The organism is Streptoverticillium olivoreticuli subsp. olivoreticuli (assembly GCF_003391135.1).
Taxonomy (GTDB): domain Bacteria; phylum Actinomycetota; class Actinomycetes; order Streptomycetales; family Streptomycetaceae; genus Streptomyces; species Streptomyces blastmyceticus.
This window is the reverse complement of sequence record NZ_CP031455.1, coordinates 2945001-2999598: the sequence shown is the minus strand read 5'-3', so window position 1 is coordinate 2999598 and position 54598 is coordinate 2945001. Positions and strand designations below refer to the sequence as shown.

The 54598-nt window shown below is 72.2% G+C and carries 59 protein-coding genes and 1 riboswitch (1 of these 60 running past the window's edge); of the genes, 36 read left to right on the top strand and 23 right to left on the bottom strand.

The features are described 5' to 3' along the window. From DXZ73_RS12680 to DXZ73_RS12670, 3 genes are all read right to left on the bottom strand, one after another. On the bottom strand, positions 1-306 hold the start of the coding sequence (locus DXZ73_RS12680) for a cobalamin biosynthesis protein (protein WP_116211099.1). The gene continues 681 nt to the left of window position 1, outside the view; 306 of the gene's 987 nt are visible here — the first part of the coding sequence; it begins with the start codon at positions 304-306; the stop codon falls past the left edge of the window. A gap of 122 nt (positions 307-428) precedes the next feature. Next, a riboswitch (cobalamin riboswitch) is annotated at positions 429-556 on the bottom strand. A 181-nt stretch (positions 557-737) separates the two neighbouring features. Beyond that, a complete protein-coding gene (locus tag DXZ73_RS12675) occupies positions 738-953 on the bottom strand; it encodes a hypothetical protein (protein WP_116211098.1) in 216 nt (71 codons plus the stop codon). Positions 954-965: 12 nt separating this feature from the next. Beyond that, on the bottom strand, positions 966-2204 hold the full coding sequence (locus DXZ73_RS12670; RefSeq protein WP_116211097.1) for an inorganic phosphate transporter: 1239 nt from the start codon (positions 2202-2204) through the stop codon (positions 966-968). Positions 2205-2317: 113 nt separating this feature from the next. Between DXZ73_RS12670 and DXZ73_RS12665 the strand changes: the two genes are divergently transcribed. The 3 genes from DXZ73_RS12665 (at position 2318) to DXZ73_RS12655 (ending at position 5986) form a co-directional block, all read left to right on the top strand. Then, positions 2318-3007: a class II aldolase/adducin family protein gene (locus DXZ73_RS12665; RefSeq protein WP_205519160.1), complete on the top strand. Its 690-nt coding sequence runs from the start codon at positions 2318-2320 to the stop codon at positions 3005-3007. 303 nt (positions 3008-3310) lie between these two features. Next, positions 3311-4435 carry an alpha/beta hydrolase gene (locus DXZ73_RS12660; RefSeq protein ID WP_116211095.1) on the top strand — a complete coding sequence of 375 codons (1125 nt, stop codon included), beginning with the start codon at positions 3311-3313 and terminating at the stop codon, positions 4433-4435. Positions 4436-4546: 111 nt separating this feature from the next. Continuing rightward, complete coding sequence (locus DXZ73_RS12655) at positions 4547-5986, top strand: hypothetical protein (protein WP_116211094.1); 1440 nt, start codon at positions 4547-4549, stop codon at positions 5984-5986. 248 nt (positions 5987-6234) lie between these two features. On the opposite strand, the gene ypfJ is transcribed toward DXZ73_RS12655, so the two are convergent. Further along, positions 6235-7122, bottom strand: coding sequence for a KPN_02809 family neutral zinc metallopeptidase (gene ypfJ / locus DXZ73_RS12650; protein WP_116211093.1), 888 nt, complete (start codon positions 7120-7122; stop codon positions 6235-6237). Positions 7123-7406: 284 nt separating this feature from the next. Here ypfJ and DXZ73_RS12645 point away from each other — a divergent pair, with 284 nt between their 5' ends. The 3 genes from DXZ73_RS12645 to DXZ73_RS12635 all read left to right on the top strand — a co-directional run bounded on the left by DXZ73_RS12645 (position 7407) and on the right by DXZ73_RS12635 (position 10559). Beyond that, on the top strand, positions 7407-9005 hold the full coding sequence (locus DXZ73_RS12645) for an ABC-F family ATP-binding cassette domain-containing protein (protein ID WP_116211092.1): 1599 nt from the start codon (positions 7407-7409) through the stop codon (positions 9003-9005). Positions 9006-9415: 410 nt separating this feature from the next. Beyond that, entirely contained in the window at positions 9416-9637 is a 222-nt protein-coding gene (locus tag DXZ73_RS12640; RefSeq protein WP_030366669.1) for a helix-turn-helix domain-containing protein, read from the top strand. 130 nt (positions 9638-9767) lie between these two features. Then, on the top strand, positions 9768-10559 hold the full coding sequence (locus DXZ73_RS12635; RefSeq protein WP_116211091.1) for an enoyl-CoA hydratase/isomerase family protein: 792 nt from the start codon (positions 9768-9770) through the stop codon (positions 10557-10559). Between the two features lie 34 nt (positions 10560-10593). On the opposite strand, the gene DXZ73_RS12630 is transcribed toward DXZ73_RS12635, so the two are convergent. Further along, positions 10594-11364 (bottom strand): hypothetical protein, encoded by a 771-nt coding sequence (locus DXZ73_RS12630; RefSeq protein WP_116211090.1) that lies wholly within the window; start codon positions 11362-11364, stop codon positions 10594-10596. A 100-nt stretch (positions 11365-11464) separates the two neighbouring features. Continuing rightward, positions 11465-12175: a nucleopolyhedrovirus P10 family protein gene (locus DXZ73_RS12625; protein ID WP_116215582.1), complete on the bottom strand. Its 711-nt coding sequence runs from the start codon at positions 12173-12175 to the stop codon at positions 11465-11467. A gap of 197 nt (positions 12176-12372) precedes the next feature. Between DXZ73_RS12625 and DXZ73_RS12620 the strand changes: the two genes are divergently transcribed. Genes DXZ73_RS12620 through amaP form a run of 5 tightly spaced genes read left to right on the top strand, consistent with a single transcriptional unit; the run spans position 12373 to position 14622 of the window. Further along, positions 12373-12795 (top strand): Asp23/Gls24 family envelope stress response protein, encoded by a 423-nt coding sequence (locus tag DXZ73_RS12620; RefSeq protein WP_116211089.1) that lies wholly within the window; start codon positions 12373-12375, stop codon positions 12793-12795. Positions 12796-12805: 10 nt separating this feature from the next. Further along, positions 12806-12997, top strand: a complete 192-nt coding sequence (locus DXZ73_RS12615; RefSeq protein WP_116211088.1) for a hypothetical protein — start codon at positions 12806-12808, stop codon at positions 12995-12997. Further along, positions 12994-13401 carry an Asp23/Gls24 family envelope stress response protein gene (locus DXZ73_RS12610; protein WP_240351326.1) on the top strand — a complete coding sequence of 136 codons (408 nt, stop codon included), beginning with the start codon at positions 12994-12996 and terminating at the stop codon, positions 13399-13401. The genes DXZ73_RS12615 and DXZ73_RS12610 overlap by 4 nt, the downstream gene beginning before the upstream one ends. Continuing rightward, entirely contained in the window at positions 13398-14018 is a 621-nt protein-coding gene (locus DXZ73_RS12605; protein ID WP_425315829.1) for a DUF6286 domain-containing protein, read from the top strand. Before DXZ73_RS12610 ends, DXZ73_RS12605 begins: the two co-directional genes overlap by 4 nt. Before the next feature lie 7 nt (positions 14019-14025). Then, complete coding sequence (gene amaP / locus DXZ73_RS12600; protein ID WP_116211087.1) at positions 14026-14622, top strand: alkaline shock response membrane anchor protein AmaP; 597 nt, start codon at positions 14026-14028, stop codon at positions 14620-14622. A gap of 280 nt (positions 14623-14902) precedes the next feature. Here the strand turns inward: amaP and DXZ73_RS12595 are convergent, their stop codons facing one another. The 3 genes from DXZ73_RS12595 to DXZ73_RS12585 form a co-directional block, all read right to left on the bottom strand. Next, positions 14903-15652, bottom strand: a complete 750-nt coding sequence (locus tag DXZ73_RS12595; RefSeq protein ID WP_116211086.1) for an SDR family oxidoreductase — start codon at positions 15650-15652, stop codon at positions 14903-14905. An 84-nt stretch (positions 15653-15736) separates the two neighbouring features. After that, positions 15737-16564, bottom strand: a complete 828-nt coding sequence (locus DXZ73_RS12590; RefSeq protein ID WP_116211085.1) for an SURF1 family protein — start codon at positions 16562-16564, stop codon at positions 15737-15739. Positions 16565-16610: 46 nt separating this feature from the next. Beyond that, positions 16611-17603, bottom strand: coding sequence for a DEDDh family exonuclease (locus DXZ73_RS12585; RefSeq protein ID WP_116215580.1), 993 nt, complete (start codon positions 17601-17603; stop codon positions 16611-16613). Positions 17604-17915: 312 nt separating this feature from the next. Here DXZ73_RS12585 and DXZ73_RS12580 point away from each other — a divergent pair, with 312 nt between their 5' ends. Genes DXZ73_RS12580 through DXZ73_RS12570 form a run of 3 tightly spaced genes read left to right on the top strand, consistent with a single transcriptional unit; the run spans position 17916 to position 20584 of the window. Continuing rightward, positions 17916-18815 carry a sterol desaturase family protein gene (locus DXZ73_RS12580; protein ID WP_116211084.1) on the top strand — a complete coding sequence of 300 codons (900 nt, stop codon included), beginning with the start codon at positions 17916-17918 and terminating at the stop codon, positions 18813-18815. After that, on the top strand, positions 18812-19492 hold the full coding sequence (locus DXZ73_RS12575) for a lysoplasmalogenase (protein ID WP_240351325.1): 681 nt from the start codon (positions 18812-18814) through the stop codon (positions 19490-19492). Before DXZ73_RS12580 ends, DXZ73_RS12575 begins: the two co-directional genes overlap by 4 nt. A gap of 33 nt (positions 19493-19525) precedes the next feature. Further along, positions 19526-20584, top strand: coding sequence for a zinc-dependent alcohol dehydrogenase family protein (locus tag DXZ73_RS12570; protein ID WP_116211083.1), 1059 nt, complete (start codon positions 19526-19528; stop codon positions 20582-20584). A gap of 99 nt (positions 20585-20683) precedes the next feature. On the opposite strand, the gene DXZ73_RS12565 is transcribed toward DXZ73_RS12570, so the two are convergent. Beyond that, positions 20684-22204: a S8 family peptidase gene (locus DXZ73_RS12565; RefSeq protein ID WP_116211082.1), complete on the bottom strand. Its 1521-nt coding sequence runs from the start codon at positions 22202-22204 to the stop codon at positions 20684-20686. A gap of 522 nt (positions 22205-22726) precedes the next feature. On the opposite strand from DXZ73_RS12565, the gene DXZ73_RS39425 reads away from it, so the two are divergent. The 3 genes from DXZ73_RS39425 (at position 22727) to moaA (ending at position 25856) form a co-directional block, all read left to right on the top strand. Then, the gene (locus tag DXZ73_RS39425) at positions 22727-23107 is read left to right on the top strand and encodes a DUF485 domain-containing protein (RefSeq protein WP_425315828.1); all 381 of its coding nucleotides are present in this window, start codon (positions 22727-22729) and stop codon (positions 23105-23107) included. Next, the gene (locus DXZ73_RS12550) at positions 23104-24720 is read left to right on the top strand and encodes a solute symporter family protein (RefSeq protein ID WP_116211079.1); all 1617 of its coding nucleotides are present in this window, start codon (positions 23104-23106) and stop codon (positions 24718-24720) included. Before DXZ73_RS39425 ends, DXZ73_RS12550 begins: the two co-directional genes overlap by 4 nt. 146 nt (positions 24721-24866) lie before the next feature. Beyond that, positions 24867-25856 carry a GTP 3',8-cyclase MoaA gene (gene moaA / locus DXZ73_RS12545; protein WP_240351324.1) on the top strand — a complete coding sequence of 330 codons (990 nt, stop codon included), beginning with the start codon at positions 24867-24869 and terminating at the stop codon, positions 25854-25856. On the opposite strand, the gene DXZ73_RS12540 is transcribed toward moaA, so the two are convergent. Beyond that, complete coding sequence (locus DXZ73_RS12540; protein WP_116211078.1) at positions 25839-26063, bottom strand: hypothetical protein; 225 nt, start codon at positions 26061-26063, stop codon at positions 25839-25841. The genes moaA and DXZ73_RS12540 overlap by 18 nt on opposite strands. Positions 26064-26294: 231 nt before the next feature. Further along, complete coding sequence (locus tag DXZ73_RS12535) at positions 26295-26681, bottom strand: DUF3099 domain-containing protein (RefSeq protein WP_116211077.1); 387 nt, start codon at positions 26679-26681, stop codon at positions 26295-26297. A 225-nt stretch (positions 26682-26906) separates the two neighbouring features. Here DXZ73_RS12535 and DXZ73_RS12530 point away from each other — a divergent pair, with 225 nt between their 5' ends. Continuing rightward, the gene (locus DXZ73_RS12530) at positions 26907-27185 is read left to right on the top strand and encodes a GlsB/YeaQ/YmgE family stress response membrane protein (protein WP_116211076.1); all 279 of its coding nucleotides are present in this window, start codon (positions 26907-26909) and stop codon (positions 27183-27185) included. A 60-nt stretch (positions 27186-27245) separates the two neighbouring features. On the opposite strand, the gene tyrS is transcribed toward DXZ73_RS12530, so the two are convergent. The 3 genes from tyrS to DXZ73_RS12515 all read right to left on the bottom strand — a co-directional run bounded on the left by tyrS (position 27246) and on the right by DXZ73_RS12515 (position 31710). Further along, a complete protein-coding gene (gene tyrS / locus DXZ73_RS12525) occupies positions 27246-28658 on the bottom strand; it encodes a tyrosine--tRNA ligase (RefSeq protein ID WP_116211075.1) in 1413 nt (470 codons plus the stop codon). Between the two features lie 134 nt (positions 28659-28792). Continuing rightward, positions 28793-30190, bottom strand: coding sequence for a metallopeptidase TldD-related protein (locus DXZ73_RS12520; protein ID WP_116211074.1), 1398 nt, complete (start codon positions 30188-30190; stop codon positions 28793-28795). Next, positions 30187-31710, bottom strand: coding sequence for a TldD/PmbA family protein (locus DXZ73_RS12515; RefSeq protein ID WP_116211073.1), 1524 nt, complete (start codon positions 31708-31710; stop codon positions 30187-30189). The genes DXZ73_RS12520 and DXZ73_RS12515 overlap by 4 nt, the downstream gene beginning before the upstream one ends. A 236-nt stretch (positions 31711-31946) precedes the next feature. On the opposite strand from DXZ73_RS12515, the gene fabG reads away from it, so the two are divergent. The 3 genes from fabG to DXZ73_RS12500 all read left to right on the top strand — a co-directional run bounded on the left by fabG (position 31947) and on the right by DXZ73_RS12500 (position 33922). Further along, positions 31947-32666: a 3-oxoacyl-[acyl-carrier-protein] reductase gene (gene fabG, locus DXZ73_RS12510; protein ID WP_116211072.1), complete on the top strand. Its 720-nt coding sequence runs from the start codon at positions 31947-31949 to the stop codon at positions 32664-32666. 5 nt (positions 32667-32671) lie between these two features. Then, positions 32672-33442 carry an enoyl-ACP reductase FabI gene (gene fabI, locus DXZ73_RS12505; RefSeq protein WP_116211071.1) on the top strand — a complete coding sequence of 257 codons (771 nt, stop codon included), beginning with the start codon at positions 32672-32674 and terminating at the stop codon, positions 33440-33442. Positions 33443-33589: 147 nt separating this feature from the next. Next, a complete protein-coding gene (locus tag DXZ73_RS12500; RefSeq protein ID WP_116211070.1) occupies positions 33590-33922 on the top strand; it encodes a hypothetical protein in 333 nt (110 codons plus the stop codon). Positions 33923-33933: 11 nt separating this feature from the next. On the opposite strand, the gene DXZ73_RS12495 is transcribed toward DXZ73_RS12500, so the two are convergent. Further along, the gene (locus DXZ73_RS12495) at positions 33934-34608 is read right to left on the bottom strand and encodes a FadR/GntR family transcriptional regulator (RefSeq protein WP_116211069.1); all 675 of its coding nucleotides are present in this window, start codon (positions 34606-34608) and stop codon (positions 33934-33936) included. Between the two features lie 39 nt (positions 34609-34647). Here DXZ73_RS12495 and DXZ73_RS12490 point away from each other — a divergent pair, with 39 nt between their 5' ends. The 4 genes from DXZ73_RS12490 (at position 34648) to DXZ73_RS12480 (ending at position 37067) form a co-directional block, all read left to right on the top strand. Beyond that, entirely contained in the window at positions 34648-35934 is a 1287-nt protein-coding gene (locus DXZ73_RS12490) for a CynX/NimT family MFS transporter (RefSeq protein ID WP_116211068.1), read from the top strand. Positions 35935-35975: 41 nt separating this feature from the next. Beyond that, the gene (locus tag DXZ73_RS40080; RefSeq protein ID WP_275898578.1) at positions 35976-36098 is read left to right on the top strand and encodes an SGM_5486 family transporter-associated protein; all 123 of its coding nucleotides are present in this window, start codon (positions 35976-35978) and stop codon (positions 36096-36098) included. Between the two features lie 168 nt (positions 36099-36266). Further along, the gene (locus tag DXZ73_RS12485) at positions 36267-36470 is read left to right on the top strand and encodes a hypothetical protein (RefSeq protein ID WP_116211067.1); all 204 of its coding nucleotides are present in this window, start codon (positions 36267-36269) and stop codon (positions 36468-36470) included. A 78-nt stretch (positions 36471-36548) separates the two neighbouring features. Then, complete coding sequence (locus tag DXZ73_RS12480; RefSeq protein ID WP_116211066.1) at positions 36549-37067, top strand: SixA phosphatase family protein; 519 nt, start codon at positions 36549-36551, stop codon at positions 37065-37067. A gap of 250 nt (positions 37068-37317) precedes the next feature. On the opposite strand, the gene serB is transcribed toward DXZ73_RS12480, so the two are convergent. Together serB and DXZ73_RS12470 are read right to left on the bottom strand one after the other, a co-directional pair. Then, complete coding sequence (gene serB / locus DXZ73_RS12475; RefSeq protein ID WP_116211065.1) at positions 37318-38550, bottom strand: phosphoserine phosphatase SerB; 1233 nt, start codon at positions 38548-38550, stop codon at positions 37318-37320. Positions 38551-38633: 83 nt separating this feature from the next. Beyond that, positions 38634-40292: a streptophobe family protein gene (locus tag DXZ73_RS12470; RefSeq protein WP_116211064.1), complete on the bottom strand. Its 1659-nt coding sequence runs from the start codon at positions 40290-40292 to the stop codon at positions 38634-38636. A gap of 233 nt (positions 40293-40525) precedes the next feature. Between DXZ73_RS12470 and DXZ73_RS12465 the strand changes: the two genes are divergently transcribed. Further along, on the top strand, positions 40526-43120 hold the full coding sequence (locus tag DXZ73_RS12465; protein ID WP_425315827.1) for an FHA domain-containing protein: 2595 nt from the start codon (positions 40526-40528) through the stop codon (positions 43118-43120). 78 nt (positions 43121-43198) lie between these two features. On the opposite strand, the gene DXZ73_RS12460 is transcribed toward DXZ73_RS12465, so the two are convergent. Then, positions 43199-43912 carry a transglycosylase SLT domain-containing protein gene (locus tag DXZ73_RS12460; protein WP_116211062.1) on the bottom strand — a complete coding sequence of 238 codons (714 nt, stop codon included), beginning with the start codon at positions 43910-43912 and terminating at the stop codon, positions 43199-43201. A gap of 341 nt (positions 43913-44253) precedes the next feature. Then, a complete protein-coding gene (locus DXZ73_RS12455; protein ID WP_205519159.1) occupies positions 44254-44955 on the bottom strand; it encodes a nitroreductase family protein in 702 nt (233 codons plus the stop codon). Between the two features lie 179 nt (positions 44956-45134). Here DXZ73_RS12455 and DXZ73_RS12450 point away from each other — a divergent pair, with 179 nt between their 5' ends. The 4 genes from DXZ73_RS12450 to DXZ73_RS12435 all read left to right on the top strand — a co-directional run bounded on the left by DXZ73_RS12450 (position 45135) and on the right by DXZ73_RS12435 (position 47851). Beyond that, positions 45135-46280, top strand: coding sequence for a GAF domain-containing sensor histidine kinase (locus tag DXZ73_RS12450; RefSeq protein WP_116211060.1), 1146 nt, complete (start codon positions 45135-45137; stop codon positions 46278-46280). 43 nt (positions 46281-46323) lie between these two features. After that, a complete protein-coding gene (locus DXZ73_RS12445) occupies positions 46324-46971 on the top strand; it encodes a response regulator (protein ID WP_116215577.1) in 648 nt (215 codons plus the stop codon). Positions 46972-47123: 152 nt separating this feature from the next. Beyond that, a complete protein-coding gene (locus DXZ73_RS12440; protein ID WP_116211059.1) occupies positions 47124-47360 on the top strand; it encodes a chaplin in 237 nt (78 codons plus the stop codon). A 176-nt stretch (positions 47361-47536) separates the two neighbouring features. Then, positions 47537-47851: a chaplin gene (locus DXZ73_RS12435; RefSeq protein WP_116211058.1), complete on the top strand. Its 315-nt coding sequence runs from the start codon at positions 47537-47539 to the stop codon at positions 47849-47851. 97 nt (positions 47852-47948) lie between these two features. Here the strand turns inward: DXZ73_RS12435 and DXZ73_RS12430 are convergent, their stop codons facing one another. Further along, positions 47949-48755 (bottom strand): hypothetical protein, encoded by an 807-nt coding sequence (locus DXZ73_RS12430; protein WP_116211057.1) that lies wholly within the window; start codon positions 48753-48755, stop codon positions 47949-47951. Positions 48756-48877: 122 nt separating this feature from the next. Between DXZ73_RS12430 and DXZ73_RS12425 the strand changes: the two genes are divergently transcribed. The 4 genes from DXZ73_RS12425 to DXZ73_RS12410 all read left to right on the top strand — a co-directional run bounded on the left by DXZ73_RS12425 (position 48878) and on the right by DXZ73_RS12410 (position 52122). Continuing rightward, complete coding sequence (locus DXZ73_RS12425; protein WP_116215576.1) at positions 48878-49669, top strand: ABC transporter ATP-binding protein; 792 nt, start codon at positions 48878-48880, stop codon at positions 49667-49669. 70 nt (positions 49670-49739) lie between these two features. Next, positions 49740-50162 carry an NfeD family protein gene (locus tag DXZ73_RS12420; RefSeq protein ID WP_338059120.1) on the top strand — a complete coding sequence of 141 codons (423 nt, stop codon included), beginning with the start codon at positions 49740-49742 and terminating at the stop codon, positions 50160-50162. Between the two features lie 147 nt (positions 50163-50309). Further along, positions 50310-51263, top strand: a complete 954-nt coding sequence (locus DXZ73_RS12415; RefSeq protein WP_116211055.1) for an SPFH domain-containing protein — start codon at positions 50310-50312, stop codon at positions 51261-51263. A gap of 85 nt (positions 51264-51348) precedes the next feature. After that, complete coding sequence (locus DXZ73_RS12410; protein WP_116215575.1) at positions 51349-52122, top strand: sulfite exporter TauE/SafE family protein; 774 nt, start codon at positions 51349-51351, stop codon at positions 52120-52122. A gap of 48 nt (positions 52123-52170) precedes the next feature. Here the strand turns inward: DXZ73_RS12410 and DXZ73_RS12405 are convergent, their stop codons facing one another. Further along, the gene (locus DXZ73_RS12405) at positions 52171-52680 is read right to left on the bottom strand and encodes an HNH endonuclease (protein WP_116211054.1); all 510 of its coding nucleotides are present in this window, start codon (positions 52678-52680) and stop codon (positions 52171-52173) included. Positions 52681-53042: 362 nt separating this feature from the next. After that, positions 53043-53582 carry a YbhB/YbcL family Raf kinase inhibitor-like protein gene (locus DXZ73_RS12400; RefSeq protein WP_116211053.1) on the bottom strand — a complete coding sequence of 180 codons (540 nt, stop codon included), beginning with the start codon at positions 53580-53582 and terminating at the stop codon, positions 53043-53045. An 82-nt stretch (positions 53583-53664) separates the two neighbouring features. Between DXZ73_RS12400 and DXZ73_RS38780 the strand changes: the two genes are divergently transcribed. Both DXZ73_RS38780 and DXZ73_RS12390 read left to right on the top strand, forming a co-directional pair. Beyond that, positions 53665-54144, top strand: a complete 480-nt coding sequence (locus DXZ73_RS38780; RefSeq protein WP_240351323.1) for a ribonuclease domain-containing protein — start codon at positions 53665-53667, stop codon at positions 54142-54144. Beyond that, positions 54141-54572 carry a barstar family protein gene (locus tag DXZ73_RS12390; protein ID WP_116211052.1) on the top strand — a complete coding sequence of 144 codons (432 nt, stop codon included), beginning with the start codon at positions 54141-54143 and terminating at the stop codon, positions 54570-54572. Before DXZ73_RS38780 ends, DXZ73_RS12390 begins: the two co-directional genes overlap by 4 nt. The last annotated feature ends 26 nt before the right edge of the window (positions 54573-54598 follow it).

Here is a 54598-nt window from a genome sequence, read left to right as displayed (position 1 = left end):
CTCGCGGCCCAGCGAGGTGCCGCCCAGCACGGCCCAGGTGGTGGCGGCGGTCAGGGCGACGCCGGCGGTGCGGGAGCGGCGTACGGTACGGGCCAGCGCTCCGGCGGCGGCCGCGGTGCCGCCCGCGCACAGCAGCGTGTGCAGGGCGCCGTAGCCGCGGTGGTCGCGCCACAGCCGCTGCTCCACCGCCTGCGCGGCACGGCCGAAGGCGGCCACGGGATGGCCGCGGCGGGGGTCACCGAGAGCGAGGTCGCCGAGGAAGCCGAGGGCGGCACCGCACGCGAAACCGAGGTGATCGGCGCGCATCGGCTCAGACCGCCGTCGTGCGGTACCTGAGGACGAGGGTTCGGGGTGGTCGGCGGCAGCCGGGCATGGCGATGTGTCCTCACTCAGGGTCCGCGCCCTGGTTCGACGTGACCGGCGACCAGAGTCTCCTGGCTCCCGGATCGACGTCGCCCCGGCCTTCCCGCCCGCGTACGCGGGCCGTGGCTCTCCGGTGGGGGAGACGCTCCCCGGTGACAGTGGCGGGACCGCGCCGGACTCACACCGGCTTCCTCTGCTGTCGCCGTTTGGCCCCGGAAGTCCACCATGGGGTGTGAACGGGCGTCAACTTCCGTCCTGAGCTGGCCTTCGTTCCTTGGGACCGCACCCAAAACGCCGGACGGGCTGGAGAAACCAGCCCGTCCGGCGTTTGAGGACAAAGGGGTCCGGGGCGAAGCCCCGGTGGGTGCCGTCGCCTAGGCGACGATCAAGTAGATGCCGTACCCCACCGCGGCCGCGCACAGCGCGAAGCAGGCGTACGCGCCCGTGCGGGCGAGCGAACCCGGCTGTGTCCCCGCCGCGGAAGCGGAGGACGTGCCGACGATCCCCAGCGTGAAGACGCCGACCAATCCGACGGTCACCACGAGGCTGACGCCGAAGACCTGCCCAAGAGCTGCCCAGTCGATCTGCATGGTGTGGATTCCTTAGCTCGCCGCGGCGGCGGGGGTGCGCCCGGCTTCGGGGGTGACGGCGACCACCGGGGCGGCGGCCACGGGGCCGGCCGGCGGCGGGGCGACGGCCTGGAGCGCGGCGGTGACCACGCCCGCCGGCTCGGCGTCCGGGACCTCGTCGAGGCTGTCGTGGGTGACGGGCTTGCGGCGGGAGGCGGCGTAGATCGCGCCGGACACCAGCAGGCCGAGGACGGCGACCGTGGTGACGCCCCAGTCGCCCTGGTCGGCGAGGAACGCGGCGCCACCGGCGACGAGGCCCGCGGCCGGCAGCGTCAGGCACCAGGCGATGGCCATCCGGCCCGCGGTCGACCAGCGGACGACGCCGCCCTTGCGGCCGAGGCCGGAACCCATGATCGAGCCGGAGCAGACCTGGGTGGTGGAGAGGGCGAAGCCGATGTGCGAGGAGGCGAGGATCACGGTCGCGGCGCCGGTCTGGGCGGCGAAGCCCTGCGGCGGCTGGATGTCGGTGAGGCCCTTGCCGAGCGTGCGGATGATGCGCCAGCCGCCCAGGTACGTACCGAGCGCGATGGCCAGGCCCGCGGAGACGATGACCCACAGCGGCGGGTCGGAGTGCGGGGCGACGACACCGCCGGTGACCAGCGCGAGGGTGATGACACCCATCGTCTTCTGGGCGTCGTTGGTGCCGTGGGCGAGGGAGACCAGGGCGGCCGAGGCGATCTGCCCGGCGCGGTAGCCCTTGGCGGTCTCCTTCTCGTCGCGGCCCTTGGCGAGCCGGTAGGTGAGCCGGGTCGCGACCATGGCGGCGAGGCCGGCCACGAGGGGCGCGGCGACCGCCGGGATGAGGACCTTCATGACGACCTTGTCCGCGTTCACCGCGTTGAAACCGACGGACACGATGGTCGCGCCGATCAGGCCGCCGAAGAGGGCGTGCGAGGAGCTGGAGGGCAGTCCGGCCAGCCACGTCAGCAGGTTCCAGACGATCGCGCCGATCAGCCCCGCGAAGATCACTTCGGGTCTGATCCCGGCACTCTCGTCGATGATGCCCCCGGAGATGGTCTTGGCGACCTCGACGGACAGGAACGCGCCGACGAGGTTGAGAACCGCCGACATCGCCACTGCCACCTTGGGCTTGAGCGCCCCGGTGGAGATGGTGGTGGCCATGGCGTTGGCCGTGTCGTGGAAGCCGTTCGTAAAGTCGAACACCAAGGCCGTGACGATCACGATCCCGATGAGAAGCGTGATGTGTTCCATTCACCCAGGCAATCAGCTCGATGGTCAGTACAGCGGTGACCGTAAAGACCCTGGGTGAACGGAAGGTGAACTGGGTCGGACCGAGTGGTGACGCCAACCGGAGGCAGATGGCTATGCGGATATCGAACACAGCACACGACGACAAGGGCGGCACGGGCGGGGATGTCGGGCGGGCCTGGGCCGAGGTCGTGTCCACCGCCCGTCGCACCACCGCGGACGGGCTGGTGGTGGGCACCTCCGGCAACGTCTCCGCGAGGGTCGGCGATGTCGTTCTTGTCACTCCGAGCGGAGTCCCGTACGACCGGCTCGGCCCGAAGGACGCGGTCGGCGTCGACCTCGACGGCCGGCAGGTCCTCGGCGAGCTGACCCCCACCAGCGAGCTCCCCATGCACCTGGCCGTCTACCGCTCCACCGACGCGGCGGCCGTCGTCCACACCCACGCCGTCCACGCGACGGCCGTCGCGGGCCTGGTCGACGAGCTGCCGCTGGTCCACTACATGGCGGGGGCGCTCGGCGGGCCGGTACGGGTTGCCGACTACGCGCTGTACGGCACGGACGAACTCGCCCGGAACATGCTGCGGGCCCTGGAGGGGCGCACGGGGTGCCTCCTGCGGAACCACGGCACGGTCGTGTACGGGGCGAGCCTGGACCAGGCGTACGACCGGACCGCTCAGCTGGAGTGGATGTGCAGGGTGTGGCTGACGTCTGCGTCGGTGCCCGGCAGGGCTCCGGCCCTGCTGAGCCTCGACCAGCTCGCCGAGGCGACGCGAAAACTCAGCGGGTACGGCCAGCCGCGCGTGTAACGGCCCCGTGCTCGGGTGCGGCCCGGCGGGCTTGTTTCCCCAGCCCCGCCCCTTCCCGGCTGCATCCGATCTGCGGCTCCGCCGCGTGGGGGACTCCGCCCCAGACCCCGAAGCACGCTCCGCGCGCTGTCCTCAAACGCCGGACGGGCTGAATTCAGCCCGTCCGGCGATTGAGGACGCGGCCGCAGGCCGCTCCCGCCGCTGGGGGCACCTCCCAGCGGTAGCTGGGGGAGGCAACGGACCCGCACCCGGGAGCGTGCCCCCCCGCTGGCCAGAGCCTCACCCCGCGCCCACACTGAAGACGTGCACCCGGCGAGAGCGGCGGCCTTGGCCGCCACGACCGTACTCGGTGCCGGAGCGGCCGCCATAGCGGCCGGACGGTACGCCTCCGACGCTGCGCTCAAGCCCCCGCCCGGCCGCCCGCTGCCGGACGCGCCGGAGCTCACCGTCCACGCCGTCGGCAACGACACCGTCACCCTGACCCGCAGCGTCGAGGCGCAGCGCCCCGGTACGTACGGGCTGACCGCGCCCGGCCTGCACGCCGTCGTCGGGCCCGTCGCCGACGCCCCGCACCCCGCCGACTGCGTCGTGCGCCGGCTGGAGCGCGTGACGCACGGCGTGCTGGAGCCCGGCGTCCGCGTCCGGCTCACCCCGCAGGTGCACGTCGGCAACCCCCGCGACGCCCTCGGCCTCGACCACGCCGATGTCGAGGTGCCCGGGGAGCTCGGCCCGCTGCCCGCCTGGTTCGTCCCGGGCGACCGCGCCACGTGGGTGATCGCGGTGCACGGGCTCGGCACGACCCGCGAGCACCCCATGGTCGTCCTGCCGTTCCTGCACCGGCTGCGGCTGCCCGTCCTGGCCCTCGGCTACCGCGGCGACCCCGGCGCCCCCCGCCCACCGGAAGGCATCAGCCACTTCGGCGCCGCGGAATGGCGCGATATCGACGCCGCGATCCGCTACGCCGTCCGCTACGGCGCCCGCCGGATCGTCCTGCACGGCTGGTCCACGGGCGCCACCATGAGCCTCCTCGCGGCCCTCGACTCGGCGCTGTCGCCGCGCGTCGCGGGCGTCGTCATGGACTCGCCGGTGCTCGACTGGCAGGGCCTCGTCCGCACCTGCGCCGCTTGTCGCCGCACTCCGGCGGCGCTGCTTCCGCTTGCGGTCCGTGCCGCGGAGGGCCGGACGGGGCTGGGCGCCGACACCCTCTTCACCGCCACCGACCCCGCCCGGCTGACCGTGCCCGTGCTGCTCCTGCACGGCCCCGACGACACCCTCGCGCCCTGGGCGCACTCCCGCGAACTCGTCGCGCGGCGGCCGGAACTGATACATCTGCGCGCCGTCCGGCACGCCCCGCACGCCGCCATGTGGAACGCCAATCCGGCGGCCTACGAAGAGGCTCTCCGCCGCTTCCTCACGCCCCTGATGTGAGCGGTTCCACCGGCCGTTACCGGCCCTTTCCGAACGCCTTCCGGTGCTGGTCCGGGACCGGACAGCTGATTCCGATTGGGTTTTCGGAGCGTCAACGGCAAGACTGCTCCTGTGACGTCCCGTACTCCGCGCGACTCCCGGCTCAGACTGGTCCCCCGACAGCCGATCGCCGCTGCCCGCCGGGCCGTGGCGAACCGGGGTTCCCGCCCCGCGCCCCGCCCGCCCGCGGGCACTCCGGCACCGGCGGAACTCGCCCGGCAGGCGAGAGGCAGCCTCACCGGCGCGGTCCGCGTGGCCCGCTGGGCCGCCGACGAACGCGGCCGCGGCACGACCCTGCGCCCGGCCACGGCCGGGGGCCTCGCGGAGACGACGGCCGAGCGGGCCGCCGACGCCCTGCGGTTGACGGCCCGCCAGGTGCGCTCCGACTGGGACCGCGCCCGCCTCGCCGGGCTCATCGAGCTGCACGGCGACACCGCGCGCCCCGGCTGGCGCCTCCAGGCGTGGGACCGCGACGACGGCGCCGTGCTCCGTGGCTGGGTCGCCCTCTTCGACGCGTGGTCCCTCGCCCACCCGGTGCCCGCGGGCACGGACGCGACGATCGCCGCCGAGGTCGTCGAGGCCGCGCCGCAGCTGCTGTCCGTCATGCACCTCTCGGCCGGTCCCGTCTCCGTGGCGATGCTCCTCGACCTCCTCCAGCAGCGCGTGGCCGAGATCCGCGCCGAGCGCTGCGAGGTCCCCTACGACGGGCCGCGGCCGGCCGCCGAACCCGCCCCGCCCGTGCCCATGGACGGCGGCGACCCGCTCGCCGGGCTGCTCGACTGGGCGCTCGAGGGGCTCGCCGCCGTCGGCGCGCTCGTCATGCGGGACGGCGGCACGCCCGGCGTCGCCGTCGGCGACACCCGGGAAGCCCTCCTGACCCCGCTCGGCAACTGGGCGGTCTGGGTCAAGCTCGAACAGATCTGTGTGGCCGCGCAGAGCCCGGCCGGACACATCGAGCTGTCCGCCGAGGCCATGCTGCGCGGCTGCGCCGACCTCACCCCGGGCCCGGCCCGCGCCGAGTACCGCGCCTGGCTCGCCGCCCGGCCCACGCGCAGCGCCCTCAGCGAGCTCCTCGAGGCCGCGCGCGGCGACGACGCCCTCGTCCGGGGCCTGGCCTTCGAGGCCCTGCGCGCGGTGGGCGCGCCCGCCGAGCCCGCCGTGCGGGCGGCCGCCGAGGAACCGTGCCTGCGCCCGTACGCGCTGCTGTGGCTCGCCGAGCACGAGGGGCGGGACCCCGACCAGGCGGCGGAGGTCCTCACCCGCGAGGAGGCGACCTGGCTGTGGGTGGACACGGCCGCGGCCGTCGCCGACCACGGGGAGAGCCGGCTGCTGGTCCGCCATCTGGACTCGGCGGTGCAGGGGACGGTGCCGGGTCTGCTGGAGGAGGTACGGGCAGTGGGGCACCCCCGCACGGTCCAGGTCCTCGTCGCCCTGGCGGCGGCCCACCCGGACCCGGCACTGGCGAAGGCGATGCGCAGGGCGGCTTTCCAGGTCCACATGGGCGGGGCATAACCGGGGCTCTGCCCCGGTCCCCGCTCGGGTGCGGCCCGGTGTCTTGTTCCCCAGCCCCGCCCCTTCCCGAAACCGGGGAGACCCCAGGCCCCCGAAGTGGCCGCGCCGCTTGTCCTCAAACGCCGAACGGGCTGAAATCAGCCCGTCCGGCGTTTGAGGACACCGCGCGCCGGCGCGGTCGGGGTCCGGGGCGGAGCCCCGGGAACGGTGCGCAACCGGATCCGGTCAGCCGAGCGGCTAGCGAGCGGCTAGCGGAACGTGTCGCAGCGCCCCACATCGCCCGTGCTGTACCCCGTCGTGAACCACTGCTGACGCTGCGCCGCCGAGCCGTGTGTCCAGCTCTCCGGAGTGACCCGGCCCTGGAACTTCTCCTGGATGCGGTCGTCGCCGACCGCGGCCGCCGCGGAGAGGCCGTCGTCGATGTCCGCCTTCGTCAGCTGGGTGAGCAGCGGGCGGCCGGTGGACTTCTCGGGCGTCGAGGTGGCGTGCTTGGCCCAGACCCCGGCGTAGCAGTCGGCCTGGAGCTCGACCTTGACGGAGTTGCTCCCGGCGCCGGTCTGCCGGTCCTGGGCGCGGCCGAGCGTGCCCATCAGGTTCTGGATGTGGTGCCCGTACTCGTGCGCGACGACGTACGCCTGGGCGAAGGGCCCGCCACTGGCCCCGAACTTGCTGTGCAGCTCGTTGAAGAAGCCCAGGTCGAGATAGACCTTGCGGTCGCCGGGGCAGTAGAACGGGCCGACCTCCGAGGTCGCGGGCCCGCAGGCGGTATTGGTCCGCGCGGTGAAGAAGACGGTCGACGCCGGGGTGTAGGTGCGCGAGCGGCGGGCGAACTCCTGGGTCCAGAAGGACTGGGCGCTGTTGACCACGGCGACGATCCGGCAGTCCTCCTTGGTGTTGGCGTCGCGCCCGGTGCGGCAGTGCTGCGAGACCTGCTCCCCGGTGCTCGCGCTCGCCGACGGCGCGGGTCCGGAGGTCAGGCCGAGCTCCTGCGGGCCGATGCCGAAGAACAGCCCGAGCACCAGGGCGATCAGCCCCACGATCCCGCCGCCGATGGTCACGCCGCCGCCCGGGATCCGGCTGCCCCGGGAGTCCTGCACCTGGGACGTGTCCAGGTCCGCGTCGTCGTCGAACTGCATGCACCCACCGCCTCTCACCCCGAGTATCGATGCGCGGCCCGCCGTGTGCCCGCGGCCGTCGCGCCCATGCCTACCCCCACGGGCCGCGGAACCGCCACGGGCGCACCGGGAAACCGGCTTGCGCGCCCCCGTTAGACTGGTCCGTATGGCATTCCTCCTCGTGCATTAGACGGCGCCGGTCCCCATCCGTCGCCCGCCCCCGCGCATGACCGCGCGGGTGAGCCGCGCGCGGGTGTGTTCACCCCCGTCCCCACCGCCGTCCATCCCGCTCAGGAGTAATTCCCGTGATCACCGCCTCCGGCATCGAGCTGCGCGCCGGCGCCCGCGTCCTCATCGAGTCCGCTTCCTTCCGCATCGCCCGCGGTGACCGCATCGGTCTGGTCGGCCGCAACGGCGCGGGCAAGACCACCCTCACCAAGTGCCTCGCGGGCGAGGGCATGCCCGCCGGTGGCACCATCACCCGCTCGGGTGAGGTCGGCTACCTCCCGCAGGACCCCCGCACCGGCGACCTCGACGTCCTGGCCCGCGACCGGATCCTCTCCGCCCGCGGCCTCGACTCCGTCCTGCGCAAGATGCGGGAGAACGAGGAGCGCATGGCCAACGGCCAGGGGGCCACGCGCGAGAAGGCGATGAAGAAGTACGAGCGCCTGGAGACGGAGTTCCTCACCAAGGGCGGCTACGCCGCCGAGGCCGAGGCCGCGACCATCGCCGCCAGCCTCGGCCTGCCCGACCGGATCCTCGCCCAGCCGCTGCACACCCTCTCCGGTGGTCAGCGCCGCCGCGTGGAGCTGGCCCGGATCCTCTTCTCCGACGCCGACATCCTGCTCCTGGACGAGCCGACCAACCACCTCGACGCCGACTCGATCGCCTGGCTGCGGGACTACCTCAAGACCTACCGCGGCGGCTTCATCGTGATCTCCCACGACGTCGACCTGGTCGAGACGGTCGTCAACAAGGTCTTCTACCTGGACGCCAACCGCTCCCAGATCGACGTCTACAACATGGGCTGGAAGCTCTACCAGCAGCAGCGCGAGGCCGACGAGAAGCGCCGCAAGCGCGAGCGGCAGAACGCCGAGAAGAAGGCCGCGGCCCTCAACTCGCAGGCCGACAAGATGCGCGCCAAGGCCACCAAGACCGTGGCCGCGCAGAACATGGCCAAGCGCGCCGAGAAGCTGCTCTCGGGCCTGGAGGCGGTGCGCGCCTCCGACAAGGTCGCCAAGCTCCGCTTCCCGGAGCCCGCGCCCTGCGGCAAGACCCCGCTCACCGCCGAGGGCCTGTCGAAGTCCTACGGCTCGCTGGAGATCTTCACCGACGTCGACCTGGCCATCGACAAGGGCTCGCGCGTGGTCATCCTGGGCCTCAACGGCGCGGGCAAGACCACGCTGCTGCGGCTGCTCGCCGGCGCCGAGAAGGCCGACACCGGCCAGGTCACCCCCGGCCACGGCCTCAAGCTCGGCTACTACGCCCAGGAGCACGAGACGCTCGACCCGGACCGCACGGTCCTGGAGAACATGCGTTCCTCCGCCCCCGACCTCGACCTCGTCGAGGTCCGCAAGACGCTGGGCTCGTTCCTCTTCTCCGGCGACGACGTCGACAAGCCCGCCGGGGTGCTCTCCGGTGGCGAGAAGACCCGTCTGGCCCTGGCCACCCTGGTCGTCTCCTCCGCCAACGTCCTCCTGCTGGACGAGCCCACCAACAACCTCGACCCGGCCAGCCGCGAGGAGATCCTGGGCGCGCTGCGCACCTACAAGGGCGCCGTGGTCCTGGTGACGCACGACGAGGGCGCGGTGGACGCGCTGGAGCCGGAGCGGATCATCCTGCTCCCGGACGGCGTCGAGGACCTCTGGGGCCCGGACTACGCCGACCTCGTCGCCCTCGCCTGACCCCGCGGCCCCCGCCCGGCCGGGGCTCGGGCAGCCGCCCCGGCGGGCGCTTGATCGGCGTCCGCTCGGCGTTCGATCAGTGCTGTCCCGATCATTCGGCCGACAGGTGATCCATCATCTGAGTGAGTACGGCTCGTACCGCGGTGCCGTCGAGCGCTCCGGCGCACGCCCAGTGCCGTGCGCCGGGGTGTTCGCACCATGGGGTGCCGGTGCCCCACCTGACCTGCCCCTTCACCCCGCCACCCGTACGGCCGTACGAGCGGGACTCTTCGGAATCGCCTGCTCCAGGCCCCGGCACCGCCCGAAATCGCGGAAACCTCATCTCATGGACCTTGTCGAATGGGTGGCCAGGAGGCCGCCAAGGGGTGATCATGAGAGTCAAGAGGCGCATCTCCCATGAGGAGGCACGGGTGGCCGAGACTCTGAAGAAGGGCAGCCGGGTAACCGGCGCCGCGCGCGAAAAGCTCGCGGCAGACCTGAAGAAGAAGTACGACTCCGGTGCGAGCATCAGGGCGCTGGCCGAAGAGACCGGCCGCTCCTACGGCTTCGTCCACCGGATGCTCAGCGAATCCGGCGTGATCCTTCGCGGTCGCGGCGGAGCGACGCGCGGCAAGAAGGCCGCCTCGGCCTGACGCCACGCATCCCAAGGGCACCGTCGGTGTGGGCAGTGCCACCCGGTCGGTCGAGCAGTCGACCGGGTGGTTACTGTGCAGTCAACATAGCGCGAACTCCTGCGCGACTGCTGCCGATTCGGAGGCCCCGATGACCGCCCCCAAGACTCTGCTCGACCAGGACGGCATACAGCTCACCGTGGATGACGCGGTGGCCACCGTCACCCTCACCAACCCCGCCAAGCGCAACGCTCAGTCGCCCGCGCTGTGGCGGGGGCTGGCCGAGGCCGGACGGCTGCTGCCGGGCAGCGTGCGGGTCGTGCTGCTGCGCGCGGAAGGCAAGTCCTTCTCCGCGGGCCTCGACCGGCAGGCCTTCACCCCCGAGGGCTTCGAGGGCGAGCCGTCCTTCATCGATCTCGCCCGCGGTACCGACGAGGCACTCGACGCCGAGATCGCCACCTACCAGGAGGCATTCACCTGGTGGCGGCGGAACGACATCGTCTCCGTCGCCGCCGTGCAGGGCCACGCCATCGGCGCGGGCTTCCAGCTCGCCCTCGCCTGCGACCTGCGGGTCTGCGCGGACGACGTGCAGTTCGCGATGCGCGAGACCAGCCTGGGCCTGGTTCCCGACCTCACCGGCACCCATCCGCTGCTGTCGCTGGTCGGCTACGCCCGCACCCTGGAGATCTGCGCCACCGGCCGCTTCGTCCACGCCGAGGAGGCCGAGCGCACGGGCCTCGCCAACCTGGTCGTCCCGGCGGCCGAGCTCGACGCCGCCGCCTCGGACCTGGTCGCGGCCCTCCTGGCCGCTCCCCGTGACGCCGTCGTCGAGACCAAGGCCCTGCTGCGCGACGCCGCGGGCCGCACGTACGAGGCGCAGCGCGCCGCCGAGCGCCAGGCCCAGGCCCGCCGGCTGCGGGACCTCGCCGGGCTGGGGGAGTGAGCGCGGGCGCGCGGGGGCGCAGGCTCCCGCGCGCTCAGCCCCGTATGCGGACGCCGTGGCGCGTGCGCAGGTAGTGCAGCTCCCAGCAGGAGACCGCCGTGACCGACAGCGGCCCGCCGAGGAACGCGGCGATCTTCACCAGCACCGGGCCGTTCGGCAGCCCGTCGCCCAGCGACACGAAGTTGAGCACCCAGACCAGCACCACGGTCAGCACCGCCGGGAGAGCCGCGTGCACATCGGCGGTGTTGAAGGCGTACCGCGCCGCCGCACCGGAGGAGAAGAACAGGAACGCCACCATCCACAGCAGCACCGGCAGCAGCACCAGCGGCAGTGCGCTCCCGACCATCATCCCCACGGTCCCGCCGAGCACCGACCCCACGGAGCTGCCCTGGGCGGCCGCATAGAGGCAGGCCATGGAGGCGGCCACCGCGCCCACGTACCAGCCGACGGCCTTCAGCGGATGGCGCAGCCGGGACCGCAGCAGCCGACGGTGCTCCGCCGGGGCGTACCGGATGAAGCCCAGGATCACGAGCGGCCCCACCAGGATGAGGATCAGCGGGGCCATGAAGAGCTTGCCGACCCCGTCCTTGAAGACCCCGCTCCAGCCGCCGTCTATGCCGTACGTCCAGATCAGCAGGAACGAAGCGACCGCGCCGCCGATGGCGCGCCACTTCTGCACACTGTCTATCGTCGGGTCCATGACACGCCCGGGGCCGGAAGCGGTGAAGATCGAATCGGCCTTGGCGCGCGCGGACCGGAGGAACGCGCCGAGGCATCCACCACGGCGGCTCAGCACGTCGGGCATCTGCGGCGGCGGTGGAACCCGCGGCCCCCACTGCGGCTGATTCGGATGCGGCCGTCTTCGGGCCATCGGTGCCCCCCCTTGATCAACAACGCGGGGCAGTTTACCGATGGAGATCCGCGTCGAAGACCCCCGTGATCACCGCGGCCACCGTCACCGGCCCGGCCGTGCGCCCCGCCAGCACCCCGGCCACAGCCGTCCGTACCTCCCGCACGGTCTCCAGGACAGCGCGCCGGTCCGTCACGGCGAACTGCACCTGCGCGTGCGTGCCGTCATCGATCCGCACCGCCTGCCCGAACAGCGGCAGCGGACCCACCACTCCCGGCACGGAGCACACGGCCCGGACGATCTCCGCGTCCCCCTCGGAAGCGGTGGCCGCGCCCACGTCGTCCGTACGGGACGCGTCGGCCGTCAGGCTCTCCAGCAGCGCCGTGGCCCGTAGGTCGACCGCCTCGACCGCCACCCCCAGCACCCCCGAAGCCGCCGCCGACACGGCGGTGCGCAAGCCGTCCGCGACCACCGGCAGCGGCCGGGCCGGCGTGGCGGCGAAGTCCGCTTCCACGCGCAGCGGCCCCACCGGCAGGGCGCTCGGCGGGGCCGGCACGGCGGGCGGGGCGGCCGTCGCGGGGTCGGCGAGGGAGATCCGGAGCCTGCCGAGGCGGGCGTCCGGCACCGCCGCTGCCGCCGCCCGGCGCAGCACACCCGCCACCGCGGACTCCACGATCCAGGCGCCCTCCGCGGCGCCGCCGAGCGGCAGCAGCCTGCCGAATCCGAGTTGCCGACGCACCGCCTGTGCCCATCGGTCCGCGACCACCGTCACCCCTCAGCCGTCAGGTGGGACATCGGTTCCAGCCTGCCGTACGCGGGGGCGCCGGGGCATACGACTCACTCGGGCGGCGGCCGCGGCCCGCGCTTCCGCGGATGTCCCGAGCGGGGCGGGTGCACCGCGCCTAAGGTGGCAAAAGGAAGCCGTAGACGTGATGTCCTCCCTTGGGAGAGAGGCGATCGACGATGACCGAGAGCGCATCGAAGGAGCCACTGGGCGCACCGGCCGACCGGGGCCGTACGACCATCGCCGACGGCGTCGTGGAGAAGATCGCCGGACTCGCGGCCCGTGACGTCGTCGGCGTCCACGCGATGGGCAGCGGCCTCGCGCGCACCTTCGGCGCCGTGCGGGACCGGGTGCCGGGCGGTACGAAGTCCGTCGGCCGGGGGGTGAAGGCGGAGGTCGGCGAGGTCCAGACCGCGCTCGATCTGGAGATCGTCGTGGATTACGGGGTCGCCATCGCGGATGTCGCCCGCGCCGTGCGGGAAAACGTCATCACGGCGGTGGAACGCATGACCGGCCTGGAGGTCGTCGAGGTCAACATCGCCGTGAGCGACGTCAAGCTGCCCGATGAGGAAGACGACGAGCCGGAGCCGAGGCTCCAGTAAGGAGCGCACGATGAGCATGGCCATGGTGGGCATGATCGCCGGCATGGCGCTCGCCTTCGCCGGGTACTTCGGTGGGTTCGGAGCGTTTCTGCTGGTGGCGGCCCTGGGCGCGATCGGCTTCGTGGTGGGCCGCTTCCTGGACGGCGACCTGGATCCCGGCGACCTCTTCCGCTCGCGGGAGCGGGACGACCGGCGGCGGTGACGGGCACGTGGAGCGGGCGAGGGGTGCGGGAAGGGCGCGTGGTGGAAGCTGCTGAGCGCGGTGCGACCCATATCGCCGACCGCGTCGTCGCGAAGATCGCTTCGCAGGCGGCGCGCGAGGCGCTGAACGGCACGGAGCCGGGGGCGGGCGGACGGCACCCGGGAGGGGAGGGCCGCACACCCCCGTACGCCACCGTCGCCGTGCACGAGGACTCCGCCCGCGTACGCGTCTCGGTGGAGCTCGGCTACCCCTCGGACATCGGCGCGCAGTGCGGTGCGGTACGCCGCCGGATCACCGAGCGCGTACGGGAGCTGGCGGGCATGGACGTGCCCGAGGTGGCCGTCACCGTCGAGCGGCTGCACTCGGCGCACACCCGGCGCGCGGGGCGGGAGAGGGTGCTGTGAGCGGGAACGGGCTCGACACCGGGGCGCGGGACGCCGCACCCGCGGTGGAGACCGCCGAGGTCCCGGACGACGCCGGCCGCCCCGGACGGTTCTGGTCCGCGCGGCGGCTGCCCGCCGCCCTGGTCGCCGCGGTGGTGCTGGGCACCGCCGGGATCTTCCTCTACGACGTGGCCGCCGTGCGCGCCCACCGGCCCGCCATGGGCTGGCGCCGACACCTCGCCCACGAACTGGCCACCCGCCACCTCGGCAACGCCTGGGTCGTCACCGGCGCGGCCGTCGCCGTGCTCGCCGGGCTCTGGCTGATCGTGCTCGCGGCCACGCCGGGGCTGCGCGGCGTGCTGCCGATGCGCCGCGGCACCCCCGGGGTGCGGGCCGGACTCGACCGCCGGGGGGCGGCGCTGGTGCTCCGGGACCGGGCGATGGAGGTCTCCGGCGTGCAGTCCGTACGCGTCGACGTCGGCCGCCACCGGATCCGGGCCCGGGCCGTCGCCCACTTCCGGGACCTGGACGACGTGCGCGACGATCTGGGCACCGCACTGGCCGACGGCGTACGGCAGTTGGGGCTCGCCCGGAGCCCCGGGCTCTCGGTGCACGTGCGACGCCCGGCGAAGAGGTGAACGCGCGGTGCTGAAGACAGTCAACCGGGTGCTGACGGGTCTGGCCGGGGCCGTGCTCGTCGCCCTCGGCGCCGCGGTGCTCGTCGGCGCGCTGGACCTGCGACGCCGCTGGAGCTTCTCCCTGCCGTCCGCCTGGCCCTTCGACGGGCCGCACGACGTGCTGCTCGACACGGCCTCCCGGCGCAAGTGGCGGGCGGAGGGCTGGTGGTGGCCCGCCGTGATCGCCGCGCTGGGCGCCGTGGTGCTGCTGTCCCTGTGGTGGCTGCTGGCCCAACTGCGCCGCCGCCGGCTGCGCGAGGTGCTCGTGGACAGCGGCGGGGGCGAGGGGGCGGTGCTGCGCGGCCGCGCGCTGGAAGAGGCGCTCTCCGCGGAGGCGGAATCCTTGCACGGCGTGGACCACGCGCTGGTCCTCCTGAGCGGCCGCCGCACGGCGCCGGAGGTAAACGCGTCCTTGACGCTGGCCCCCCACGCGTCTCCGTCGGCGGCGCTGGGCGCGCTGGAGGACGAGGTACTGGCGCATGCGCGTGTGTCGACGGGGTTGGCGCGCCTGCCGGCACGGGTGCGGCTGCGGGTGCGGCGTCATAGGGCTGAGCGGGTGGGTTGACCGTGGGCTCCGCCCCGGCCCCGTGCTCGGGTGCGGCCCGGCGGGTTTGTTTCCCCAGCCCCGCCCCTTCCCGTAACTGGGGCTCGTGCCCCAGACCCCGGGTGCGGGTCCGTTACCGCCTGCGGCGGGAGCGGCCTGCGGCCGCGTCCTCAATCGCCGGACGGGCTGATTTCAGCCCGTCCGGCGATTGAGGACAGCGCGCGAAGCGTGCTTCGGGGTCCGGGGCGGAGCCCCCCACGCGGAAACGGACCCGCACCGAGGCGAAAGGGGCAGCAGACTGCTAAGGAAGCGCGCCGCCGTCCACAGGAAGCATCACACCCGTCAGATACGACGCCGCCGGCGACAGCAGGAACGCCGCCGCCCTGCCGAACTCCCGCGGCGTGCCGTACCGCCGCAGTGGAATCGTCGCCTCGCTCTCCGTCCGTACCCGTGCCGCGTCACCCGAGAGCGCGTCGAGCTCGCGTACGCGGTCGGTGTCGATGCGGGCGGGGAGCAGGCCGACGACGCGGATGCCGCGCGGACCCACCTCCTGGGAGAGCGACTTCGCGAAGCCGGCCAGGCCCGGGCGGAGGCCGTTGGAGATGGTCAGGCCCGGGATCGGTTCGCGGGCCGAGCCGGAGAGTACGAAGCCGATCACGCCGCCGTCGGACAGCTCGGCCGCGGCCGTGCGGGCCGTGCGGACCGCGCCGAGGAAGACGGATTCGAAGGCCGCCCGCCACTGCTCGTCGGTGTTGTCCGCGGCGGTGCCGGGCGGCGGGCCGCCCACGCTGACGAGGATGCCGTCGAAGCGGCCGAAGCGCTCGCGCGCGGCGGCGATGAGCCGGCCGGCGGTCGCGGGGTCCGCGTTGTCCGCGGCGACACCGAGCGCCCGGGGGCCCAGTTCCCCGGCGGCGGCCGTCACGGACTTCTCGTCCCGCCCGGTGATCACCACCTGCGCGCCGTCGGCGACGAGTTCCCGCGCCGTGGCGTTGCCCAGGCCGCGGCTCGCGCCGGTGAGTACGTACACCCGGTCCTTCAGTCCAAGATCCATGCGCTCAGTCTGCCTTGCCCGCCGGGCGGACGTGGCTGAACGCCCGGGGAAATTCGACCAGTTGTCGCAGGGCCTTTGGGGCGGCTACTCCGCGGCGGGCGCGGTGCGGGCCACCTCGGGGTCCGGCCCGTCGGCGGCCTCCGCGGCCGGGGCCGCCTTGGCCGCCTCCGCGGCCCGGTCCCGGCGCTCGCGGCGGACCAGGATCACCCAGCCGCCGGGCACGAACGCGGCGAACAGCCACCACTGCACGGCATAGGCCATGTGCGGGCCGATGCTGTCGTGGTCGGGCTCGGGCACGAGCTGGGGGCCCTTGGTGCCCGGGTCGGGCGCGGTCAGCTCGACATAGCCGCCGAGCACCGGGCGGCCGAGGGCCTGCGCCCGGGTCTGGCTGTTGATGCGCATGACCTGGCGGGGCGGCAGGCCCTTGGTGTTCTTGATACCGCTGGAGTCCGTCTCGTCGGCCTTGAGGCGGCCCGTGACGGAGACCTTGCCGGACGGCGGCGCGGGCACCTCGGGGAACTTCGTCAGGTCGTCGCCCGCCGGGATCCAGCCGCGGTTGACGAGGACGGTCTGTCCGCCGTCCAGGACCAGCGGGGTGAGGACGTAGTAGCCCTGGCGCTGCCCGTCCTTGTCGGTCCGCTGCCGGACCACGACCTCGTCCTTGGTGTCGTACGTCCCGTGGGCCGTGACCTGCCGCCACACGTCGTCGCCCGGCACGGGCCGGCCGGGCTTCGTCAGCTCGGTGACGGGCACCGGCTCGGCGGTCAGGCTGCGGGCCACCAGGTCGTTGTGCGCGACCCGGTGCTCATGGCGGTGGAACTGCCAGAAGCCCAGTTTGATCATCACCGGGATGAGGACGAGCCCCACGAGCGTGAGGATCACCCACTGCCGGGACAGCAGGAAGCGGTACACGCATTTGACGGTACCTGGCGGGGTTCGCCCCCCGGGCATCGGGTGCTTACTTGGATTCCCGCGCCGGGACCACATGCAGGAGCAGCTGCATGAACGCCGCCTCGTCGATCACCGGGGTGCCGAAGGAACGCGCCTTGGCGGTCTTGGAGGTGGGGGAGCCGGGGTCGTTGGTCACCAGCAGGCTGGTGAGCCGGGACACGCTGGAGGCGATGTGCAGCCCCGTGTCGATGGCCCGGTCCTCCAGCAGCTCGCGGTCGACCGAGGTGTCGCCCGAGATCGCCACCCGCATGCCCTGAATGAGCTGTTCGCCCTCTTTGTACCTGCCGGGGTTGGGGTACGGGCACGCCGGGCGCTTACGGCTCGCCCGCCAGGTCGTGGCGCGGTACGACGGCTGGTAGCCGATGCCCGCGGAGCGCGTGGGGGCGGGCGCGTCGGACCACTCGGTCAGCGGCTGGCAGGCCAGCAGCGGCAGCCGCAGCCCGGCCTCGGCGGCGAGCCGCAGGCTGGGCCGGAACGCCTCCGCCAGCACCCGGGCGTCGTCCAGGGCGTGGTGGGCGCGCTGCTGCACGACGCCGTAGTGCGCGGCGAGCGACTCCAGCTTGTGGTTGGGCAGCGGCAGCCCCAGCTCCTTGGAGAGCGCGATCGTGCACAGGCGCTGCCGCACGGGGGCGGTGACATTCGCGCGCGCGTACTCCCGGGCGAGCATCGACCAGTCGAAAGCGGCGTTGTGCGCGACGAGCACCCGCCCGTCCAGCCGCTTCGCCAGATCGTCGGCGATCTCCGGGAAGAGCGGAGCATCGGCCAGGACTTCGGTGGTGAGCCCGTGGATCCACACCGGCCCGGGATCACGCTGGGGGTTGACCAGGGTGTACCACTGATCCTCCACCCGGCCGCGCGCGTCCAGCTGATAGACGGCGGCCGACACTATCCGGTCGTCACGGGCGAGCCCGGTGGTCTCCACGTCGACGACCGCATACCCCTCGGGATACGCGGCCGGCCACGGGGTCGGCGATTCGTCGGCGGCACGGTCTACGAGCATGGTCACAGAGAATACGGGGCCGCACTGACACCGGGGGTGGAGTGGGGCGGGAATGGGGCGGGTTGGGAGGAGCGGGGGTGATTTGGGTCACTCGAAAAGGGGGCGGGTGCGGAGGCGGTTTGAGGGGAACGGGTTCGCGTCTCGGGCGGAGGCGTCGCCGTGGACGGTGATGACGGGACGGTCGGGACGGGCGGGCGTGGCGGCCCGATCGGACCCGTCGCCCCGCGCGTGGGAACTCCCGGTAACACCAACCGGTAACCCGTCGGTAACAACCCCTAGCGCCCCACCCGGCGGCGCGCCTATCGTGCGGCCATGCCGCACCTTCCCGATGTCGAGCTGTGGTCCGTTCCCGCCTTCCTCCTGCTCACCGCGCTGGAGTTGGTGAGCTATCGGCTGCACCCGGCCGAGGAGAGCGGTGCCGCGGGCTACGAGGGCAAGGACGCGGCCACCAGCCTCGGCATGGGTCTCGGCAGCCTCGCCTTCGACGCCCTGTGGAAGATCCCGATCGTCGCCGTCTACACCGCGGTCCACGAACTCACCCCGCTGCGCGTGCCCGTGCTCTGGTGGACGCTGCCGCTGATGCTGCTCGTCCAGGACTTCTTCTACTACTGGTCCCACCGCGGCCACCACGTCGTCCGGATCCTCTGGGCGTGCCACGTGGTGCACCACTCCAGCCGGAAGTTCAACCTCACCACCGCGCTGCGCCAGCCGTGGACCACGCTCACCGTGTGGCCGTTCTACGTGCCGATGATCGCGCTGGGGGTGCACCCGGCGGCGGTGGCGTTCTGCGCGTCGGCCAACCTGGTCTATCAGTTCTGGGTGCACACCGAGCGCGTACGGAAGCTGCCCCGGCCCTTGGAGTACGTCCTCAACACCGCGTCCCACCACCGGGTGCACCACGCGTCCCAGGGCGGCTATCTGGACCGCAACTTCGGCGGCATCCTGATCATTTGGGACCGGATCTTCGGCTCGTTCGTGCCGGAGACGGAGCGTCCGGTCTACGGGCTGACCAAGAACATCGACACCTACAACCCCTTGCGCGTGGCCACCCACGAGTACGCGGCCATCCTCCGCGACCTGCGGGCGGCGCGGAGCTGGCGGGAGCGGGCCGGGCGGGTGTTCCGCGGGCCGGGCTGGCAGCCGGGGCCGCCACCGCGGGCGCCGGAGCGGCCGGCCGAGGCACCTGCCCCCGCCCGAGAGCGGGCCGCGTGACCGGCGGCCGTACCGCCCGCGCGCTCCGGGCCGCCTTCCTCGCCGTCGCCGTCACCCACCTCTGCGCGCTGCTCGCGGGTTCGGGCGTCGCGCCCCTCACCAAGCCCGCGCTGATGCCGCTCCTCGCGGCGTCCGTACTCGCGCGCGGCGGGCCGCGACTGCTCGCCGTGGCGCTGCTGTTCGGCTGCGGCGGTGACACCCTGCTGGGCGTCGGCGGGGACACCGTCTTCCTGCTCGGCATGGCCTCCTTCGCCGCCGGGCACGTCTGCTACCTCGCGCTCTGCGCCCGGCACGGCAGCGCGCCGGGCAGGCGGACGTACGCTCTCGCCGGCGCGTACGCCGCCGCCTGGCTCGGCACCGTGGCGCTGTTGTGGCCCGACCTGGAGGCGCGGCTGCGGATCCCCGTCGCGCTCTACAGCCTGCTGCTGACCGCGATGGCGCTCGGCGCGACCCGCGCCCGGGTGCCGGCCGCGGCGGGCGGGCTGCTGTTCCTGCTGTCGGACACCCTCATCGCCACCGGTCTCGCCGACTGGCCGCAGGCGCCGGTGCCCCAGTTCTGGGTCATGCTGACGTATCTCGGGGCGCAGTACCTGCTGGCGGAGGGGCTGCTCAGGGCGGTGCCCGCATCTGCGGCCCCGAAGGCCCCGGCGTACCGTGAGATCCGTACGACCTCCTGAGCATGACGGTTTGAGCAGGCAAGGAACAGCACCATGCGCGCGACCACCATCCACGCCCCCCACGACATCCGGATCGAGGACGTCCCGGACCCCCGGATCCAGCGGCCGGGCGACGCCATCGTGCGGGTGATGCGGGCCTGCATCTGCGGCAGCGACCTGTGGGCCTACCGGGGCGAGGCGGCCCGGGAGCCCGGGCAGCGCATAGGCCACGAGTTCCTCGGCATGGTCATGGAGACCGGCTCCGAGGTGACCGGGCTCAAGCCGGGAGAGCTCGTCCTCGCGCCCTTCATGTGGTCGGACGGCGTGTGCGACTACTGCGTCGAGGGGCTGACCACCTCCTGCGAACACGGCGGCTTCTGGGGCGAGCCGGGCTCCGACGGCGGCCAGGGCGAGGCCGTCCGTGTGCCGTTCGCCGACGCCACGCTGGTGCGGATCCCCGCCGGGCTGGCCCCCGACACCCCGTACGGCGACAGCCGGCTGCTGGACGCGGTGCTCACCCTCTCCGACGTGATGGGCACGGGTCACCACGCGGCGCTGGGCGCGGGCGTACGGCCCGGGGCCACGGTCGCCGTGGTCGGTGACGGCGCGGTCGGCCTGTGCGCGGTGCTGGCCGCCAAGCGGCTCGGCGCGGAGCGGATCATCGCCCTCGGCCGGCACGAGGCGCGCACCGCCATCGCCGGTAAGTTCGGCGCCACCGACGTGGTCGCGGAGCGCGGCGAGGCGGCGGTCGCCGCGGTGCGGGAACTGACGCGCGGCCAGGGCGCGCACGCCGTGATCGAGGCGGTCGGCACGGAGCAGTCCATGCGGACGGCGCTGGGCATCACCCGGGCCGGCGGCGCCGTCGGCTACGTAGGCGTCCCGCACGGCAGCGGCAGCGGGCTGGACCTGCGGCTGATGTTCGACAACAACATCGCCGTCCGCGGCGGCGTCGCACCCGTCCGCACCTACATCCCCGAGCTGCTCCCGGACGTCCTGGACGGCACGATCGACCCGTCACCGGTCTTCGACCTGACGGTGGACCTGGACGGCGTCCCGGACGGCTACCGGGCGATGGAGGACCGGACGGCTCTGAAGGTCCTGATCAAGCCGTGACGCCGCCCGCTGCGGGATGAGCGCGAACGCCGGACGGGCTGAATTCGGCCCGTCCGGCGTTCGAGGACAAGCGGCGCAGCCGCTTCGGGGGCCGGGGAATCAGTCCTGGACCGCGGCGAGCGCGTCGACGATGCCGTAGCCGTAGAAGCCGTTCACCTGCGGTGTACCCGCGCACGCCACCTCGTCCTTGCCGCAACCAGGATTGTGCGCCTGCGCCTTGAGGATCCACTGGATCTCCTGCGGCGTCGACCTGGGGTGCGTGCTCTTCAGGAGCGCCACCACACCCGCCACGTGCGGGCCGGCCATCGACGTGCCCTGGAGGAAGCCGTAGTCGCCGCCGGGCAGCGTGGAGAGGATGCGGCCGTCCTTGCCGGGCAGGTCGGGCAGCTGGAACTTGTCACCGCCGGGGGCCGCCACGTCGATCTGGCCCAGGCCGTAGTTGGAGTAGTACGACTTCGCCGACTTGGCACCGGTCGCGGCGACCGTGATCACACCGGGGAGCTGCGCGGGGACGTCGAGGCAGACCGACGGGTCGATCTTGCGGGTCAGCGGCGGCTTGGTGTCGTTGGGGCTGGACGCGTCGGTGATCTCCTTGGCGGCCAGGTCGAAGTTGGAGTTGCCCGCCGAGGCGACGTTGACCGTGCCCTTGCTCTCGGCGTACTTCGTGGCGCGGCCGATGGACTCGGCTATGGCCTTCTGGTCCGGGTCGTCCGTGCAGTTGAACATCCACGGGTCGACGTAATAGCTGTTGTTCGTCACCGCGATGTCGTGCTCGGCGGCGAAGACGAAGGCGCAGACGACGCTCTCCGCGTAGAAGGAACTGGTCTTCGGCTGGGAGACCTTGATGGCGGAGACCTTGACGTTCGGTGCGACACCGGCCACGCCGATGCCGTTGCGGGCGGCGGCTATCGTGCCCGCCACGTGCGTGCCGTGGTAGTCCTTCGCCGGGTCGAAGGGGCGCCAGGAGCCGGCGCTGGTGTCGGCCTTGCCGCTGACGCAGCTCGCGGACTGGCTCCTGGAGAAGTTCGGGGCGAGGTCGGGGTGGGTGTCGTCCACGCCGGTGTCGATGACCCCGACGGTGATCTTCCGGCTGCCGCCGTTGACCTTCGCCGCCTGGTCGGCCTTGATGGCGGGCAGATCCCACTGGAGGCTCTCCAGGGGCTCCTTGCCGGAGGCGAGCGAGCGCGAGGCGCTCAGGGCGCTGCTCTTCGGCGGCTTCACCTTCTCGGGCGGGCCGACGTCGGTGGTGGCGGCCGGGACGATGGGCGCGGTGCGGGTGGCGCCCGCCGACTGCACGCCCGGCACCGCGCGCAGCGCCGCGGCGAAGCCCGGGTTCGTGGAGTGGGCGACGATCACGCCTATTCGCTCGTAGGAGGTCAGCACGCTGCCCCCGGCCGCGGTGACGGCCTTGCTCACCCGGGCGACGGTGGCCCGGTCGGCGGTGGTGTTGACGACGTACGACAGCAGGGGCCCGCCCGTGGTGACGGGGGCCTTCGCCGACGGCGCGCCCTGCGGGGCGGCCGACGCCGCGCCGGGCAGGAAGCCGAGCGAGGCGGTGAGGGCGAGCCCGACGGGGACGGCCAACAAGGAGTGGCGACGTCTGGAACGCAGATGAGCCATGGGTTCTCCACATCATCCGAAAACCGCCGGGCGCCTTGCCGCGCACGGACGGGTACATGACGAGTGAAGCTAGCGCCGATCTTCGCGCCGGGCAATGAATCTCCGGCACAAAGCTCGGACAAGGCCGCAAACCGACGCCATATGACGGTGCGTCAAGAAGGTGGCGGCAGGCTCGGGTCGCGCAACCCGTCGATGCTCAGCGGGGGCAGTGGCACCCGCGGTCCGTACCAGCGGCCCGCTCCCGGGATCGCGGCCGGCCGCCCGGTCGACACCGCCGCTATGGGTGCCGTCAACCTGACGATCCCGAACGGTCGTCGACCGGGGGACGGCGGGGGAGGGGGTGGCGCATCGCTCACACCAGGGTCAACGAGGGTGCGGGCGGCCGGTGTCGCACCACGCGCCCGCTCTCCCCGAAATCGCGGTCCGCCCCCCTGTCGCATACTGCGACCTGCCTCTACGATGCGTGATCCGGATCACAGGTCAACGGCTCGCGTCCTCGTATCACCCCCGTCAGGAGAGACAGTGGATACCGCACCGACCACCGCGCAGGAACCGGACGAGCCGGGCAGCCCCGACCTCGCCGTCTCCTCCGCCGAACCCGACCGCTACACCGAGATGCAGGCGAGCGCCGAATTCGGCGAACTGCGCCGCGCCCAGCGCTCGTTCGCCTTCCCGCTGACCGTCGCCTTCATCGCCTGGTACCTGCTCTACGTGCTGCTCTCCAACTACGCGGGCGGCTTCATGGGAACCGAGGTCGTCGGCAACATCAACATCGCCTTCGTCTTCGGCCTCGCCCAGTTCCTCACGACCTTCCTGATCGCCTGGTGGTACTCCCGGCACGCCGCCGCCGAGCTCGACCCCCGGTCCGAGGCCCTGCGCACCCGACTGGAGGCCGGGGAATGACCCACATCCTCGCCGCGGGCGCGGCCAGCGACCACCGCACCCTGATCATCACGCTCTTCTCCGTCTTCGTCGCGGCCACCCTCGGGATCACCATCTGGGCCGGCCGGCAGACCAAGGACGCCACCGACTTCTACGCGGGCGGTCGCTCCTTCACCGGCTTCCAGAACGGCCTGGCCATCTCCGGTGACTACATGTCCGCAGCGTCCTTCCTCGGCATCGCCGGCGCCATCTCCCTCTTCGGCTACGACGGCTTCCTCTACTCCATCGGCTTCCTCGTCGCCTGGCTGGTCGCCCTGCTCCTGGTCGCCGAACCGCTGCGCAACTCCGGCCGCTTCACCATGGCCGACGTGCTCGCCCACCGGCTCAAGCAGCGGCCCGTACGCACCGCGGCGGGCACCTCCACCATCGTCGTCTCGATCTTCTACCTGCTCGCCCAGATGGTCGGCGCGGGCGCCCTGGTCGCCCTGCTCCTCGGCGCCACCGGCGAGGGCTCGCGCCGCTGGATCATCGGCCTCGTCGGCCTGGTCATGGTGCTGTACGTGACCATCGGCGGCATGAAGGGCACCACCTGGGTGCAGATCGTCAAGGCGGTCATGCTCATCGCGGGCACCCTGCTGATCACCGTCCTCGTGCTCAACAAGGTCGGCTGGAACGTCTCCACGCTCCTCGGCCGCGCCGCCGAGGCCAGCGGCAAGGGCAAGGCCTTCCTCGAACCCGGCCTGCAGTACGGCAAGGACGGCACCTCCAAGCTGAACTTCATCTCCCTCGGCCTCGCCCTCGTCCTCGGCACCGCGGGGCTCCCGCACATCCTGATCCGCTTCTACACCGTGCCCACCGCCAAGGCCGCCCGGAAGTCCGTCAACTGGGCCATCGGCATCATCGGCGCCTTCTACCTGATGACCATCGCGCTGGGCTTCGGCGCCGCGGCCCTGGTCGGCCCCAAGGCGATCATCGCCTCCAACGAGTCCGGCAACACCGCGGCCCCGCTGCTCGCCCAGGAGGTCGGCGGCGGCGCCGGCTCCACCGGCGGCGCGGTGCTCCTCGCCGTCATCTCCGCGGTCGCCTTCGCGACCATCCTCGCCGTGGTCGCGGGCCTCACCCTCGCCTCCTCGGCGTCCTTCGCCCACGACCTGTGGGCCAACGTCATCCGCAAGGGCCGCACGAGCGAGAAGGAGGAGATCCTCACCGCCAAGTGCGCCGCCGTCGTCATCGGCGCGATCTCCATCGTCCTCGGCATCTTCGCCCACCGCCTCAACGCGGCCGCCCTGGTCGCCCTGGCCTTCGCGGTCGCCGCCTCCGCCAACCTCCCCACGATCCTCTACAGCCTCTTCTGGAAGCGCTTCACCACCCAGGGCGCCCTGTGGTCGATCTACGGCGGGCTGGTCTCCTCGGTCACCCTGGTGATCATCTCCCCGGTGGTCTCCGGCAACCCCAAGGCGCTCTTCCCCGGCATGAGCTTCGACTACTTCCCGCTCGGCAACCCCGGCCTCGTCTCCATCCCGCTCGGCTTCCTGCTGGGCTGGCTGGGCTCGCTGCTGTCCAAGGAGCAGCCGGACCCGCGGAAGTACGCCGAGCTGGAGGTCCGCGCCCTCACCGGCCACGGGGCGCACTGACCGCCCGGCCCGCCCGACGGCCCCTCGTCCCGGCAGGGACCGTACGCCTGTCCCGCGTTCAACGAACTGTTGAACGTCAGGGGCATCGCGTACGCTGCGGAACACCGAACGAATCACCGTTCCAGTCCGCAGGAGGGGCCGTAACCGTGCTCATCGACACCTACGGTCGCGCCGCAACCGACCTGCGCGTCTCCCTCACCGACCGCTGCAACCTCCGCTGCACCTACTGCATGCCCGAAGAGGGCCTCCAGTGGCTCGCCAAGCCCGACCTCCTCACCGACGACGAGATCGTCCGCCTGGTGCGGATAGCCGTCACGGCACTGGGTGTCACCGAGGTCCGCTTCACCGGCGGCGAGCCCCTGCTGCGGCCCGGCCTCGTCTCCATCGTCGAGCGCTGCGCGGCCCTCCTGCCGCGCCCGAGGCTGTCCCTCACCACCAACGGCATCGGCCTGGAGCGCACCGCCCACGCCCTCGCGGCCGCCGGGCTCGACCGCGTCAACGTCTCCCTCGACACCCTGCGCCCCGACGTCTTCCACACCCTGACCCGGCGCAAGCGCCACCAGGACGTCCTCGACGGCCTCGCGGCCGCCCGGGCCGCCGGCCTCACGCCCGTGAAGGTCAACGCCGTCCTGATGCCCGGCCTCAACGCCGACGAGGCCCCCGACCTCCTCGCCTGGGCCGTCGGGAACGACTATGAGCTGCGCTTCATCGAGCAGATGCCCCTTGACGCCCAACACGGCTGGAAACGCGACGGGATGATCACCGCGGAGGACATCCTCGCGAGCCTCCGCACACGCTTCCGCCTCACCCCGGAGGGCGGCGACGAGCGCGGCTCCGCACCCGCCGAGCGCTGGCTCGTCGACGGCGGGCCCGCCCGCGTCGGAGTGATCGCCTCCGTGACCCGCCCCTTCTGCGCCGCCTGCGACCGCACCCGGCTCACCGCCGACGGGCAGATCCGCACCTGCCTGTTCGCGCGCGAGGAGTCGGACCTGCGGGGCGTGCTGCGCTCGGGCGCCCCGGACGAGGAGATAGCCGACTTCTGGCGGCGGGCGACGTGGGGCAAGAAGGCCGGCTCGGGCCTGGACGACCCCGCCTTCCTCCAGCCCCGGCGCCCGATGTCAGCGATCGGCGGCTGACTCCCACTCCTCGAGGGTCACCACGTCCTTGAGGAAGCCGCGCAGATCAAGGAAGTTGGACAGGTGCTCGCGGTGCTCGTCGCACGCGAGCCACGTCTTGCGGCGATCGGGCGTGTGCAGCTTGGGGTTGTTCCACGCCAGCACCCACACGGCGGCGGCGCGGCAGCCCTTGGCGGAGCAGATCACAGCGGTATCGGGGGAGTTCACACCCCAGACTCTACGACCACCGGCACGGCCCCGGGCCACGCGGACACGGCGACGCCGGGCAGCCACGGGGGGAGCCGCCCGGCGTCGGTCTGTCGCTCCGACGGGGGATGCGGAGCGCTTAGGAAGTATGTCACGGGGTGACCGGCGAGCGGCACTGAAACCACATGATTGATCTGAGGTTTTCTTGAGCTTGGCAGCGCGCGCACCGGCCCGCGCGCCCACTCCCGCACATCAGTTGTGGTCACGCGCCTGATCGCCGGAAGGCGGCCGGCCGTCGCCGCGGCCCGCTTCCGCCGAGGGTTCCGCCGGGTGCACCGCCGGGCCGGGCATCAGCACCGGCCGGGTCGGCGCGGGGACGAACGTGCCGGGCAGCGAAGGGGCGTTCTCCCGGCCCGCGTTGGCGATCACGACGGCGACATAGGGGAGCAGCGCGCCCAGGACCAGCGTGCCGATGGCCACATAGCGCTCGACGTTCCACAGCACCACGGTCAGCACCACCGAGAGGGTGCGGACGAGCATCGAGAAGACGTACCGCCGCTGGCGGCCGCGCACGTCCTCGGCCAGACCTCGTCGGGCCCCGGTGATCCTGACGACCTCCGGCCCGCCCAGCTTCCGCATCACGTTCCACCACCCGCTCGCCGCCGGGACACGCCATTCGTCCAGGACGTATTCAACGTTACGCCGCCCCCGGCCCGCGTACGAGACCGGGGGCGGCGCACAGGCCCCCGCCCCGACCTGCATCTCTCTCATGCACCCGGCGTAGGCGCCGGTCCGAAGTGCGCCGTACCGCGAGCGGCCCCAGAATGGCGGGGCACGCCATATCGCGCCGCATGAGGAGGCGACATGAGCTGGTTGTGGGCCATCATCGTCGGTCTGGTGCTGGGCCTGATCGCCAAGGCGATCCTGCCGGGCAAGCAGCAGATCCCCCTCTGGCTGACGATCATCTTCGGCATGATCGGCAGCGTCCTCGGCAACTGGGCGGCCACGGGCCTCGGCATCAACGACACCAAGGGCATCGACTGGGGCCGCCATCTGCTCCAGCTGGCCGGCGCGGTGCTGGTGGTCGGCGTCGGCGACCGCTTGTGGGTGGCGATGCGGGGAGGGAAGAAGACCCGCGCGTGAAAAACGCCGGACGGGCCGAGCGAGTCGGCCCGTCCGGCGTCCGAGGACCGGGAACCCCGGTTACAGGCCGCGGATCTCGGCGACCTTGCGGCCGGCCTTGAGGTACACACCGGACGCGGAAACCGCCGCCTTGGCCAAGGTCTCCGCGACCACCTCGCCCAGCGGGCGGATCGCGTCGGCCTCGGGAAGCACGACGGCCTCCTGCCCCTCACCGTGCTCGACGATCAGACGCAGACCGTTCTGCTTCGCCACCCGCCGCGCCGCGGAAGCGCTCGGCTGGAAGCCCAGCACCTGGCTGAGCACGGCCGTCACCGCCTCGGAACCGTGCTCCGCGAGCTCCACCACCGGCAGGCTCTCGACGTCAGTGAAGCTCTTCTTCGAGAACTGCGCGATGAAGCCGGCGCGCGCCGCCATCGCCGCCTCGACCCCGTACAGCGCGGTCACGACCTCGCCCGCCAGGACCTTCTTGAGGTCCATCGGGTGCAGGGAGCGCTCCGCCACACGGGCCAGGACGAGCGCGATCTCCTCGTCCGTCCACTCGGTCCACGCCTTGAGGTACGGCTCCATCAGCCGGTCCGGCACCGACATGATCTTGCCGAAGACGTCGTCTGCGGGCGCGGACATCGCGACGTAGTTGTTCTTGGACTTGGACATCTTCGCGCCCGTGCCGTCCGTGCCCTCGATCAGCGGCATGGTGACGACGAGCTGCGGCTTCTGGCCCTTCAGCTCCATGAGCCTGCGGCCCATCTGCAGGTTGAGCAGCTGGTCGGCGCCGCCCAGCTCCACATCGCACTCCAGGGCCACGGAGTCCAGGCCCTGCGCGATCGGGTAGAGCATCTCCGTCATCGTCAGGCCGGAGCCCGAGGAGAGGCGGGTGCGGAAGTCCTCGCGCTGGAGCAGCTGCGAGACCGGCACGTGCGCCAGCAGGGCCAGCAGCTCCGGGAAGGTGTACGGCGCCAGCCACTCGCTGTTCTGCCGGAAGCTGACCTTCTCGAAGTCGAAGAACGGCCGCACCTGCTCGCGGTAGCCCGCCAGGTTCTTCGCGATGTCCTCGTCGGTGAGCGGCGGGCGCTCCGCCGTACGGCCCGTCGGGTCGCCGATCTTGGCGGTGAAGTCGCCGATGAGCAGCGTGACGTCATGGCCCATGCGCTGGAAGCGGCTGAGGATGATCACCGGCACGGCGTGCCCGAGGTGCACGTCGCTGCCGGTCGGGTCGATGCCCAGCTTGATGCTCAGGCCCTTGCCCGCGGCCCGGCGCTCGTCGATGCGCGCGGCGAGCTTGTCCACGCCCGGCAGCACCTCGACCGTGCGGGCCGCGATCAGCTCGGCCTGCTCCTTCGCCGACAGATCCGTCAGGTCGAGATAGCGCCGCGAGCCCGTCTCCGTGAGCAGCCGCTGGACGGTCTGGTCGGAGGAGAGGTCCTGCGCGAGGAGCTCGCTGGCGCGGGCGACGGATTCGCCGAGGCGTGTCATGACGTTCCTGGGGATCGAGAGGGCGGATGAAGGAAGGAGAAGAAGGAGAGGGGACGGGAGGGAGGGGGTGGACGGACGCGCCCAGTCTATTCGGCCCGGTCGCGCGCCCTGGCTGTCCCACCCCCGCCCGGCCGTCACACCCCCTGGCTGACCGAGCTCATGTTGAAGTCGGGCACCCGCAGCGCGGGCATCGCCGCCCGGCTGAAGTAGTCGCCCCACTCGCGCGGCAGCGTCTGTTCGGTGCGGCCCGCCTCCGTGGCCCTGGAGAGCACGGAGACCGGGGACTCGTTGAAGCGGAAGTTGTTGACCTCGCCGACGACCTCGCCCTTCTCGACCAGGTAGACGCCGTCCCGGGTGAGCCCGGTGAGCAGCAGCGACGCCGGGTCGACCTCGCGGATGTACCACAGGGAGGTCAGCAGCAGCCCGCGCTCGGTGTCGGCGACCATCTCGTCGAGCGAGCGGGTGCCGCCCGCGTCCAGGATGAGGTTGTCGACGGCGGGGGTGACCGGGAGGTCCGTCAGGCCGGCGGTGTGACGGGTCGTGGCCAGCCGCTCCAGCACCCCCTCGCGGATCCAGTCCGTGGCGGAGAGCGGCAGCCCGTTGTCGAAGACCGACGCGTCCTCGCCGGAACTGCCCGTGAGCACGAACGGCGCGCACTGCAGGCCCGGGTACGCCGGGTCGCTGCGCAGCGACAGCGGCAGCCCGGACAGCTTCTCGCCGATGCGCGTGCCACCGCCGGGCTTGGAGAAGACCGTACGGCCCTCCGCCGCCTCCCGGGCCGTGGCCGACCACGCCTGGTAGATCATCAGGTCGGCGACGGCGGTCGGCGGGAGCAGCGTCTCGTACCGCCCGGCCGGCAGCTCGACCTTCGTACGGGCCCAGGCGAGCCGCCGGGCCAGCTCGGCGTCCAGCGCCGCCGGGTCCACGTCCGTGAAGTCGCGGGTGGCGCGGCCCGCCCACGCGGAGCGCGTGCGGTCCGGGGACTTGGCGTTGAGCTCCAGGGTGCCGGTGGGCTGGTCGTGGCGGAGCCGCAGCCCGGCGGAGGAGCCCAGGTAGTGGGAGTCCATCCGGTGGAGGGCGAAGCCGTACAGCTCGCGGCCCTCGGCGCGGGCCCGGGCGAAGGACTCGCCGAGCGCGGGCGCGAAGGCGTCGAAGACCGCCGGGGAGGTCTCGGCGGGCGCTTCGGTGAAGCCGGGGGAGTGCGGGACGCCCGTCACCAGCGGCTGGGCGTCCTCGGCGGGGCCCGCCTCCCGGGCGGCGGCCTCGGCGGCCCGGACCAGCGGCTCCAGCTCCTCCGCGGTGACCGCGGAACGGGAGACGACCCCGGAGGCCGTGCCCTCGGCGCCGTCGACGGTCGCGATCACCGTGACGGTGCGGCCGCGGGTGACGCCGTTGGTGGTGAGCGCGTTGCCCGCCCAGCGCAGATTGGCGGTGGAGTCCTCGCTCGCGATCACGACACAGCCGTCGGCGCGCGACAGCTCCAGGGCACGCTCGACGATCTCGTGCGGCTTGTTCCTGCTACGAGGGCTCACTGACCCGCCTCCTGAGTGGTGTTCAAGATGTTGACGCCCGTGAAGAGCGCGGAGGGGCAGCCGTGGGAGACCGCGGCGATCTGGCCCGGCTGGGCCTTGCCGCAGTTGAACGCGCCGCCCAGGACGTACGTCTGCGGTCCGCCGACCGCCGCCATCGAGCCCCAGAAGTCCGTCGTCGTCGCCTGGTAGGCGACGTCCCGGAGCTGCCCGGCCAGCCGGCCGTTCTCGATCCTGAAGAAGCGCTGCCCGGTGAACTGGAAGTTGTACCGCTGCATGTCGATCGACCACGAGCGGTCGCCCACGACGTAGATGCCGTTCTCGACGCCCGAGATCAGCTCCTCCGTCGACGGTCCGCCGGGCGCCGGCTGGAGCGAGACGTTCGCCATCCGCTGCACGGGCACGTGCGAGGGGGAGTCGGCGAACGCGCAGCCGTTGGACCGCTCGAAGCCCGTGAGCTTCGCGATCCGCCGGTCGAGCTGATAGCCGGTGAGGACGCCGTCCTTGACGAGGTCCCAGGACTGGGCCTGCACGCCCTCGTCGTCGTAACCGATGGTCGCCAGGCCGTGCTCGGCGGTCCGGTCGCCCGTCACGTTCATGATCTTCGAGCCGTAACGGAGGCTGCCCAGCTTGTCGAAGGTCGCGAACGAGGTGCCCGCGTACGCCGCCTCGTAGCCCAGCGCCCGGTCCAGCTCGGTGGCGTGGCCGATCGACTCGTGGATCGTCAGCCACAGATTGGAGGGGTCGACCACCAGGTCGTACGCGCCGGCCCGGACGCTCGGCGCGCGCATCTTCTCGGCCAGCAGCTCCGGCATCTGTGCCAGTTCGGCGTCCCAGTCCCAGCCGGTGCCCGTGAGGTACTCCCAGCCGCGGCCGGCCGGCGGCGCGATGGTGCGCATCGTGTCGAAGTCGCCGGTCGCCGGGTCCACCGCGGTCGCGGTCAGCTGCGGGTGCACGCGCACGCGCTGCTGGGTGGTCGTGGTGCCCGCCGAGTCGGCGTAGAACTTGTTCTCCTGCACGGTCGTCAGCGTGGCGTCGGTGTGCGACACCCCGTCCGCGGCCAGCAGCCGGCCGCTCCAGTCCGCGAGCAGGGCCGTCTTCTCGGCGTCGGGCACCTCGAAGGGGTTGACCTCGTACGCGGAGACCCAGGTGCGGTCCGCGTGCACCGGTTCGGCGGCCAGCTCCACCCTCTCGTCGGAGCCCGCCGCCGCGATCACCTTCGCCGACAGCTTCGCCATCGCGACGGCCTGTCCGGCCACGCGCGCGGCCGCGTCCATGGTCAGCTCCACGCCCGCGGCGAACCCCCAGCTCCCGCCGTGCACCACGCGCACCGCGTAGCCCTGGTCGGTGGCGTCCGTCGAGCCCGCGGGCCGGGCGTCGCGCAGCCGCCAGGAGGCGCTGCGCACCCGCTCGAACCGGAAGTCCGCGTGGTCGGCACCGAGCGCGCGGGCGCGGGCGAGCGCGGCGTCGGCGAGCGGCCGCAGCGGCAGCGCGAGGAATGACTCGTCGATGGAACGGGGCATGGAATGGGGCACAGGGTCCTCCCGAGGGTCGTCGCTGTGAATCATGCCGCCTGATGGGCCGCCCACGCACCGCGTTTCCGCTCCTCGGGCCGGGTGCGGGGGACTACCGGTTCTGTAGAGATCCAACAGTGTGTGCCGCGTGCCCCTGTCGCAGGTCGATTCTCTCTTCGATGACCACTACCGATACGTTTCGGTGTAGTCAGCAGCACCCATGGAAGAAACGGAAGGGTGATCCCTTGAGCCGCTCGGTTCTCGTCACCGGAGGAAACCGGGGCATCGGCCTCGCCATCGCCCGCGCGTTCGCGGAAGCGGGGGACAAGGTCGCCATCACCTACCGCTCCGGTGAGCCGCCGGAGGCGCTCATGGAACTGGGCTGCCTCGCCGTGAAGTGCGACATCACGGACCCCGAGCAGGTCGAGCAGGCCTACAAGGAGATCGAGGAGAAGCAGGGCGCGGTCGAGGTGCTGGTGGCCAACGCCGGCATCACCCGCGACCAGCTGCTGCTGCGGATGTCCGAGGAGGACTTCACCTCCGTGGTGGACACCAACCTCACCGGCACCTTCCGGGTCGTCAAGCGCGCCTCGAAGGCCATGCTGCGGGCCCGCAAGGGCCGTGTGGTGCTGATCTCCTCCGTCGTCGGCCTGCTGGGCTCGGCGGGCCAGGCCAACTACGCCGCCTCCAAGGCCGGCCTCGTCGGCTTCGCCCGCTCGATCGCCCGTGAGCTGGGCTCCCGCAACATCACGATCAATGTCGTCGCGCCCGGCTTCGTGGACACCGACATGACCCGGGCGCTCAGCGACGAGCAGCGGGCGAACATCGTGAAGCAGGTGCCGCTCACGCGCTACGCACAGCCCGAGGAGATCGCCGCCTCGGTCCGCTTCCTCGCCTCCGACGAGGCCGCATACATCACTGGAGCCGTCATTCCTGTCGACGGCGGATTGGGCATGGGTCACTGAACGTCATGAGTGGAATCCTCGCAGGCAAGCGCATCCTCGTCACCGGCGTCCTCACCGAGTCGTCGATCGCCTTCCAGGCCGCGAAGGTGGCCCAGAACGAGGGCGCCGAGATCATCCTCACCGGCTTCGGCCGCCTCTCCCTGGTCGAGCGCATCGCCAAGCGGCTGCCGAAGCCCGCGCCGGTGATCGAGCTGGATGTCAGCAACCAGGAGCAGCTCGACGGCCTGGCCGACAAGGTGCGCGAGCACCTGGGCGAGGGCGTGGCCCTCGACGGCATCGTGCACTCCATCGCCTTCGGCCCGCAGGGCGCCTTCAACTTCCTGGAGGCCACGTGGGAGGACGTCTCCACGGCGGTCCAGGTCTCGGCGTACTCCTACAAGTCGCTGGCCATGGCCCTGCTGCCGCTGATGCCGGCGGGCAGCTCCATCGTCGGCCTCACCTTCGACGCCCAGATCGCCTGGCCGAAGTACGACTGGATGGGCGTGGCCAAGGCCGCCCTCGAGAGCACCAACCGCTACCTCGCCCGTGACCTCGGTCCCAAGGGCATCCGCTGCAACCTGGTCTCGGCCGGTCCCCTCAAGTCGATGGCCGCCAAGTCCATCCCGGGCTTCGAGGAGCTCGCGGACGTGTGGAACCACCGCGCCCCGATCGGCTGGGACCTGTCCGACCCGGAGCCGGCGGGCCGTGGCGTCGTCGGTCTGCTGTCGGACTTCTTCCCGCGCACCACGGGCGAGATCGTCCACGTCGACGGCGGCGTGCACATGATGGGTGCCTGAGTCAGGGCCCCGAGGCGTACGAAGGCCGCGCCGCTGTCCGGTGGACAGCGGCGCGGCCTTCGCGTATGCGGACACCGGGCGTGAGCGCCCGAGTCGAGAACCTCGCCCTCCGCCCGCACACTGTTGGGGACGGGAGGAGGTACGGACATGAACTGCCCGCTCCGCCGAACGGCGGCCCTGTTGTTCGCCACCGCCGCCCTGGCCGGTGCCGTGTGCCCGCCCGCCTCCGCGGCGCCCGGGCCGGACGCGACGCTCGAAGCCGAGTGCAGCACCCGCGTCCGCGGCTCGCACGCCACGGCCGACTGTTTCAACGGCAACTCCACCATCGATCGCGTACAGCTGCACATCGAGTGCGTCCGCTGGTGGGACCCGGACATGGACACCGCGCCCGTCGCGGTCACCCCGGCCCGCCACGTCTCCCTCACCCAGCGCTGCTGGCTGGGGATACGCCACGCCTGGGTGACGCACACCCCCGGCTGACGGGCCCGCCCTCAGCGCACGCCGCGGCAGCCGTACGGATAGCGGCCCGCCTCCTCCTCCGCCGTCCGCTCGTCGCCGTCCCTGATCGCGGCCACCAGCCTGCCGTGGTCGGCAAGCCCCTCGGGCTTCAGCTCCGTGCCGACGTCCGCGCGCAGGAACTGGCGGAGCACCCCGCCCAGATCCGCGTACACCTCCGCCAGCACCTCGTTGTGCGCCGCGGCGACCACCGCCGTGTGCAGCGTGGCGTCGGCCTCCACGAACTGCTCCGCCTCTCCCGAGCGCCAGGCCTCCTCGCGCCGCTGCAGCAGCGCCGTCAGCTGGGCGAGGTCCTGCTCGGTGCGCCGCCGGGCCGCCAGCCGGGCCGCCTGGGTCTCCAGGGCGCTGCGCAGCTCCGCCACGTGCAGCGGGTCCGCCTGCGCGAAGCGGCGGTTCATCACCCCGGCGAGCTCACTGGTGGCGACGACATAGGTGCCCGAGCCCTGGCGGATGTCCAGCAGGCCGTTGTGCGCCAGGGCGCGCACGGCCTCCCGCACGGTGTTGCGGGCCACGCCGAGCTGTTCCACGAGCGCGGGCTCGGTGGGGATGCGCGAGCCGACGGGCCACTCGCCGGACGTGATCTGGTTGCGCAGCTCCGCGATCACCTGGTCGACGAGGGGGGAACGGCGGGGAGATGTCAGAGGCGCCATTGTCGTGCTCCATTCATCCCATGATTCTATGATGCCGGTATGGCACATACGGCAGACGAAGATCTCACGACGGGCGACAAGGCCGCGTCGGCACCGGCAACCGACACGCCCGCCCCCGCCCCGGGGCGCGGATCCGCACGCCGGCGGTCCCTGCTCCTCGCCGTGGGGCTCGTCCTCGCCGCCCTCAACCTCCGCCCGGCGATCACCAGCCTGGGCGCGCTGATGAAGGAGGTGAAGGCCGGGTTCGGCATGAGCGGCGCCCTCGCCGGGCTGCTCACCTCCGTGCCCACCCTGTGCTTCGCGGTCTTCGGCCTCGCCGCGCCCCGGCTGGCCCGGCGCTGGGGGCCCGCCCCGGTGGTCTGCGCCGGGATGGCGGCCATCGCCGCCGGGCTCGCGCTGCGTCCGTTCGGCGGCGGGATTCCCGCCTTCCTGGCCCTGAGCGCCCTCGCGCTCGCGGGCATCGCCGTGAGCAACGTCCTGATGCCGGTCGTCGTCAAGCGCTGGTTCCCCGACCGCGTCGGCCCCATGACCGGCCTCTACTCGATGGCGCTCTCCGGCGGCGCCGGTGTCGCGGGCGCCGTCACCGTCCCGCTGACCCACGCCATGGGCGGCGGCTGGAAGTACGGCCTCGCCATATGGGCCGTACTCGCCGCCGCGGCGGCCCTGGCCTGGCTGGCCATCAGCGCCCGCGGCCGGGCGGAGGGCGATGCCGCGCCCGCCGCCGGTGCCGTACGGGAGACCACCGGCAAGAGCATCACCCGCAGCGCCACCGCCTGGGCGCTGGCCGTCTTCTTCGGCCTCCAGTCCACCGGCGCGTACATCGTCATGGGCTGGCTGCCCGTGATCTTCCGGGACGCCGGGGTCTCCGCCTCCACCGCCGGTTTGCTGGCCGCGACGACGATGGTGGTGGGCGTCCCGATCGCCTTCCTGCTGCCGCGCCTCGCCTCTCGCCTGCCCCACCAGGGCGTCCTGGCCGTCACCCTCGCCGCCTTCGGCATCGCGGGCTACACGGGTCTGTTGCTGGCCCCCAAGGACGGCGCCTGGGTGTGGGTGGTGCTCCTCGGCGTCTCCAACAGCGCCTTCCCGCTCGCCCTCACCATGATCGGCATGCGCGCCCGGACCGGCGCGGGCATGGTGCGGCTGTCCGCCTTCGCCCAGAGCGTCGGCTACCTCATCTCCATCCCCGGACCGCTGCTCGTGGGCTGGCTCAACGAGAGCACCGGTGGCTGGAACTGGCCGATCGCCCTGATGGCTTCGCTGATGGTGCCTCAGATCGTGGCGGGCGTGCTCGCGGGGCGCGACCGCACGGTGGAGGACGAGATCTGACCCGGCCGAACGGCCGCCGGCGAGGGTGCGACACTGGTGCCATGCAGCAGCCCGTGCTCGACCCGAATCCCAAGAACGGCCAGAAGACGCTGATCGCCATCCTCGGTGCGATGCTCGCGATCACCGTCGTCATCGCGGTGATCGCGACGCTCGCCTCACCCTGACCCCCGACGTGCCGTTCCGGCGGAGGGTGGGGTTAACCCCCGTCCCCTAGGGGGGCCGAGTCAGGGGCAAGTGGGTGGTTCACCGGATGGGAGCGGGACGCCGCCGTCCGTAGGTTCGTAGTACACCGCGAAGGCGCGGTGGCCCTGGACCTACTCGGAGGCGATCCCATGTCCGCCGGCACGAAGCACCGGACGCACGGCACCGTGCAGACCAGGCTGCCGTGGTGGGGCCTGGTGCTCCCCGCGGTGGCCTTCGTGACGCTCTTCCTGCTGCTGTCCTCGCCCGCGTCGGCGGAGTCCGGCGCGACGGCCGGTGCGACGGGCTCGCTCGCCCGCGTCGTGCAGTTCGTCCAGCACACGCTCGGCGGGTAGGCGGCGCGTGCCACCGAGGGGGGAACGGCCTCCCAACACCCCGCGCCTCGCCGCCCTTTTCATGCGAAGCTGGAAAACATGAGCGCCGAACCGACCCGCAGGATCGTCCTTCTCCGCCACGCCAAGGCCGAATGGTCCGACGTGGACGACCACGAGCGTCCCCTCGCGGAGCGCGGCCGCAAGGACGCCCCCGTCGCGGGACGCAGGCTCGCCGGCTCCGGCATCGTCCCCGACCTGGTCCTCTGCTCCACCTCCGCCCGCACGCGCGAGACATGGAAGCTCGCGGTCCACGAGCTGCCGCAGCGCCCGCGCACGGTGTACGAGGACCGGCTGTACGAGGCCTCGCTCGGCGAGCTCATCGCCGTGATCAACGAAACGCCCGAAGACGTGGCGGACCTGCTCCTGGTGGGGCACAACCCGGGGATGCACGGGCTGGCGGACGCGCTCGCGGGCAGCGCGGAGGGCGACGCGCTCGCGCGCATGAACCGCTCCGGCTTCCCGACGTCGTCGATCGCGGTGCTCACGTTCACGGGCTCATGGAAGTCGGTGGAGCTCGGAGTCGGCCGCCTGACGGACTTCTGGCCGCCGCACGCTTAGGCGGTGGCCAGGCGGGGCTTTGTGCGGGTGAGCTTGTCGCCTGCGGCGGGCTTGTTCCCCAGCCCCGCCCCTTCCCGAAACTGGGGCTTCGCCCCAGACCCCCGAAGCGGCTGCGCCGCTTGTCCTCAAACGCCGGACGGGCTGAAATCAGCCCGTCCGGCGTTTGAGGACGCGCCCGCAGGGAGCTCCCGCCGCAGGCGGCAACGGACCCGCGCTCGACAACGGCGAGTAACCCAGGCCCCCGCCACGATCACTCGTGCGTGTTCGCCGCCTCGACCTCTTCCCTGGTGACGCCCAGAAGATAGAGCACCGTGTCCAGGAACGGCACGTTCACCGCCGTGTGCGCCGCCTCCCGCACCACCGGCTTCGCGTTGAACGCGACCCCGAGGCCCGCCGCGTTCAGCATGTCCAGATCGTTCGCCCCGTCCCCGATCGCGACCGTCTGCGCGAGCGGCACCCCCGCCTCCGCGGCGAACCGCCGCAGCAGGCGCGCCTTGCCCGCGCGGTCCACGATCTCCCCGGTGACCCGGCCGGTCAGCCGGCCGTCGACGACCTCCAGCGTGTTCGCCGACGCGAAGTCCAGGCCCAGCCGCTCCCGGAGGTCGTCCGTGACCTGGGTGAACCCACCGGAGACCACGCCCACCTGATAGCCGAGCCGCTTCAGCGTCCGGATCAGGGTCCGGGCGCCCGGGGTGAGCCGGACCTCGGCCCGCACCTTGTCCACCACGGACTCGTCCAGCCCGGCCAGCAGCGCGACCCGGGCGTGCAGCGACTGCTCGAAGTCCAGCTCGCCGCGCATCGCCTGCGCGGTGACCTCCGCGACCTCCGCCTCGCACCCGGCGTGCGCCGCGAACAGCTCGATGACCTCGTCCTGGATCAGCGTCGAGTCCACGTCCATGACGATCAGGCGCTGCGCCCGCCGCTGGAGACCGGCCGCCACAACCGCCACATCCACCCCACGCGCCGCCGCCTCCATGGCCAGCGCGGTCCGCAGCGACTCGGTCTCGGTGCCCGAGACGGCGAACTCCACCGCGGTCACCGGGTACTTGGCGAGCCGGAAGATGCGGTCGATGTTGCCGCCGGTGCCGGTGATCCGGGCCGCGATCGCGGCCGTCGACTCGGCGGTCAGCGGGTGGCCGAGCACCGTGACATGGGAACGCCCGGTGCCACGCGGCCTGTTGTCGCCCCGGCCCGAGATGATCTCCGCCTGGAGGTGCAGCGAGTCCGCCCAACTGTGCACCGTCGCCCGCAGCTCGCCCTCCATCGGCCCCCCGCCCGACGGTGCGGTGACCAGCGCGCAGAGGGTGATCCGGCCCCGGGTGACGACCTGCTCGATGTCGACGACGTCGACGGCGAACGCGGCGAGCGTGTCGAACAGTCCGGCGGTGATGCCCGGCCGGTCCTTCCCGAAGATCTTGACGAGGAGGGTGGGTACGTCGTCGCCGGTGGCGGCGGTGGCAGGCGAGGTCTGCGATGCGCTCATGGTGCTCCCACCGTATCCGGCCCCGCGGGGGATCCGTACACCTGTCCCGCCGACCGGACGGCGAAGAACCGGATTACGGCGCGTTAACGCTGTCCGTACGGCGGTCCAGGAGGCGGCGGCCCGGGAGGCGGCGGCCCCTCTTCCGGAGACCCGTACCCCCGCCGGGGGCGCGGCCGGGGCGGGGGCAGGGGCGTCCCCGGCTGGGTGGGCGCGCTGAAGTGGTCGGCGGCCGGTGGCCGTCGGTAGGGGTTCGCCTCGTCGCGCTTGTACGGATTCGTCTCGTCCTGCGCGGGCCGGTGGGCCGGCGAGGGGTTGTACGGGCCCGGCAGATAGGCCAGGTCGGGGTACGTACGAGCGCCGCCTGTGCCCGTACGGGGACGGGGCCCCGCCGCGCGCCGTCCCGCAGCCCCCACCGCGCAGGCCAGCAGCGCCCCGGCCGCCCCCGCGACCGTGCCCCACAGCGCGCCCAGGCCCAGGGCCATCGGGGCGTCGCCCGTCAGCTCCAGGCCCGCCCCCACGGCGTCGAAGCCCAGGACCGAAAGACCGGCGTCCGCCTTGACGCGGGTCGCCAGCACCAGCAGCGGCAGCGCGAGGGCGGTCGCCACTCCCAGCGACACCGCGCAGCGCCCCGCAAAGGCCGGCACGCCCAGCTCGCCCCGGGGTGTGCGGACCGCGGTGAGCACCCCCGCCACGAGGATCATCAGGGCGCAGGCGAACCCCAGCAGCCACACCCGCCCGTCGAGTTCCGCCAGGCGTCCCAGCGTCACCGACTCGTCGGCCTTGGCGCTCAGCAACTCGTCCAGCGGCGAGGGCAGCACCTGGACCAGCGCCCCGGTGGCCGTGCCCCGCCAGGAGACCAGGAGTCCCAGCGGCACCGCGAGCCACACCCCGTTGGGCGTCCCGAGCAGTGCCGCGCCCAGCACCCGCTTCGCGTGGGCGTCGCTCGCCGCCGCGACCAGCGCCGCCGCCAGCCCCGCGCCGACCGCCACGACCAGCACCGCGCACAGCGCCGAGACCGCCGGGCGCACCCCCCGGTGCAGTACCTCCCAGCCGCGCGGCAGCGGTGCCCGCCGCGCCGCCAGTACGGTGATCAGCAGGACGCCGAGCACCCACACCGCGCCGCCGAGCAGCGAGGGGCCGGTCCGCACGGAGAAGCCCACGGAGGCCTTGGCGCGCGCCAGTCCGGCGAGCCGGTCCGGCAGACCGCCGCCGATGTTCCCGATGTCCCCGACCCCGGGGATCACCAGGCCGCCGCCGCTCGTGCCGCCGAGACCGAGGCCGCTCCCGTCGATCGTGACCGTGTCCGAGCCGACCCAGGCCAGCCCGCCGAGCAGCAGCAGGAAGAGCACGGCCACCGTGCCCGCCCGCACGGCGAGCTCGCGGACGGACACCGTGGCACCGGCCGTACGCAGCGACCGCGCGAAGACAAGTCCCAGCAGGAGCGCGCCCGCCAGGCTCACGCCCAGTGGCGCGATTTCGATGGCGCTGTGCGCCGCCGCGCCCTTCAGACCGAATGCCTCCAGATCGCCCGAAGGGGTGACGGAGCCGCCCACCGCAAGAACGACGGCGGCCGCGGTCATCGGCCCAAGCGCACCCGCCGTATCCGCACCGAGTAAATGCAGTCCCAGTGCCGCAATTCCCGCCATAGCGAGAAAAGCCCAGCTCACGGCGGCTATTGAGGTAAGAATCAGCTCCGCGGCGGGGATTCCGCCACCCCCGCGTCCATGCCTTTTGCCGATCATCACGGACCCCCCCGATCCCGCCACGTTGCCCGGATGCGCATGATCCGTACGTATCCGTGGCGGTAACCACTCTCAGGGTGTGTTTCGGGTCCGTCAACGGCGCCCGTTACCGGGTTGCGCCCTTCCCCGACTTTTGGTTCGGGGACTGTGCCTGAAATAGTTCCTCCCGATGTTCGCCATCCCTAGACTCCCTGTGCAGGGGGCTCATCGGGGGACAAGTAGTGGGGCATGGAGTGCCGGAACTCGTACTGGAATTGAATGGACAGACCTGGACGCTCGATCCGTCCAGGTCGTACACCCTGGGGCGTGATCCGCAGGGCGACATGGTGCTGCAGGACGCCCGCGTCTCGTGGCGGCACGCCACCGTGCGCTGGGGCGGGCGCAGTTGGGTCATCGAGGACCACGGCAGCACCAACGGCACATACGTGCAGGGGCAGCGGATCCACCAGATGGAAATCGGCCCCGGTTCGACCGTGCACCTGGGCAACGCCACGGACGGCCCGCGGCTGAATCTCGCCGCTGCCGGCGCCGGTGCCGGGGTCGGAGCCCCGGCCGCGGACCTCTACAGCGCGCAGACCGCGATGGCCGCGCCGCAGGCTCCGGCCCACCATCAGCCGCCGCAGCACCAGCAGCCCGGGGCCGGCTGGCAGCAGCCCCCGTACCAGCAGCAGGGGCAGGACGCCTGGCAGCAGCACCAGCAGCAGGCGCACCAGCAGCACCAGCCGCAGGCGTACGTCCCGCAGCAGGCGCCGGAGCCCGCGCAGCAGCCCCCGGCGCACGGTGGCACCCCGCCGCAGGGCGGCGGCAACCCCCCGGTCTACGGCGACCGCAGCCCGACCAGCTTCCACCAGATGGCCGTCGGCCGCGGCGTGATGCGCATCGGCCGTGCCCTGGAGAACGAGCTGGTCGTCTCCGACCTCCAGGTCTCCCGGCACCACGCCGAGTTCCGGGCCACCGGCGACGGCCGCTTCGAGATCGTCGACCTCGGCAGCCACAACGGCACCTACGTCAACGGCCAGCCGGTCCGTCAGCAGATCATCGGCCCCCACGACATCGTGGGTGTCGGTCACTCCACCTTCCGTCTGGTCGGCGACCGGCTGGAGGAGTTCGTCGACACCGGCGACGTCTCCTTCTCCGCCCGCCACCTCACGGTCACGGTCGACGGCGGCAAGCAGATCCTCAAGGACGTCTCCTTCGGCGTCCCCGAGAAGTCGCTGATCGCCGTCATCGGCCCGTCCGGCTCCGGCAAGTCCACGCTGCTCAAGGCGCTCACCGGCTACCGCCCGGCGAACGAGGGCGACGTCCTCTACGACAACCGCAACCTCTACAAGCAGTTCGCCGAGCTGCGCCAGCGCATCGGTCTGGTCCCGCAGGACGACATCCTGCACAAGGAGCTCACCGTCCAGAAGGCGCTGCGCTACGCCGCCAAGCTCCGCTTCCCCGGCGACACCGCGGCCTCCGAGCGCGAGGCCCGGATAGGTGAGGTGCTCGCCGAGCTCAAGCTCGACATCCACAAGGACAAAAAGGTCACCTCCCTCTCCGGCGGTCAGCGCAAGCGCGTCTCCGTCGCCCTGGAGCTGCTCACCAAGCCCTCGCTGATCTTCCTGGACGAGCCCACCTCCGGCCTCGACCCGGGCATGGACCGCGATGTGATGCAGCTGCTCCGCGGCCTCGCCGACGACGGCCGCACGGTCCTGGTGGTCACCCACTCCGTCGCCGAGCTCGCGATCTGCGACAAGCTGCTGGTGATGGCCCCCGGCGGGTCGGTCGCCTACTTCGGCCCGCCCGAGGAGGCGCTCAACTTCTTCGGCTACGACACCTGGGCGGACGTCTTCTCGGCCTTCGAGAACTACCGCGACTACGACTGGTCGGGCCGCTGGCGCGGCTCGCAGCACTACCAGATGTACGCCGCGGACATCGACGCCGTCGCCCCGCAGTCCGTGCACGTCCAGCCGCAGATGGTCCGCCCGCCCAAGCCGCAGAGCTGGGGCTCCCAGCTGTGGACCCTGATGCGCCGCTACGCCTCGGTCATCGCCTCCGACCGCGGCTTCATCGGCCTGATGCTCATCCTGCCCGCCGTGCTCGGCGGCGTGAGCTGTGTGATCCCCTCCGACTACGGCCTCGGCGCGCCGGAGAAGGGGCACTTCAACCAGGACGCGGGCACGATCATGCTGATCCTCGCGGTCGGCATGTGCTTCTCCGGCGCCGCCAACTCCGTCCGCGAGCTGATCAAGGAACGGGTCATCTACGAACGGGAACGCGCCGTCGGCCTGTCCCGCTCCGCGTATCTGATGTCCAAGGTGATCGTCCTCGGCGCGATCACCGCGGTGCAGGGCGCCCTCATCTGCGCCATCGGCTTCTCGGTCCGCAAGCTGCCCGAGCACGGCCTGATCGTCAAGAACCTCCCGGCCGTCGAGATCTGCCTGGTGATCATCGCGCTCGGCTTCACCTCGATGATGATCGGCCTCGTCATCTCCTCCCTGGTGAAGACCGCCGAGAAGACCATGCCGCTGCTGGTGATGTTCGCGATCGTCCAGGTCGTCTTCACCGGCATCATGTTCAAGATCTACGACTCGCCGGGCATCGAGCAGTTCGCCTGGCTGATGCCCTCCCGCTGGGCCATCGGCGCGTCCGCCGCGACGCTCGACCTTTCGCACATCATGGCGCCGATGGACAAGAACAACCGCAACAACGTCGACCCGCTGTGGGCACACACCGCGAGCCAGTGGGGCATCGACGTGGTCGTGCTCATCGCCCTCGGCGTGCTCTGCGGCTTCGTGGTCGCGCGGCTGCTGCGCCGCCACGAGCCCGAGGTCATGCGCAAGTAACGCGGCACGTACACACGCCGAAGGGCGGCACCCGGACCGGGTGCCGCCCTTCGGCGTGTGCGCGTGCCGTCAGCTCGCTCAGTAGGCGGAGTTGACGTTGTCCATCGAGCCGTACGTCTTGGCCGCGTAGTTGCAGGCGGCGGTGATGTTGGCGACCGGGTCGTAGATGTCCCAGGAGGTGCCCTCGACGTGGTACGCCTTGAAGGTCGGGTCGATCACCTGGAGCAGGCCCTTGGAGGGGATGCCGGCGGCGGCGTTGGAGTCCCAGTTGTTGATGGCCTGGGGGTTGCCGGTCGACTCGCGCATGATGTTGCGCTTGATGCCGTCGTACGAACCCGGGATGTTGTGGGCGGCCATGATGTCCAGGGCCTCGCGGATCCACCCGTCGAGGTTGTTGGCGTAGGCCTTCTTCGCGGGGGCCGGGGCCGGGGCGGGGGCGGCCTGGACCGGCTTGCGCTCCTCGGAACGGCTCGCGGCCTCCTTGTCGGCGCGCTCCTTGTCGGCCTTGGCCTTCGCCTCGGCCTCCGCCTTCTGCTTGGCCTCGGCCTCGGACTTCGCCAGCTTCGCGGCGTTGTCCGACTGCTTGCCGAGCTGCTCCTGCTGGTCCTCGACACCGAGGGCCTTGGCGTTCCACGCGACCGGCTTGACGGCGATCGACTGCGTGCCAGCGTCGGCCGAACCGGCCGGCAGGGCGGCGAACGTCAGGGCGGCCACACCGGCCGCGGCGATGCCCGCGGCGGAGAACTTGTGGACCTTGGTGAGACGGCTATAGCCGGAGATGGGGGAGCGCATGCTGAGCTGAACCTCTTCCAATCGCTTGAGTCGCAGTGGCCCGGAGAGGCGCTGCAAAAAGCGCCGCGTCTCGATCGACGGCGCCCTGCGACTGGGCAATTGTTAGCGGCCGCAAAATGCTGTGGCAAAGGTGTGACGTACTACCCGGCTTCGTTGCGGAGGGCCCTGCGGCCACCGTGCGAAACGGGCCCCGAACGGCCCCTGCACCCGCTTACGGTGGCCTTATTTATCCACTAGCCGGGTTCGTAGGTGATCTGCGCCCTATGCCCGGCGTCACACCGGGCCCCCTAGGGGGTCACCCGGTGTGCGCGCCCTGACGCTTTGCGTATGTGATCGTTTGCTCAGATCTCCACCAGTACCTGGTCCAGGCTCTTGCGGACCAGGTCCGGCACCTGGCAGTCCGCGGCCGGATACCCCACCGGGATCACCGCGAACGCCTTCTCGTTCGCCGGCCGCCCCAGCACCTCGGACAGGAACCGCATCGGGCTCGGCGTGTGCACCAGCGCGGCCAGCCCCGACAGGTGCAGCGCCGACAGCAGCATCCCGACCGCGATGCCCACCGACTCGTCCACGTAGTAGTGCTTGCGCTTCTTCCCGCCCGCACCCAGCCAGTACCGCTGCTGGAAGACCACGATCAGCGCGGGCGCGTCCGTCAGATGCGGCTTGACCTCGTCCGTGCCCAGCGGCCGCAGCGCCGCCAGCCACTCCTCGCCCAGCCGCCCGTCGTAGGAGATCCGTTCCTCCTCCTCCGCGGCCGCGCGGATCCGCCGCCGCACCTCGGGGTCCTTCACCAGGACGAACGTCCACGGCTGCTGATGCGCCCCGGAGGGGGCGGTGGCCGCGCACGCGATCGCGTCCTTCACCACCTGCTCCGGCACCGGGTCCACGGAGAACTGCCGTACGGTCCTGCGCCCGTCCATCCGCTCCCGCAGTTCGGCGGCGCGGGCCAGGGACTCGGCGGCGGGCATCCGCTCGGGCCGATAGGGCACCGGCCGGTAGGGATCGCCGTGGGTCGGTGTCCACTGTGTCGTTGGTATAGACATGCTCCGAGTCTGGTCCGCGACGGCGGCCCATGAGGGGCACATCCCGGAACTCGCCCCGTATCCCGCCCGGACCCCATATCCGGAACCGGGTCCGGGACCTCCGACCTAGGCCCCCGGTCCGGGGCCCGGGCCTCCGGCGGCCCGATACGCCCCGTCACCCACCTCGGTACCGTGACCTCATGACCACCGGCCCACGCTCCGGCCTCACCGCCGTGAGCACCGCGCTCCTCGCCATGAGCAGACACCTCCAGGTGCGCGACGTCCTCAAGACGATCGTCGTCTCCGCCCGCGAACTGCTGGACGCCGAATACGCCGCGCTCGGCGTACCGGACGACCACGGGGGCTTCGCGCAGTTCGTCGTCGACGGGATCAGCGACGAGCAGTGGAAGGCCATCGGCCCGCTGCCCCGGCAGCACGGCATCCTCGCCGCGATGCTCCACGACGCCACCCCGCAGCGCCTCGGCGACGTCCGCGAGGACCCCCGCTTCGAGGGCTGGCCCGACGCCCACCCCGACATGAGCGACTTCATCGGCATGCCCGTCGCCGACGGCGAGGAGATCCTCGGCGCGCTCTTCCTCGCCAACAAGAGGTGTCCCAAACCGGCCGGCGGCTGCGGCTTCACCGCCGAGGACGAGGAACTCCTCGGCGTCCTCGCCCAGCACGCCGCCATAGCGCTCACCAACGCCCGGCTCTACGAGCGCAGCCGCGAGCTCACCATCGCCGGGGAGCGCGCCCGCCTCGCCCACGAGCTGCACGACGCCGTGGCCCAGAAGCTCTTCTCCCTGCGCCTGACCGCCCAGGCGGCCACCGCGCTCGTCGACCGCGACCCCGCCCGCGCCAAGGACGAGCTGCACGAGGTGGCCCGGCTCGCCGCCGAGGCCGCCGACGAGCTGCGCGCCGCCGTCGTCGAGCTGCGCCCCGCGGGCCTCGACGAGGACGGGCTCGTCGCCACCCTGCGCACCCAGATCCAGGTCCTGGACCGGGCCCACACCGCCCGCGTCACCTTCGCCTCCCGGGGCGTACGGGCCCTCCCGGCCGCCCAGGAGGAGGCGCTGCTGCGCGTCGCCCAGGAGGCCCTGCACAACGCCCTGCGGCACTCCGGCGCCGGGCACGTGGGCGTCACCCTCACCCGCGCGGGCCAGGGCGCCGTGCTGCGCGTCACCGACGACGGCCGCGGCTTCGAGCCCGGCAGCGTCCGCCGGGCGGGCCGCCACCTCGGGCTCGTCTCCATGCGGGACCGGGCGACCGGCGTCGGCGGCGGTCTGACCGTTACCTCGGCGCCCGGGAAGGGCACCGCGATCGAGATGGAGGTGCCAGGTGGCTGAAATCGAAAGGGGCGACGCGGAGCGTTCCGATCGAAGGGGGGTGGTGGGCGACGGGCGGGCGATCCGGGTGCTGCTGGTCGACGACCACCAGGTGGTCCGCCGGGGCCTGCGGACGTTCCTGGAGGTCCAGGACGACATCGAGGTGGTCGGGGAGGCCGCCGACGGCGCCGAGGGCGTCGAGCGGGCCGAGGAGCTGCGCCCCGACGTCGTCCTCATGGACGTGAAGATGCCCGGCACCGACGGCATCGAGGCGCTGCGCAAGCTCCGGGAGCTCGGCAACCCCGCCCGGGTGCTGATCGTCACCAGCTTCACCGAGCAGCGCACCGTGATCCCCGCCCTGCGGGCCGGTGCGGCGGGGTACGTCTACAAGGACGTGGACCCCGACGCCCTCGCCGGCGCGATCAGGTCCGTGCACGCCGGGCACGTCCTGCTCCAGCCCGAGGTGGCGGGCGCCCTGCTGTCCCAGGAGGAGGCGGGCGGTGGCCAGGGGAGAGGCAACGCGCTCACCGAGCGCGAGCGGGAGGTGCTCGCCCTGATCGCCGACGGCCGGTCCAACCGGGAGATCGCCCGCGCCCTCGTCCTGTCGGAGAAGACTGTCAAGACCCACGTGTCGAACATCCTGATGAAGCTGGACCTCGCCGACCGCACCCAGGCGGCCCTGTGGGCCGTCCGACATGGGATCGGAGCATGATCGCGGTCATACCGGAACGTCGTCTTCAGATCAGAGATTCATACGGTCGTGTGGTGGTCCACCTGGCCCCGCAACCTGACCGTCCGTGACCCGTTTTCCATGGCGTACGCGGCGGCTGGCCGTGGCAACGTTCCAGGAAGGTCATTAGAAGAGTGAAGAACATGAAGAAGGTCGCTGCCGTCACGATCGCCCTCGGCGGTCTCGCCTTCGCGGGCGCCGGTGCGGCCTCCGCTCACCAGGCCGAGGGCGAGGCGAAGAACTCGCCCGGCGTCGTTTCCGGCAACGTCATCCAGGTGCCGGTCGACGTGGACGCGAACGTGTGCGGCAACACCATCAACGTGGTGGGTCTGCTCAACCCGGCGGCCGGGAACCTCTGCGTCAACAAGTAGCCGACGCATCGTCTGCCCGGCTCCGGCCCACGGAGCCCGGGCAGACGGGGGCGATCACTCGTCCGAATGAGGGCAAACACCGCCGATGGCCGTGCCATCGGCGGTGCGCTGGCGTTCATCAGTACGCGACCCCGCGGCTGGGGTCGTCAAGGACATCAGCAGAAGGAAGACCCTCTATGAACAGTGCCAAGAAGGCCGCCCTCGTCCTGGCCGCGGCAGGCATGGCTGTCAGCGCCTCTGTCAGCGTCGCCGCCGCCCACGGCGAGGGCGGTGGGGCCTTCGCCGACGGCGTGGCCAAGGGCTCGCCCGGCATCATCTCCGGCAATGTGATCCAGCTCCCGATCCAGGTGCCGATCAACCTGTGCGGCAACAGCATCGACATCGTGGGTCTCCTCAACCCGACGTTCGGCAACACCTGCATCAACGCGGACGTCGACCGCCATGAGGACTTCGGCCACGAGGGCCATGGCGGCCACGGCGGCCGCTACTAGGGCTCACGCTCCGCCTTCCCATCGGCGACTCAGGGGCGCGTACGGCAAGGCCCCGCGGACCTCTCCGCGGGGCCTTGCCGTACGCGCCTGAAGCGCCTCAGCGCCTCTTCCGGTCCCGCTCCTCCACCATCGCGTTGTACGCCGCCACCCGTGCCCGCCGGGCCGTGCGCTCCACCGGCCGCAGTGCCGCCGCCCGCGCCGCGATCTCCGACGCGCTCACCGCGCCGCCGTGCTCCCGCCCCTCGGCGTCCCCCGGCTCGTAGGCGATGGCGATCAGCGCCCCGACCCGCTGCGCCAGCTCCAGCACCCGCACCGCGCGTGGCGGATACCCCGGCGCCAGCACCTCGCGGCTCCGCTCGGCCCGCGCGCGATACGCCTCCAGCGCGGCCTGGGCCACCGGGCCGGAACCGGCCACATCCAGCCGGGTGAGCACCTCGGTCGCCTCGCGCAGCGCCTCCGCCAGCTCCCGCTCCGCCTCCGACAGCGTCGGCACGTCGGCGGGCGGCGCCTCCCGCACGGGCAGGCAGTGCCACAGGACCTCGACGTGCACATCCCCCTCGGGCCCGGCCTCGTAGACCTCCGGCACGAGCCCCAGCGCGGCGCCCACGGCGACGACCGCCTCCTCGGCCTCCAGGGCCCGGGCGTTGAACTCCGGCGGCCCGCTGAGCCCCAGCGGGTGGCCGGGCACCGGCAGCGCGAGGCGCAGCCCCGTCGCCCCGAGGGCGCGGAGCCGGCCGAGGGCCAGGGTCAGACCGACCGGGCCGGACTCCCCGGGCAGTCCGGTGACGCGGTGCACGGCGTCGTCACCGATGATCCGGTGTGCGGCCTCATCGGGAGAGGTGAATCCGGCAATGAGGGCATTTCCCCACGCAGTGAGCCGTCCTGAGCGGTGTTCATCGAGCATGGCCCCAGCCTAAGGACCGGCACCGACAACGGGTGGCGTAAGTTCTTCCCTGGGGGCTGTCCCTGAGGGCATCGCCTGCAAGGGCAAGCGACGACGACACTGCAATGGGAGACAACGCGCTCATGAGCGAAGTGCTGGAACTGGTGGACGTATCCGTGGTCCGCGAGGGCCGGGCTCTGGTGGACCAGGTCTCCTGGTCGGTCAAGGAAGGGGAGCGCTGGGTCATCCTCGGCCCCAACGGCGCAGGCAAGACCACCCTCCTCAATGTCGCCTCCAGCTATCTCTTCCCGACCACGGGCACCGTCAAGGTCCTGGGCGAGAAGCTCGGCGCGGTCGACGTCTTCGAGCTCCGCCCCCGCATCGGCGTCGCGGGCATCGCCCTCGCCGACAAGCTGCCGCGCAGCCAGACCGTCCTGCAGACCGTCCTCACCGCCGCGTACGGCATGACGGCCACCTGGCAGGAGAACTACGAGGAGGTCGACGAGCAGCGCGCCCGCGCCTTCCTCGACGTCCTCGGCATGACGGACTACCTGGACCGGAAGTTCGGCACCCTCTCCGAGGGCGAGCGCAAGCGCACCCTCATCGCCCGCGCGATGATGACCGACCCCGAGCTGCTGCTGCTCGACGAGCCCGCCGCGGGCCTCGACCTGGGCGGCCGCGAGGACCTCGTGCGCCGCCTGGGCCGCCTCGCCCGCGACCCCCTCGCGCCCTCGATGCTCATGGTCACCCACCACGTCGAGGAGATCCCCCCGGGCTTCACCCACGTCCTGATGATCCGTCAGGGCAAGGTGCTCGCCGCGGGCCCCGTCGAGCTCGAACTCACCTCCCGCAACCTCTCCCACTGCTTCGGCCTCCCCCTGGTCGTCGAGCGCCAGGGACAGCGCTGGACGGCCCAGGGCCTGCCCCTCTCCTGACCCCCCGCTCCACCGCGCGCCCCGCTCCCGCGCACTGTCCGGCGGCCGCCGCCACGCCTACCATGAACACGTGGACACATGGGTGTGGTGGCTGGTGGCCGCCGTCGGACTGGGCATCCCGCTCGTCGTCACCGCGATGCCCGAGTTCGGGATGCTCGCGGCCGGAGCCGTGGCCGCCGCCGTCACCGACCGGCTCGGCGGCGGCGCCGTCGCGCAGTTCGTCGTCTTCGCCGTCGTCTCGGTCGCCCTCATCGCCGTCGTCCGGCCGATCGCCAACCGCCACCGTTCGCAGCGCCCCGCCCTGGAGACCGGCGTGGACGCCCTCAAGGGCCGGCAGGCCGTCGTCCTGGAGCGGGTCGACGGCAACGGCGGCCGCATCAAGCTCGCCGGCGAGATCTGGTCCGCGCGCTCCTACGACGCCGCGCGCAGCTACGAGGCGGGCCAGCAGGTGGACGTCGTCGAGATCGACGGTGCGACGGCCGTGGTGCTGTGACCGCCGCCGACCACCCCCGTACGGCCCCGGGACACACCGGGGAACGAGCCGCGCGCGGCTTGATATGCCCTCATTACCTGCACGGCGGCGCCGCGTTCTGAAAGACTTCACCGGAGAGATCAACACCGACAGGCACGGGGAGCCACGATGGAACCGATCATCATCGTCCTGATCATCTTGGTGGTGCTCGTCTTCATCGCCCTCATGAAGACGGTCCAGGTGATCCCACAGGCCAGCGCCGCCATCGTCGAGCGCTTCGGCCGCTACACCCGGACCCTCAACGCCGGTCTGAACATCGTCGTCCCCTTCATCGACTCCATCCGCAACCGCATCGACCTCCGCGAGCAGGTCGTGCCGTTCCCGCCGCAGCCGGTGATCACCCAGGACAACCTGGTCGTCAACATCGACACCGTCATCTACTACCAGGTGACCGACGCGCGCGCCGCGACGTACGAGGTCTCCAGCTTCATCCAGGCCATCGAGCAGCTCACCGTCACCACCCTGCGCAACATCATCGGCGGCATGGACCTGGAGCGGACCCTCACCTCGCGTGAGGAGATCAACGCGGCCCTGCGCGGCGTGCTCGACGAGGCCACCGGCAAGTGGGGCATCCGCGTCAACCGCGTCGAGCTCAAGGCCATCGAGCCGCCCACCTCCATCCAGGACTCGATGGAGAAGCAGATGCGCGCCGACCGTGACAAGCGCGCCGCGATCCTCACCGCGGAGGGCATCCGCCAGTCGCAGATCCTCACCGCCGAGGGCGAGAAGCAGTCCGCGATCCTGCGCGCCGAGGGTGAGGCCAAGGCCGCCGCCCTGCGCGCCGAGGGCGAGGCCCAGGCGATCCGTACGGTCTTCGAGTCCATCCACGCCGGTGACCCCGACGAGAAGCTGCTCTCCTACCAGTACCTCCAGATGCTGCCGAAGATCGCCGAAGGCGACGCCAACAAGCTCTGGATCGTGCCCAGCGAGATCGGCGACGCGCTCAAGGGCCTGAGCGGCGCCGTCGGGAACTTCGGCCCCATGGGCCCGTCGCGCAGCGGTGGCCAGGCCCCGAAGACCACCAAGGAGACGCCCCGCCGGGAGCAGCCGCCCATCGACTGACGCCGGTCCTCTCCTGCATGATCAGTAAGGCCCCTCGACCCCTTCAGGGCGGGGAGGCGACACACTGACCATGAAGGAGATGGCCTTGTCCATCTGGGAAGCACTCGCGATCTTCGCCGCAGGCATCGGCGCGGGCACCATCAACACCATCGTCGGCTCCGGCACCCTCTTCACCTTCCCGGTGCTCCTCGCCGTCGGACTGCCCCCGATCACCGCGAACGTCTCCAACACCCTCGGCCTCGTCAGCGGAAACATCAGCGGCGCCATCGGCTACCGCCGCGAACTCCGCGGCCAGCGCCGCCGCGTCCTGCGCTTCGGCGTCACCGCCCTGATCGGCGGGCTCGCCGGCGCCGTCCTGCTGCTCGCGCTCCCGTCCAAGGCCTTCGACACGATCGTGCCCGCCCTCATCGGCCTCGCACTGGTCCTCGTCGTCCTCCAGCCCCGGCTCGCCAAGGCGCTCGCCCGCCGCCGCGAACGCAACGGCACCACCGACACCGTCACCGACGGCGGCCCCGCCCTGCTCCTGGGCCTCCTGCTCGCCAGTGCCTACGGCGGCTACTTCGGCGCGGCCCAGGGCGTCCTCTACCTCTCCCTGATGGGCCTGCTCCTGCGCGACGACCTCCAGCGCGTCAACGCCCTGAAGAACGTCCTCGCCGTCGTCGTCAACGGCGTCGCGGCGCTCTTCTTCCTCTTCGTCGCCGACTTCGACTGGACCGCCGTGCTGCTCATCGCCGCGGGCTCCACCCTCGGCGGCCAGCTGGGCGCGAAGATCGGCCGCCGTCTGCCGCCCACCGCGCTGCGCGGCGTCATCGTCGTGGTCGGCGTCGTGGCCATCGTGCAGATGCTGCTGAAGCAGTGACGAACAGGGGGCGGGCGGGGGAGGAACACACCCCGCCCGCCCCCTCGCTCAGGCGGACACCGCGACCCGCCCCGCCAGCCACTCCGGCAACCCCTCCCGCGCCCCCAGCGCGAGCACGAGCGCGTCCGCGGGCGTCGGTTCGAACGGCGCGGTCAGCAGCCGCATCCCCGCCTGCTCCGGCGTACGGTCCGCCTTGCGGTGGTTGTCCTCGGCGCACGCCGCGACCGTGTTCAGCCAACTGTCCTCGCCCCCGCGCGAGCGCGGCACCACATGGTCCACCGTCGTCGCCCGCCGGCCGCAGTACGCGCACCGGTGCTGGTCCCGCACCAGCACCCCCCGCCGCGACCAGGAAGCCCGTCTTCGGAACGGCACCCGTACGTAGCGGCACAACCTGATCACCTGCGGCACCGGCATCTCGACCGCCGTCGCCCGGACCCGTCGCCCGGGCCTCGCCTGCTCGACCACGGCCTTGCCCTGGAGCACGAGCACCACCGCACGTCGCAGCGACACCGTCGCCAACGGCTCGAAACTCGCATTGAGCACCAGCGTCTCCCGCATCCCGCACACCTCCCGGCCCGTCCCCGCCCCAGCGGCAAAGATGGCTCAACTGTGCCCCTGTACAGATCGGACGACAACGTAATTTCCGTACGGGAAAAGGGAGTTGAAGAACAGAAGAAGAAAGGGGAACGCTCCGGACCCTTCCCCCGTGTGACACAGGGCCCGGAGCGCACGACAGCGGACGCGGGCGCCCGGCACGATGCCGGACTCCGGCAGACGGCCGGCGCACGCGCGCCCCGCCGCCCCCGCCACTGCGGTGTCCACTGTCCGACGGCCATGCGGAGCCGTCAGCCATGCACCACTGTGCGATCCGGGGCGGCGGGGCGCAACGGATTTTCCGGTCGGCCCCGCGGGTACGGGCCTCAGCCGGCGGCCGGCACCTCGTACCCACCGATCAACTGCGCCCGGCCCAGGGCGTGGAACCGCAGGTTGAAGCCCACGACAGCGGGCGACGCGGCGGCGTCCGGGCCCAGCTTCTCCTTGTCCACCGCGTAGACCGTGAACACATAGCGGTGCGGCCCGTCGCCGGGCGGCGGGGCGGCACCGCCGAAGTCCCGCGTCCCGTAGTCGTTGCGCACGTGGACGGCGCCCTCGGGCAGCCCCTTCAGCTCACCGCTCCCCGCACCGGCGGGCAGCTCCGTCACCGACAGCGGGATGTCGAACAGCACCCAGTGCCAGAAGCCGCTGCCGGTCGGCGCGTCGGGGTCGAAGCACGTGACGGCGAAGCTCTTCGTCCCCTCGGGGAACCCCTCCCAGCGCAGCTGCGGCGAGAGGTTGCCCCCGGAGAACACCTGGGCGTCGCCCAGCGTCCCACCGGGCGTCAGGTCATCGCTCACCACCGTGAACGAGGCCACCGGAGGGTGGAATTCATGGGGGAGCGGCGGTCGCTTCTGCTCGGGCACTTCGGCGCCTCCTTGTACGCGCGGACGGTGAAGCCGCCAGCCTAACCAGGCGCCGTCCGCGGGGGCTGCGACCATACGGAGTGTGCTTCGACAGCTTCGACTCCCCCGACGACGACCGGCCGGGCGCGCCCTGCGCGCGCTGACCGCCTTCCTCGCCGCCCTGCCCCTGCTCCTGCTGCCCGCCTGCTCCTCCGGCGGCCACAAGGACGGGAAGACGACCTCGACCACGAGCCCGGCACGGAACACCCAGGGCTCCTCCGGGGCCCCCGCCTGGGCGAAGGGCATGCGGACGATCACCCCGGACCGGCTGCCCGCCGAGGCCCGCAAGACCCTCGAACTCATCGACAAGGGCGGCCCCTTCCCGTACGACAAGGACGGCACGGTCTTCGGCAACTACGAGAACCGGCTGCCGAAGCAGGCCCGCGGCTACTACCACGAGTACACCGTTCCCACCCCCGGCTCCCGCACCCGCGGCGCGCGCCGCATCATCACCGGGAACCACGCCGAGCGCTACTACACCGGCGACCACTACGACACCTTCGAAGCGGTGGTAAAACCATGACCGGCCCGCTGCCCGCACCCGGCCTCACCGGCCTCTTCATCGGCACCGTCCCCCCGGGGCTCTACCGGCTGCCGCCCACCGAGACCGCTTCCCGCGTCATCTCGCTCGCCGCCGAGGCCGACTGGCGGGTGGCCACGCTGCCGCTGGGCGGGGTGACGGACAAGACCGGCTTCCTCGACCGCTGCGCGGCCGCCCTCGACTTCCCCCAGTGGTTCGGCCGCAACTGGGACGCCCTCGCCGACTGCCTCATGGACCTCTCCTGGTGGCGCGACGAGAGCAAGGCCCGCGGCTACCTCCTCCTCGCGGAGGACTGGGACGCCTTCCGCAAGGCCGCCCCGAAGGACGCCCGCACGGCGGAGACGATCCTCGCCGACGCCGTCGACTACTGGACCGACGGCGAGTCACCACTGGCGGTCCTGCTCGGCTGAGGACCGGAACCGGTTGTGATCGGCCG

Coding starts and splice junctions, on each gene's coding strand:
- DXZ73_RS12675 (WP_116211098.1), bottom strand. CDS start 953: ATGCAGATCGACTGGGCAGCTCTTGGGCAGGTCTTCGGCGTCAGCCTC.
- DXZ73_RS12670 (WP_116211097.1), bottom strand. CDS start 2,204: ATGGAACACATCACGCTTCTCATCGGGATCGTGATCGTCACGGCCTTG.
- DXZ73_RS12665 (WP_205519160.1), top strand. CDS start 2,318: ATGCGGATATCGAACACAGCACACGACGACAAGGGCGGCACGGGCGGG.
- ypfJ (WP_116211093.1), bottom strand. CDS start 7,122: ATGCAGTTCGACGACGACGCGGACCTGGACACGTCCCAGGTGCAGGAC.
- DXZ73_RS12635 (WP_116211091.1), top strand. CDS start 9,768: ATGACCGCCCCCAAGACTCTGCTCGACCAGGACGGCATACAGCTCACC.
- DXZ73_RS12630 (WP_116211090.1), bottom strand. CDS start 11,364: ATGCCCGACGTGCTGAGCCGCCGTGGTGGATGCCTCGGCGCGTTCCTC.
- DXZ73_RS12620 (WP_116211089.1), top strand. CDS start 12,373: ATGACCGAGAGCGCATCGAAGGAGCCACTGGGCGCACCGGCCGACCGG.
- DXZ73_RS12615 (WP_116211088.1), top strand. CDS start 12,806: ATGAGCATGGCCATGGTGGGCATGATCGCCGGCATGGCGCTCGCCTTC.
- DXZ73_RS12595 (WP_116211086.1), bottom strand. CDS start 15,652: ATGGATCTTGGACTGAAGGACCGGGTGTACGTACTCACCGGCGCGAGC.
- DXZ73_RS12585 (WP_116215580.1), bottom strand. CDS start 17,603: ATGCTCGTAGACCGTGCCGCCGACGAATCGCCGACCCCGTGGCCGGCC.
- DXZ73_RS12580 (WP_116211084.1), top strand. CDS start 17,916: ATGCCGCACCTTCCCGATGTCGAGCTGTGGTCCGTTCCCGCCTTCCTC.
- DXZ73_RS12570 (WP_116211083.1), top strand. CDS start 19,526: ATGCGCGCGACCACCATCCACGCCCCCCACGACATCCGGATCGAGGAC.
- DXZ73_RS12565 (WP_116211082.1), bottom strand. CDS start 22,204: ATGGCTCATCTGCGTTCCAGACGTCGCCACTCCTTGTTGGCCGTCCCC.
- DXZ73_RS12550 (WP_116211079.1), top strand. CDS start 23,104: ATGACCCACATCCTCGCCGCGGGCGCGGCCAGCGACCACCGCACCCTG.
- DXZ73_RS12535 (WP_116211077.1), bottom strand. CDS start 26,681: ATGCGGAAGCTGGGCGGGCCGGAGGTCGTCAGGATCACCGGGGCCCGA.
- DXZ73_RS12530 (WP_116211076.1), top strand. CDS start 26,907: ATGAGCTGGTTGTGGGCCATCATCGTCGGTCTGGTGCTGGGCCTGATC.
- tyrS (WP_116211075.1), bottom strand. CDS start 28,658: ATGACACGCCTCGGCGAATCCGTCGCCCGCGCCAGCGAGCTCCTCGCG.
- DXZ73_RS12515 (WP_116211073.1), bottom strand. CDS start 31,710: ATGCCCCGTTCCATCGACGAGTCATTCCTCGCGCTGCCGCTGCGGCCG.
- fabI (WP_116211071.1), top strand. CDS start 32,672: ATGAGTGGAATCCTCGCAGGCAAGCGCATCCTCGTCACCGGCGTCCTC.
- DXZ73_RS12500 (WP_116211070.1), top strand. CDS start 33,590: ATGAACTGCCCGCTCCGCCGAACGGCGGCCCTGTTGTTCGCCACCGCC.
- DXZ73_RS12495 (WP_116211069.1), bottom strand. CDS start 34,608: ATGGCGCCTCTGACATCTCCCCGCCGTTCCCCCCTCGTCGACCAGGTG.
- DXZ73_RS12490 (WP_116211068.1), top strand. CDS start 34,648: ATGGCACATACGGCAGACGAAGATCTCACGACGGGCGACAAGGCCGCG.
- DXZ73_RS40080 (WP_275898578.1), top strand. CDS start 35,976: ATGCAGCAGCCCGTGCTCGACCCGAATCCCAAGAACGGCCAGAAGACG.
- DXZ73_RS12485 (WP_116211067.1), top strand. CDS start 36,267: ATGTCCGCCGGCACGAAGCACCGGACGCACGGCACCGTGCAGACCAGG.
- DXZ73_RS12480 (WP_116211066.1), top strand. CDS start 36,549: ATGAGCGCCGAACCGACCCGCAGGATCGTCCTTCTCCGCCACGCCAAG.
- serB (WP_116211065.1), bottom strand. CDS start 38,550: ATGAGCGCATCGCAGACCTCGCCTGCCACCGCCGCCACCGGCGACGAC.
- DXZ73_RS12470 (WP_116211064.1), bottom strand. CDS start 40,292: ATGATCGGCAAAAGGCATGGACGCGGGGGTGGCGGAATCCCCGCCGCG.
- DXZ73_RS12460 (WP_116211062.1), bottom strand. CDS start 43,912: ATGCGCTCCCCCATCTCCGGCTATAGCCGTCTCACCAAGGTCCACAAG.
- DXZ73_RS12455 (WP_205519159.1), bottom strand. CDS start 44,955: ATGTCTATACCAACGACACAGTGGACACCGACCCACGGCGATCCCTAC.
- DXZ73_RS12450 (WP_116211060.1), top strand. CDS start 45,135: ATGACCACCGGCCCACGCTCCGGCCTCACCGCCGTGAGCACCGCGCTC.
- DXZ73_RS12435 (WP_116211058.1), top strand. CDS start 47,537: ATGAACAGTGCCAAGAAGGCCGCCCTCGTCCTGGCCGCGGCAGGCATG.
- DXZ73_RS12430 (WP_116211057.1), bottom strand. CDS start 48,755: ATGCTCGATGAACACCGCTCAGGACGGCTCACTGCGTGGGGAAATGCC.
- DXZ73_RS12425 (WP_116215576.1), top strand. CDS start 48,878: ATGAGCGAAGTGCTGGAACTGGTGGACGTATCCGTGGTCCGCGAGGGC.
- DXZ73_RS12415 (WP_116211055.1), top strand. CDS start 50,310: ATGGAACCGATCATCATCGTCCTGATCATCTTGGTGGTGCTCGTCTTC.
- DXZ73_RS12405 (WP_116211054.1), bottom strand. CDS start 52,680: ATGCGGGAGACGCTGGTGCTCAATGCGAGTTTCGAGCCGTTGGCGACG.
- DXZ73_RS12390 (WP_116211052.1), top strand. CDS start 54,141: ATGACCGGCCCGCTGCCCGCACCCGGCCTCACCGGCCTCTTCATCGGC.